The organism is Amycolatopsis sp. MEPSY49 (genome assembly GCF_051337345.1).
Lineage (GTDB): Bacteria > Actinomycetota > Actinomycetes > Mycobacteriales > Pseudonocardiaceae > Amycolatopsis.
Genome location: NZ_JBDLYJ010000021.1, coordinates 57298 through 114013, shown reverse-complemented (window position 1 = coordinate 114013; position 56716 = coordinate 57298). Strand labels below are relative to the sequence as shown.

The following is a 56716-nucleotide window of genomic DNA, read 5'->3' as shown; positions in this document are numbered from 1 at the left end:
TTGAACTTCTGGATCTTCCCGGTCGCCGTCCGGGGCAGCTCGTCCAGGAACTCCACCCGCTTCGGGCACTTGTACCCGGCCAGGTATTCCCGGCAGTGCTCGATCAGCTCTTCCGCGGTCACCTCCGAGGAGGTCACCACCAAGGCCGTCACCAGCTCGCCCCACTTCTCGTCCGGGATGCCGATCACCGCGGCTTCGCGGACCGCCGGGTGGGAGTTCAGCGCGTCCTCCACCTCGATCGACGACACGTTCTCACCGCCGGAGATGATCACGTCCTTCTTGCGGTCCGCGATCGTCAGGTAGCCGTCTTCGAAGGAACCGCCGTCGCCGGTGTGGAACCAGTTGCCTTCCTGCACCCGCGCGGTCTCGTCGGGGTTCTCCCAGTAGCCGTCCAGGTTGTGGTTCGACTGGGCCAGCACCTCGCCGCCGGTGTCGACGGCGATCCGGACGCCCAGGGCCGGCGTGCCCGCACGGCCCAGCAGGCGGGCCTGCTCGTGCGGGTCGAGATCGGCCCATTCGCTGCGCATCCGGTTGACCGTCAGCAGCGGGGCCGTCTCGGTCAGGCCGTAGATCTGGATGAACTCCCAGCCCAGCTCGGCCCGCACGCGCTCGATCGTGCGTGTCGGCGGCGGGGCGCCGGCCACCACGATCCGGACGCGGTCGCGGCCGGGGATCTCGCCCTCCCACGTCGCCGCGCCGTCGAGCGCCGCCGTGACGACCGCCGGGGCGGCGCACAGGATCGTCACGCCGTGCTCTTCGATGCGCCGCAGGATCTCGGTGCCGTCGACCTTGCGCAGCACGATGTGCCGCCCGCCGAGGCCGGTCACCGCGTACGGCATGCCCCAGCCGTTGCAGTGGAACATCGGCAGGGTGTGCAGCAGGACGTCGTTGTCGCTCAACGTCGTGTGCAGGCCGAACACGGCCGCGTTCAGCCAGATGTTGCGCTGGGTGAGCTGGACGCCCTTCGGCCGCGCCGTCGTGCCGGAGGTGTAGTTGATGGTCGCCGTAGCGGACTCGTCGCCCGCCCACGGTTGCGGCGTCCCCTCGCCGCCCCAGATCGCCTCGTCGTCGCGGCCGAGGACGAAAACGTGCTTCGCCGTCACCTTGTCCAGCAGGTGCTCCAGCTCGGGATCGACGATCAGCACCTCGGCGCCGGAGTGCTCCACGATGTACTTGACCTCGGCCGGCGCGAGCCGGAAGTTCACCGGCACCAGGATCCGGCCCCAGCCGGACACACCGAAGAACGAGACGAGCAGCCGCGCGGCGTTGTGCGACACCATCGCGACGCGCCCGCCGACCGGCACGCCGAGCGCGTCGAGGTTGGCCGCCTGCGCGCGGGCCCGCCGCGCGACCTCGGCGTAGGTGAGCGAACCCCAGCTCGGCGCGGGCTGGTCCGGCTCGTCGACCACCGCGACGCGGTCCGGGTACACCGTTTCCGCGCGGTCGAGGAAGTCCCGGACACCCAGATCGAAGAACATGTCCCCGATGATGACTCGTCGCAGGTGCTCGCACCAGTCCGATGTGGTTCGCTGGAGCGCGATGGACTTCGACACGGTGGCCGGCGAGCTCTACGGGGGTGACCTCGCGGAGTTCGTCAGCGCGCGCAACGCGGCGGCGAAAGCCGCGAAGGCCGAGGGAGACGCCGAGCTCGCGGCCAAGATCCGGGAGCTGCGGAAGCCGACCACGGCCGCCGCGATCGTCAACCGCCTGGCCCGGGACGACCCCGATGAGCTGCGGGAACTCGCCGAGCTGGGCGACGAGCTGCGCGACGCGCACACCCGGCTGGCCGGCGACGACCTGCGCGCGCTGACCCGGCGCCGCGGCGAGCTCGTCCGGCGGATCGTCCACGGCCTGCCGTCGATGAGCGACACCGTCTCCCGCGAGGTCGAGGCGACCCTGGAGGCCGTGGCGGCCGACCCGGACACCGCGGCGCTCGCCCTGGCCGGGCGGCTGACGTCGGTCGCGCACCAGGACACCGACCAGTGGTTCACCCTCGCCGCGACCGCCGCGCCGCCGTCGAAGGCCAAGCGCCCGGCCCGGATGGTGGAAAAGGCCGAACCGGCCAAGCCCAAAAAGGACCACCGGCGCGAGGAAGCGGACCGGGCGGAACGCCAACGCGTCCGCGCCGAACGCGAGCGCCTGCGCAAGGAGGCCGCCGAGCTGGCCAAGGAACGCGCGGTGGCCGAGCGCGACCTCGTCCGCACCGAACGCGCGGCCGAGCAGGCGACGGCCCGCGTCGAGGACCTGCGTGCCCGCCTGGCGGAGGCCGAGGAACGCGCCGAGCGCGCGACGGCGGAGTTCGAACAGGCCGAGGAGGCCTTCGACCAGGCCGACAGAGCCGCCACCGCCGCGCAGAAAGCCGCGGACGCCGCCCGCTGATCCCGTGCTACGGTACGGATGCGCCCCGGATGGGCCTACGCACGGAGGTAGTGGCTACTCAGCCCCCTTGACTCGACACGTTCTGCCGTCCCAGGCAGAAGTGTGCCCTCCGCGCGCTCGTTCCGTGTCGCTTCACGGCCTCCGGCGATCACTTTCGTCGCCAAAGGAGCACCTTGATCCACCTCACCACGACCGGTGCCCGCGCCGCGTTCCGTTGGGAGCCTTGGACATCGACCGCCGCGTTGGCTTCGGCTCATCTGGTGCAGCGAAGGGCCCTTCCTCTCATCACGCGAGGAAGGGCACCTTCAGCACTCGCTGCTCGGTGGATCCAGGTCCGAAGTCCTGAATGCCTCATTCAAGACGTTGGGCGCGCTCGCCGGGCCTCGAGGCCGCGAAAAGCTGGTCAGAGCAGCACTTCGGCCAGCCTCCGGTGGTTCTCGGCCTCCACCTCGGCCGACCGGCCGATCACCTGGACGGCCACGTGGTCGGCTCCGGCGTCCACATGGGACCGCAGCCCCTTCGCGACGTCCTCCGCCGTCCCGTGCAGCGCGAGGTCGTCGATCAGCCGGTCGCTGCCGCCGCCCGCGACGTCGGCGTCGGTGTACCCGTGGCGCAGCAGGTTGTTCACGTAGTTGCGCAGCCCGAGGTAGGGCTCGCGGATGAAGGCGCGGCCGACTTCGCGGGCCTCCTCGGGGTCGCCGAGGACGGCTTTCTGTTCCGGGGCCAGGATCTTGCCCGCGCCGAGGACCGACCGGGCGTGCCGCGTGTGCGCGACCGGCACCAGGTACGGGTGCGCGCCCGCCGTGCGGTCCCGGGCCAGTTCCAGGACCCGGTCGCCGAGCGCGGCGAGCACCCGGGCTTCGGCGGGCACGCCGGCCGCGTCGAGCCGGTCGAGGAAGCCGACGAGCGTCGCGTACGGGCTGTGGTACCCGGTGACGGACTCGGGGTGGCCGACGCCGATCCCCAGCAGCAAGCGCTTTCCGTACCGGTCCGCGAGCCGGTGGTACGACTCGGCCAGCGCCTCCGGCTCGTCGGCCCAGACGTTCACGATCGCCGTCGCCACGGTGATCCGCTCGGTCGAGGCCAGGATGTCTTCGACGAAGGCGAGGTCGCTGATCGACGCGCGCCCGGTGCCGAGCCAGACCGTGCCGTAACCGAGCGCGTCCGCCGCGACGGCGTGCTGCTTGCGCGTCACGTCGTCGCGGTGCGGGGACAGGAAGACGCCGTAGGTGCCGAGGTTCACTACACTTGTCATATGAGCTAATGTAGCAAATGTAGCGCGGTCAGTTCGAGAGGCGGTGCAGCCACTCCCGCAGCATCTGCCGCTCGGTCGGGGTCAACGCGTCGACGTCGTCCGCGAGCTGGGTCGACAAAGCGACCGCGAGCGCGCCGACGGACGAGCCTTCGGCCGGCCGCTCGGCGAGCAGCCCGGCCAGCACCGACTCACGGACCTGCGCGGACATCGCCAGGTCGCGGGTCTCTTCGGGCTGCGCGATCAGGCTGAGCGTGACCCCGCTGTTGGCCGCCGCGAACTGCCGCGCGGCCTCCGCGGCCTCGACGCGCAGCCGGCCGTCGCGCGCCAGCGGCGTGAACAGCTCCAGCAGCATCGCTTCGGCGCTGGAGGTGAGGTTGCACGGCACGCCGGGCTCGATCTGGCCGTAGAGCAGCACGTAGAACTGCGGGTTCTCCAGGCCGTATTCGACGTGCCGGTCCCAGCCGGCGCGGATCCGGTCGACCGGGTCGCCGCCCGGCGCCGGAGCCTGCACGTACTGCGTGAACCCGTAGTTGACGACGGCGTCGAGCAGGCCCTGCTTGCTACCGAAGTGGTGGTACAGCGTGGGGGCCTGGACGCCGGCGCGTTCGCAGATCGCCCGCGTCGACACCGCCCCGCCGTTTGCCTCGTGCAGCAGCTGCCCGGCCGCCAGCAGCAGGCGGTCGCGGGTGCTGGTGGCGTTGCTCGATCGTCCGGCCATGTAGCAATTGTAGCGGCGGTTTGTAGCGTCAGCTCCGGAGCCGCAGCTGCACCCGGCGCAGGCCGGCGAAGGCGTTCAGCACCGCCGGGTCGGTCGTCGCCCCGTCCGGGCGCACCGACCGGTAGCCGTCCAGCAGCGCCTCCCGCAGCTCGGCGCGCTGCGGCAGGTGCTTGAGCTCGTCGAGCGCCACGGCGAGGTCGTAGGCGTAGTGCCCGTACCCGCAGTCGTCGAAGTCGATGGCCCGGACGCGCCCGCGGTGGAACAGGTAGTTCACCTGGCGCAGGTCGCCGTGCACCAGGCCGAAGACGTCGGCGCCGCACCCCAGCCCGGCCCGCACCACGCGGACCCGCTCGACCGCGGCGCGGACCCGTTCGTCCCCGCCGGCCAGCGTCACCGCCCGGTCGAGGGCGGCGTCGGAGAAACCGTCCACCTGGGACCGGCCGAACTCGGTGAGGTCGTCGACGCGCCCTCGGTCGAGGCCGTTCATCCGGGCGCCGTGCAGGTGCAGCCGCGCGGTGAACTCGCCCACCGCGTACAGCTGCGGCGCGCTGAGCCGCTCGTCGACGAACCGGCCGTCGACCCAGTGGCAGAGCACGCAGGTCCGCGGCTCCGGCACGGCCGGGTCGGCGACCACGGTGACCAGGTCCCGCGCCCGCGTCGGCACCGGCCGCGGCACCACGAGGTCGGTTTCCCTGCGCAGCATGGAAAGCCACGCCATCTCCGCGCGCACCTGCGCGGCACCCGGGCCGTCCGCGCGCTCCACCCGCAGCACGTACCGGTGGCCGTCGGCGCCGTCGACGCGGAACGTCGTGTTGAGCCCGCGGCCCAGCGGGGTCAGCCGGGCGACCGGCACGTCGTAGTCGGTCAACGCGGCTTCGGCGAGCCGGCGCAGGCGCCGGGTGCGGCCCGAGCGGTCCAGCTCGGCGAACGGCCGGTCGTTCGCCGTCGAGCCGGCCATGGCCCACGTGCTCAGCTGATCGACCGTTCCGGCTCGCGGGAGTGCGCGACGAGCTCGATCGTCGGCGTGTGGCGCCCGCCGCCACCCAGCCGCTCGACCCCGCGCAGGCCCTCGACCAGCCGCTCGACCTCGGTGTCCGGCCGCACCCCGAAGCGCATGAACTGGCTGGTCATGCCGATCTTGTTGCCGCACTGGCGTACCAGCAGGTGGTGCTCGGCGAGCAGGTAGTCGCACAGCTCGGCGCCGTCCACCGAACCGGGCAGCTTGACGAGCAGGAAGTTCGCCTGCGACGGGAACACCGTCAATTCCTGGAACTGGTTCAGCTGCGAGTTCATCATGAACCGGTCGAGGGCGAGCTTCTTGAGGCTGTCCTCGTACTCCGTGCGGTGCTCGGCGAGCATGAAGATGACCGTTTCGGCCAGCGAGTTCAGGTTCCACTTCGGCAGCGCGCCGGACAGCTTGCGCGTCAACGCCGGGTTCGACACCTGGTAGCCGAACCGGATCCCGTGCAGCCCGAAGTTCTTGCCGAGGCTCTTCAGCACGATGACGTTCGGCCGCACGACGGCTTCGGCGGCCACCGACGGGCTCATCTCGGCCTCGACGAAGTCGATGAACGACTCGTCGATCACCACGAGGTCGAGGTCTTCGAGGGCGTCCATGAACCGGACGACCTCGCGGCGCGGCAGGTAACCGCCGTCGGGGTTGTTCGGGTTGCACAGCACCGCGACCCGGGAGCCGCGGCGCTTGATGAAGTCGACGTAGGAGTCGACGCGGAGCTCGAAGTTGTCGGATTCCTTGAGCAGGAACATGTCGACGCGCTTGCCGGTCTCCAGCGGCTGGTCGGTCCAGCGGCCGAACGTCGGGATCGGCACCGCGATGCTGGCGTCCACCAGCAGCCGGTCGATCCAGGTGATCAGCTCGGTCGAGCCGTTGGCCAGCGAAATCGTCGACGGGTTGAGCCGCAGCACGTGCGCCAGCTGCGCGGTGATCGCGCCGGCGTCGCTCGGGTAGAACTTGAGGATCGTGCGCAGGTTGCGCTCGAGCTCGCCGAACATCTCGTCGGTGGGGAAGTACGGGTTGCAGGGGATGCAGAAGTCCGCGAGGTCGTCCGCGTGCTGGCCCATCGCGCGCGCCACGGAGAAGAACGACGGGCTGTGCGCCGCGCTCTGCTGGAAAAGGCCTCTGGTGGTCATACCGTGCCGCACGCGTGGTCTCCGTCCGCCGCTTTACCGGCCCCTTGCCTTCCCGATGGGGACACGGGTGAATCGGACGGGCGGTTCAATGCCGGACAGCGCGTAGATCCCGGTACCGGCCAGCGCCGCCGCGGCCAGGACGGACAGAGCCAGCACCGGCAGCGGTGCGGCGAACGGTGAGACGCCGGTGAAGGACTCGACACCGATGACCGCCGTGAGTACGGCGTCGGCGGCGACCGCGAGCTTCACGACCAGCAGCCGGTGCGCCTCGGGCCAGCGCGTGAACCGCAGGACCCAGGCCAGCGCGGGCAGGACGAGGATCGCGTGCATCGCGACCGCGTGCAGCGGCTTGAGCGAGCCGGCGGTCGTGTACGCGGCCTGCGGGTCGCCGCCGCGCGCCGCGACGACACCGCGGCCGATCATCACCGCGCCGGTGGCCAGCGCGACCAGTAGTACGACCAGGCCGGCGCGGACGGCCAGGCGCAGGCTCGCCGCTTCCGGCCCGGGTTCGACCAGCGCCGCGGCGGTGAAGCCGATGACGACCAGGACGAGCACGCCGCCACCCGCGGCGAGCGACATCGACACGGCGGTGTCGAACGGCGTCTCGAAGTTGAAGTGCGACGGCACCCCCCGCCAGGCCTGCATGCTGACCAGTACGACCTCGACGACGCTCGCGGTGGTGAACGCGCCGAGCAGGATCGTCCGCGGCCGCGGGCGGAGGGTGAGGAACGACGTCGCCCAGGCGACCGACGCGAGCGTCAGCCCGAACGACAGGCCGAAGGTGACGGCCTTGCGCATCGACAGCGGGCCCAGCCACGAGCCGCCGGAGGCGATGAGCACGATCGCGTGGACGACGCCGCCGACGAACAGCGCCGCGCCGACGGCGTAGGCGATCTTCTCGGCTCGCCTGCCGTCGTGCCGGATCCGGGTCAAAGCGTTCATGGGATGGAGTGTCGCGCCCGGGAGGGTGTCACCGCGTCGGCCCGGTGGCGGCACCGCGGCGTACGACGACGGGCGTACGGCAATGGCGAAGAATATCGAAAAGCGCGGGTAAAGGAATTGCGGTGTTCTTGACCGAATAAGGGGAAAACAAGTGCGGCGCGACACTCGCCAGGCGGATGCGTCCCGGCCGGAAGGGTTCTACCATCGAATCATGTACATCGCCCTGCTGACCTACACGGCACCCGAGACAGAAGTCGACTATGCGCTGCCGGACCATTCGGAATGGTTGCGCAAACAATTCACGAAGGGGGTCTTCCTCGTTTCCGGAAAGGGGAACGGCGCGGCCGACCAGGTGATCCTCACGCGGTCGGTGCTGCGCGGCAAGCTCGACGCGGTGCTCGCCAGCGACCCGTTCGTCGTCCAGCGGCTCGCCCGCTACGAAGTCATCGAATTCACCGCCACGCGCACCGCGCAGGAGCTGCTGGCGATCAACGAGGCCATCGCCTCCTGAGGAGTTCCGCCACGGACGGGTGGCCCGGCGACGAGGCCCCGCCACCTGCCGGCGAAGAATGCTCTCTCCCTGGCTCGCTTATGATCGCGAGGCACGGACGTCCAGCAGGGAGAGCGCGATGAACACCCCCGACCTCGTCTTCCGGGGCCGCCGGTTGAGCAGGGACCGCGCGCTGGTGCTGGCCGCGATCCAGGTGCTCCCGGAGCCCGACGCGGCGCGGGAGGCGGTCGTGAGCGCCGTCGAGGACGGCGCCGACCTCGTGGGTTTCGCCGGATCCGGCGTCGAACCCCTGATCTCGTGGGCGCGGGACAAGTTCCCGGGCCTGTTCCTGGCCGTCGACACCGCGGACGCTTCGGTGGCCGCGGCCGGCTGCGCGGCCGGCGCGGACCTGATCCTCGCGCGGACCGACCTCACCGACGTCGCGGCGCGGTTCGGCGCCGGTTACGCCGGCTCCTCGAAAGCCGACCTACCCGGGTTCGTGCTGGACGTCGGCGTGCTGCGGTCGGCGCCGTCCCTGTCGGAGGACGTCCCGGTGCTGGTGGAAGTGGCCGGTGACGGGACCCCGGCCGGCCTGGCGCTGGCGGCGCTCGCGGCGTCGGCGGGCGCGGCGATCATCCGGACCCGGCACGTGCGCGCGACGCGGCACGTGGCCGAGATGGCGGCGAGCATCGCGGGCACGCGCCCGCCGGCGAAGGCGGTCCGATGGGAGTGATCCGGCAGATCTGGCCGGTCGAGCGCGGCCTCGACGACCACGACCTGGAGCAGCTGTACCGGTACCCGGCCGATCCGCGCTGGGTGGCGGTCAACTTCGTGTCCAGCGCGGACGGCGCGATCACGGTCGAGGGGCGCTCGGCGAGCCTGTCGACCCCGGCCGACCGGATCGTCTACCGGCTCGGCAACGACCTCGCCGACGTCGTGCTGGTGGGCGCGGGCACGGCGATGGCGGAGGGCTTCGAGGGCATGCGCCCCGACGAGCGGACGGCCGAGCGCCGCCGCCGGTTCGGCCTGGCCCCGATCGCGCCGGTCGCGGTGGTGACGACCGGGCGGTCGCTGCCCGCGGACGCCCCGGTGATCACGAAGGCGGCGGTCCCGACGCTGGTGTTCACGTCCGAGGCGGCGCCGCTTTCGCTGCGTGAGGAATGGACGGCGAACGGCGCCCGGGTGTTCGTCGCGGGCTCGACGGGCGTTTCGGCCGCGCGGGTCGTCGAGACGTTGGTGGCCGAAGGACTCGGCCGCATCGACTGCGAGGGCGGGCCCCGGCTGTTCGGTTCGCTGATCGAGGCCGGCGTCGTCGACGAGTTCCGCCTGACCGTGGCGCCTTTCCTGGTGGCGGGAGCGTCGAGCCGGGCGGCGGTCGGCGGGGCGCTCGATCCCGCGTCGCTGGAGCTGGCTTCGGTGCTCACGGACGGCGCGAGCGTGCTGCTGAGGTACCTCAGCCCCCGGTAGGCAGCTGGTCGCGGCGGCGGGTCAGGGACGCGGTCTCGGCCGTGTTGCCCGCCAGCTCGATGGCTTTGTCGTAGGCCGCGCGCGCTTCCGGACCACGGCCCAGCCGGCGCAGCAGGTCGGCGCGCGTGGCGTGGAACGGGTGGTAGCCGGCCAGCTGGGGCTCGAGCTGGTCGACCACCGCCAGCGCCACCTGCGGGCCGTCGAGCTCGGCGACCGCGATGGCCCGGTTGAGCGCGACGATCGGCGAAGCGTCGATGCGGACGAGCTGGTCGTAGAGGGCGAGGACCTGCGACCAGTCGGTGTCGCGCATGTCGGGTGCGGACGTGTGCACGGCGTTGATCGCGGCCAGGATCTGGTAGCGGCCCGGCGCCACGCGAGCGGCCAGGCGTTCGCGCACCAGCCGGTGGCCCTCGGCGATCAGCGCCGCGTCCCAGGCCCCGCGGTCCTGCTCGTCGAGAGCGACCAGTTCGCCGCCGGCCGAGACGCGGGCGGGGCGGCGGGCTTCGGTGAGGAGCATCAGCGCCAGCAGCCCGGTCACCTCGCCGTCGTCCGGCAGCAGGGCGTGGATCAGGCGGGTGAGCCGGATCGCCTCGGCGGTCAGGTCGTGGCGCACCGGATCGGTGTCCGGGCCGGTCGCCAGGTAACCCTCGTTGAACACGAGGAAGAGGACGGTCAGCACGCCGGAGACGCGAGCCGGCAGATCTCCGGCGGACGGCACGCGGTAGGGGATGCGGGCCGCCTTGATCTTGGCCTTCGCGCGGGTGATCCGCTGCCCCATGGTGCTTTCGGCGACCAGGAAGGCGCGGGCGATCTCGGGCACGGTCAGGCCGCCGACCATGCGCAGCGTCAGCGCCACGCGGGCTTCCACCGCCAGGGCCGGGTGGCAGCAGGTGAAGACGAGCCGGAGCCGGTCGTCGTCGATGGCGCCGAGGGGTTCGGGCGGGTCGTCGTCGTACACCAGCCCCGCCTCCTTCTGCTTGTCGTCGCGCTTGCTTTCACGCCGGATCCGGTCGATGGCCTTGCGCTGGGCGGTGGTGGTCAGCCAGGCGCCCGGGTTCGGGGGCACGCCGTCGGCGGGCCACCGTTCGACGGCGATCGCGAACGCCTCGGCAGCCGCCTCTTCGGCGACGTCGAGGTCACCGAAGCGCCTGGTCAGGGCGGCGACCACCCGGGCCCACTCCGCGTGGTGCGCCCGGGTGATCGCCTCTTCGACGTCGGTCACAGGAAGGGCCGCACTTCGATCTTGCGGTCGCAGACCTTCGACGCCTCGGTGGCGAGCTCGAGCGCGACGTCCAGGTCGGGGGCCTCCCACACCCAGACGCCGGCGAGGTACTCCTTGGACTCGAGGAAGGGCCCGTCGGTGACCACCGCCTGCTCGCCGCGGTTGTCGACGACGGTGGCCGCGTCGGTGTCCGCGAGCCCGCCCGCGAAGACCCAGTAGCCATCGGCGATCAGCCGCTCGTTGAACTCGCTGATCAGGGGCTGGCGGTCAGTGCTGCCGGGGTTGCTCTTGTCGTCGATCACGGAAACCAGGTAGCGCATGCTCGTTCTCCCGTCGTGGTCAGGCGGTCGCGTACTGCGGGCGGCCGGCCGGCCGGTGGACCTGGATCGTCACGCCGTGGGCGTCGACCCGCGAGTCAACCAGGTCGAGCGCGAGGTCCGGGCCGGTTTCCGGGAACAGCCGCGTGCCCTGGCCGACGACCACCGGGACCACGATCAGGGTCATTTCGTCGACCAGGTCGTTCGCCAGGAGCCACCGGACCAGGGTGCCGCTGCCGTGCACCTGCAGTTCGCCCCCGGGCGCGGCCTTCAGCTCCCGGATGGCCGCCGCGAGGTCACCGCGGAGCACGGTGGAGTTCGCCCAGCTCGGCTCGGTGAGCGTGGTCGAGGCGACGTACTTGGGGGCGGCGTTCAGGGCGGCGCCGATGGGGTGGGCGTCCTGGGGTCCCCAGGCGCCGGCGAACAGCTCGTAGGTGCGCCGGCCGAAGAGGAACGCGTCGGCGTCCTGGTAGGTCCGGGTGATGAACGCCCGGGTCTCGTCGGCACCCTTCCCCAGGGCCCAGCCGCCGCGTTCGAACCCGTTCCGGCGGTCCTCCGCCGAGGCGCCGCCATTGCCCTGGACGACTCCGTCGAGGGTCAGCTGGGTCATGGTGGTCAGCTTCATCGGGGCTCCCTGTCTTCGGCGCCGCCCCTTTCGGGCGGCCTCACCCCTGCTACGAACGCCCCGGCCCGGATCCGACAGCCTCTTCGGAGAATTTTTCCGGCAGGCCGAGCCGCGGGAACCGGTCGGCGTGGAAGGTGACGATCTCGGTGATCAACCCACCGGTGACGCGCAGGACGTCGATGGTCAGGGGCAGGTAGGCGTCGTGTTCTTCCTGCCACTGGTAGAAGGCGATGGCGGGCTGCCGGTTCACTCCGGTGAGGACGGCGTGCAGGCCGGTCATGCTCTCGAAGCCGCTCTCGACCCAGTCGTTCACGACGGCGTCCCGGCCGACGTGCAGGCCCGGGGTCGGTGGCATCGAGCAGCGGACGTCGTCCCGCAGCAGGGCGGCGAGCGCGTCGACGTCGGTGGCCACGCTGGCCTCGGTGTAGCGGCGCACGAGCTCCCGGGTGCCGGCGTCGTCCGGGCCGCCGGTCCAGTCCTGCCGTTCGGCGGGCAGGTGCGCCCGCAACCCGGCGCGGGCCCGCTGGAGGGCGCTGTTCACGGAGTTGACGGAGTCCCCGAGCAGCTCGGCGACGTCCTTCGCGGGCCAGCCGACGACATCCCGCAGGATGAGCACGGCCCGCGGCCGCGGCGCAAGGTGCTGAACGGCGACGAGGTAGGCGAGTTCGATGGTCTCCCGCGCGAGGGCGGCGTCCTCGGGGGTGAGCAGCTGGTCGGGGTAGGGCTGCAGCCAGCGGACTTCACCCCCGGTGGCGGGCTCGGGGCGGATCTTGGCGAGCAGGTCAAGGCAGGCGTTGGTGGCGATCCGGTAGAGCCAGGCCCGGAAGGTCGACCGGCCTTCGAAGGTGTCCCGGCGGCGCCAGGCCCGGAGCAAGGTCTCCTGGACGGTGTCCTCGGCGTCCTCGAAGGAGCCGAGCATCCGGTAGCAGTGGACGTGCAGTTCCCGCCGGTGTCGTTGGGCCAGTCCGGTGAACTCCGGTTCGTCCACTTCTTGCAGCCGCGTGTCCGCGCTCATCACGTCATCCTTCCGCCTCGGGGTGTCTTGTCCTAAGTGAGACGGGAGCGGGCGCGAGAACTCATCACCGGGCCGCGGTCAGGGGCCTGGCGCCGCGCTACCTTGCCGGGGTGGAGATTCTGGGTGCGTTCGGGGAGTTCGTCGGGCCGCGGGGTGAGCCGGCCTCGTGCGCGCTCGGCTGGACCACCGGGTCGGACCCGCACGTCGCTCGCCTGTGGGGCACCGACCAGGTCATGCGGCGCGGCCGCCGGGCCTGGTGGATCGACGTCCTCGACCTGCCGCCCCGCGGCAGCGTGACCCGGCCGGGCGCCGGAAGTCCCTGGATCGGCCGCTCATAGTGCTGGGAGAAGCCGGCACACGGTTGGTCAGTCGATTCGGTCCCGCGGCCGAGGCGTGGCTCGCGGAGCTTCCGGCCCTCGCCGCGCGGCTGGCTTCCCGCTGGGGGCTCGTGCTCGGCGAGCCTTTCGAGAGCGGAGCGTCCTCCATCGTCCTGCGGTGCCGGTGGCCGGACGGAACGCCGGCGGTGCTCAAGCTCAGCCCGGATCGGGCGCTGCTGACCCAGCAGGGCGAAATGCTGCGCGTGTTCGCGTCGTCGGGCCGGGTGCCGGCCGTGCTGGCCATGGACGCCGAGGCCGGTGCCATGGTGCTCGAAGAGGTCCGGCCCGGCACCGAGGCCGAAGACCTGCCCCAGACGTCGTTGCCGCGGCAGTGGGGAGAGTTGCTCGCCGCGCTGCACGCCGTGGCCCCGCCCGAGGGCTGGCCGTCGCACCTCCGCGGTCGATGTGACGAGGCCTTCACCCGCATCGGCCGGCGGCTGTCCGAACCGGCCATCGGCACCCGGATCAGCCGAGACACCTGGCAGCGGGCGAGGCGGCGCTGCGGCGAATTGCTGGACACCCAGTCCACGCTGGTGTTGCTGCACGGCGATCTGCACCTCGGCAACGTCCTCGACGGCGGCCCCTCGCGTGGCCTGGTCGCGATCGATCCCAAGGCGTGCGTCGGCGATCCGTGCTTCGACGCCGTCGATTACGTCGTGGCAGGCGCCGGGCACGAGGGTGTCGAGACCCGTTGCCAACGGGTAGCGACCGCGTGCGGGCTCGACGGCGACCGGCTCTACACGTGGAGCCAGGTGATCGCCCCCATGTTCGCCATCGCCTACCTCACCTACGACGGTTCCGGGCAGGCGATCGACGAACTGCTCACCCTGGCTCGCTGATCCCGCGCTTCTTGGCGGTGAAGCGCGCTTTCTTCTGCCGGTTCCCGCACGTGTTCATGTCGCACCACCGGCGGGTGCGGCTTTGGCTGGTGTCGAAGAAAGCGGCCTGGCAGGTCGGCGAGGCGCACAAGGCCAGTTTTCCGTCTCGTTCGCCCGCGATGATGCTGATCGCGTCGGCGGCGATCACGCCCAGCGCGTCTTCCACGGCGGAAGGCGAACTGAGCCGCCAGCGCCGTTCGCCTTCGGGCGTCAGGACAGCCGCGGCCCGGCCCTGCGCGCTGCGGTCGTTGATGACCTGGACCGCGGCCGCGGGGAGAGCGTTTTGGGTCGCGGCCGCGGTCGCGGCCGCGTGGATCGCTTCCCGCAGCTCCCGAGCGAGTTCGAGCTGGGCGGTGGTGCAGGACTCCACGGCGAGCCCGCTCACCGCCAGCCACTCGACGAGCCGGTCGGGCGTGGGAATGCGCTCCACCGAGTCGCCGCGACGCTCCGACAGCGTCCCCGTGAAGCTGGTCGCCAGCACGTTGCCGAGACGGAAACCAGGGACCTCGGCGCGCATGGAACCAGCTTAGCAGGTTGCCCCTGAGCGGCGACCCGTGTTAGAACCGTCTTAGCCGGTTCCACGATGGCCAGGAGGTCTCATGCCCGACGTGCAAGCATTCGAAGCCCACGCGACCGACGCCGACCTCGACGACCTGCGCGCACGGCTGGCCGCGGCGCGGCTGCCGGAGGCCGAGACGGTCAAGCGGCGATGGGAACAGGGCGTTCCCCTCGCCGACCTCGTCGAGCTCGTGGACTACTGGCGCACCGGGTACGACTGGCGGTCGTTCGAAGCGCGCCTCGACCGGATCGGGCAGTTCCGCACGACCATCGACGACCTGGGAATCCACTTCCTGCACCGTCGATCCGCGCGTGCGGACGCCACGCCGCTGCTCCTGACGCACGGCTGGCCGGGCAGCGTCGCCGAGTTCGCCGACGTGATGGACGAGCTGGCGAATCCGGAAGAGGTGGCTGCGCCGGCGTTCCACGTCGTGGCGCCGTCGTTGCCGGGCTTCGGTTACAGCGACAAGCCCGCCACCACCGGGTGGGGAACCGAAAAGATCGCGGCCGCCTGGGTCGAACTGATGGAACGGCTTGGCTACCACAAGTTCTTGGCCCACGGCGGCGACTGGGGAGGCGTGATCACCACGATCCTCGGCGGCCGGTTCCCGGAGCACGTTCTCGGCATCCACACGACGACCGCGCAGGCGCCACCAGGGTTGTCCGCGGACGGGCTGACCGCGACCGAGCGCAAGTGGGCAGCGGAAACCCGCGAATTCTGGCTCCACCGCGCGGCATACGCGAAGCAGCAGGCCACCCGGCCGCAGACCATCGGCTACTCGCTCGTCGACTCACCGGTCGGGCTGCTCGCCTGGATCCTGGACAAGTTCGCCGAGTGGACGGACACTTCGGACAGTCCTTTCGAGACGATCTCACGGGACCGCGTCCTCGACGACGTCACGCTGTATTGGCTGACGCGCACCGGCGCGTCGGCGGCCCGGATCTACTACGAGAGCCACAACTCGCTGGACCCCGAACTCCGGGTCGACGTCCCGTCGGCGATCAGCGTGTATCCGCGGGACATCGAGAAGTGCCCGCGTCCCTGGGCGCAGGAGCGGTTCCGGCGGATCGTCCGCTGGGAGGAGCCGGAAGCCGGGGGACATTTCCCGTCGCTGGAGGTTCCCGGCTACTTCGTCAACGATCTGCGAGAGGGCCTCGCGGCGGTGCTGGCCGCCGGCCGTCACCGGACCATGGCCCGGTAGCTGCCGGGCGTCCGGCCCATGGTGCGGGTGAACGTTTCGACGAACGCGCTCGGTGTGGCCCAGCCGCAGCGGTGCGCGGTCTGGGTGACGCCGGCGCCCTCGGCCAGCTGGATCATCGCGTGGAACACGCGGGTCGTGGTGCGCCACTGCGGGTAGGTGGTCCCGAACTCGAGGCGGAACAGCCGGGACAGCGTGCGCTCGCTGGTGCCCGTGTGCCGGGCCAGCCACGCCGTCGTCCGGGGCCGGCTGAGGTCGTCGGTGACGAGGCGGCACGCGTGGGCCAGCCGGGGGTCGCGGGCCTCGGGCAGCGTCAGCGGCTGGTCGTGGGCGCGGCGGAGCCGATCGCGGAGGACGGCGTGGAGCCGGGAAGCTTCGGCGGCGTCGAGGCCGGGATCGGTGCTCGCCAGGAGCAGTTCGCGCAGCAGCGCGCCGACCGCGACGACGGCGGGCGCGCTGCCGTCCAACGGCGCGTCGTCGACGGGGAACATGAGGGTGAGGACCTCGGAGGCGCCGTAGACACGGTGCTCGTGCCAGGTGCCGGCGGGGATCCAGACGGCGCGGCCGGCGCAGGCCACCCACGCGCCGCGGTCGGTCCGGACCGCGAGCACGCCCCGGATGACGTGAACGAGCTGGTGTTCGTCGTGCCGGTGCCGCTCGATGACGTGGCCGGCCGCGTGCCGGTGGCGGTTTTCTGACACAAGTCGACAGATTATCGGAAGTGCCGCCCGGGTGGCTGCTGCGAACGTGAGCGCATGACGACCAACCGCCTCCGCCGCGTCGCGATGGACACGCGACCGCTGGCGGACCCCGTGTTCCGCCGGACGTTCGCCGGCCAAGGTGCCGCGGTGGTCGGGACGGTGGTGACCGAAGTCGCCGTGCCGGTGCAGATCTACGACCTCTCGCACTCGTCGTTCGACGTCGGTCTCGCGGGGCTGGCCGGGCTCGTCCCGATCCTGGTGTTCGGGCTCTACGGCGGCGCGGTCGCCGACGCCGTGGACCGGCGCCGCCTGTACCTGGCGTCGTCGGCGCTCACCTGGACGGTCACGCTCGCGTTGCTCGCCCAGGCGGTGGCCGGACTCGGGTCGGTGCCGCTGATCCTCGCGCTCGTCGCGGTGCAGTCCGGCGGCTTCGCGGTGTCGTCCGCCGTCCGCGGCGCGATCGTCCCGGCCCTCGTCCCGCCCGGCCTGGTGCCCGCGGCCAACTCGCTCACCTACACCGCGTCGACGGTCGGGCAGGTGCTGGGGCCCCTCGTCGCGGGCGTGCTCCTCGTTCTCCCGAACGGGTTCTGCTACGCCTACGGCGCCGACGCGGTGTTGTTCACCGCGGCGCTCTACGCGACTTTCCGGCTCCCGCCCCTGCCCGCGGCGGACCCCCTCGGCCGCCCCGGCCTGCGCTCGGTCCTCGACGGCTTGCGCTTCCTGGCCGGCCGCCGGGTCCTGCTGATGTCGTTCCTGGTCGACGTTTTCGCGATGGTGCTGGCCATGCCGACGGCGTTGTTCCCCGAGGCGGCCGAGACGAAGTGGCACGGCGGTGTGGGCCTGCTGTACGCCGCGATCGCGCTCGGCTCGGTGCTGGCGGGGGTGTCCAGCGGCTGGATCGGCCGGGTGCGCCGCCAAGGAGCCGCCCTCACGGCGGCGGTGGCGGTCTGGGCGGGCGCGGTCGCGCTGGCCGGACTCGCGCCGAGCTTGTGGCTGGCGGTGGTGTTGCTGGTCATCGCGGGCGCGGCCGACTTGGTCAGCGCGGTGTACCGGCAGACGATCCTGCAGACGGCGGTCCCCGACCGGCTGCGCGGGCGGCTGCAGGGGGTGTACACGGTGGTCGTCACCGGCGGTCCCCGGCTCGGTGACCTGCGCGCCGGGATCATGGCTTCGGCGTTGCCGCTCGCGGTGGCCTGGTCGGGAACGGCGTTGGTGTGCATGGTGATCGTGGTGGGCTGTGCGGTGTCGGTGCGGTCGTTTTGGCGCTACACGCCTGCTGACCGGATGTGAGGGAGTCCCGGTGTCGGGTCACCGGGACTCACTCACATCACTGGTGTCAGCGGTCCATCAGAGCGAACACACCCCAGCCGAGGTACTCACGCTGGTACCGCGCGTGGCGTGCCGGAGCGTCGGTGAGTTCCGCGCGCATCTGCTCTGCCAACTCGTCGTCGGGATTCGCGTCCAGCCAGCGGCGGGTGTTGAGCCACTGGGCCGCGACGTAGCGGTCCCAGCTGTCCTGGTCGGCCAGGACCATCTCCACGACGTCACAACCCAGCTCCCCGAACTGTTCCAGCAGTTCCGGGAGGAGGTGGAAGTCGTCCGCGCTGGTGGCGTGACAGCCTTCGACGGTGGCCTGGTCCAGGGGTTCCCGGCGCCAGAACGGTTCGCCGACCAGCATCATGCCGCCCGGTCGCAGGCTGCGGCGGAGCAGGTCCACGGTGCCGGCGACGCCGCCGCCGATCCAGGACGCACCGACACACGACCCGATGTCGACCGGGTCGCCGGCAACGTGGTTCGACGCGTCGCCATGGGTGAAGGTGACCTGGTCGGCGACGTCCAGTTCGATCGCTCGCGCCCGGGCCTTGGCCACGAACGCGGTGCTGATGTCGACGCCCGTTCCGGTGATGCGGTGATCTCGGGCCCAGGTGCACAGCAGCTCGCCCGAGCCACAGGCCAGGTCGAGCATCCGGGTGCCGGGCGCCGGGTTCAGCGCCTCGCCCAGGACGGCCAGTTTCCGGCTGGTGAGCGGGTTGTGGATGCGGTGGCCGCTCTCGCGGATGGTGAAGCTACGGGGTAGATCCACTTCGGGGATTCCTTACGTCCAAAGGGTAGTCGGAGTGGTCAGCGATGAGCCGGCTACCCGGACAGTCATGAAATGCACCTCTTCGGACGGAAGGTCGTACGGTTCGGCGGAAGACTAGGTGGGTCGCCGGTGCCGGTCCACCGGTTATCGCGTCGACCCCGAACGCGCTCTCGTGCCGAGGAGAGTGCGACATGTCCTGTCGCGCTGCTAGCCTCGGCCGAGGCGGCACCGGGTCAACGGGGGTGGGGATGGGTTTGAGCGTCGGCGACCGTCTGGAAATCCACGAGGTGATCGCGCTCCACGGTCACCTCTGTGACGCCGGTAGCTATGACCGGTTCGACGAGGTGTTCACACCCGATCTCGAGGTTGACGTCAGCGATCTCGGTCTGCGACCGGTACCGGCCGACGATTCATCCCGGTCGCGTCTGGACGCGTATATCGCTGTCGCGCATCGACGGGCCCCGGGCACTGTGCTTGCCATCCACGTCACGAACGTCGTCGTCGGTGAAGACGGCGACGGCGCGCGGGCATGGTCGAAAGGCATGACCGTGCACCAAGATGGTTCGGTTGCCAGTTTCACCTACGAGGATCAGTTCGTGCGCACGAGTCAGGGCTGGCGGATCAGGCATCGGAAAGTCTCCCCTCGACGCGAGCCCGGAGGCGGGGTCGAGCCACTCGTGCTGCCCGCCTGAACGTCGAGGGCCGGCCTGCGATCGGGTATGGAACAGCCGCGTGATCCCGCTCAGAACAGCGTCGCGGGCTCGACCGGCTCCGGCTCGGGCAAGGCGTCGAGGCCGGGCACCAGCGCCCGCACCTCCTCGTGGAACCGGCGGGCCAGCGCCGGCGCGTCGACGTTGTCCGGCGTGTGCACGAAAACCGTCGGCGATCGCCCCTCGCGCAGCCAACCGGCGACCACCTCGACCCACGGCCGCCACCCCTTGACCGTCTCCTCGACCGAGTCCCGGCCCAGATAACGCACGATCGGCCGGTCGGTCAGTGCCCGTGTCCGGCGCGGCAGCCGGGGTTTCTTGGCCCACGCGTCCTGCTCGGCCTCGCTGGCCGGCGGGCTCTGGAAGAACACCGTGGTGTCGAACGGAACCCACTCGGCGTCCGCGGCGGCGAGCGCCCCCTCCAGCAGTGACGTCGAGCCGGCGTCGGTGAAGAACCCGGGGTGGCGCACCTCCACCGCGCGCCGGCGGTCGGCGGGGAGCCGGCGCAGGAAGCGGCCGAGGGCGTCGACGTCCGACGGCCCGAACGAGGCGGGCAGCTGCGTCCACAGCACCGCCCGGTCGCCGAGGGGCTCGAGCGCGTCCAGGAACGCGCGCATCTCGATCTCGACCCCGGCGAACCGGCGCTCGTGCGTGACGAGCTTGGGCACCTTGACCACGAACCGGAAATCCGGGCCGGTCTGCTCCGCCCACGTCGCGACGGTGGCGCGGGAGGGGGTGGCGTAGAAGGTGGTGTTGCCTTCGACCGCGTTGCACCAGCCCGCGTAGGCCCGCAGGCGCTCCTTCGCGGGCAGCGACGGCGGCAGGAACCGCCCGGGCCACGCCTTGTGCGTCCACATCGCGCAGCCGACGTGAAGAATGGAAGCTCCCATCAGAGCAGCCGGCGGAAGTGTTGCGCCATCTCCAGCTTCCGCGCCTCTTCCGTGGTCAACCAAGCGAAGTCGTCGTGTTCCTCCGGATTGAGCACGACGTCTCCCGCGCCGTCCTCCTCCACCGTGTACACGAAACCGTGGATCTCCATCGCGCGCCCCGCCACGTCCGGCCAGGCGGTGCGGGAGAGCTCGCCCGTCACCTGGACCTTCAACCCCGTCTCCTCCACCACCTCGCGGATCGCCGCCGCTTCGAAGTCCTCGTCCGGCTCCACCGTTCCGCCCGGCAGCTCCCACCGTCCCGAAAGGAACACGCCCGGCGCGCGCCGGAGGAACAGCACCCGGTCGCCGCGGGCTATCCAGCAGTACGCCAGGTACTTCGTCTCCGTCATGCGGGCGATTCTCGCTCAGTTGGTCTTCGACGTCGGCAGGTGGGCGCCGAGGTACCCGACGTACACCGTGCCCGTGCGGTCGGTGTCGTCGAGGAAGTGCAGCCGCGGTGCCGGTGCCTTGAAGCGTTCCAGGGCGATGTGGGCGCCGAAGTAATCACGGCCCGCCGGGTTCGTCCGCGGGTCGACGCGGAACGTGCGCGCCTGGCGGAGCCGCTCGTTCGTGGTCACCGTGTCCGACTCCGCCAGGGCGATGATGTTGGCGCTGATCAGCGAGCCCGGCTGGCCGGTGCGGGCGAACGCGAGCACGTCCGACAGCTCGGGCCCGGGGTCCTGGCCCGCGTCGAGCAACGTCGTGCGCGCGCACGCGTACGCGTCGAGGGTGCGCAGTGCGTCCCACGCCTTGCGGCGCCACGCCGTGGCTTTCGGGTGGTGGTCGAGGATCGCGGCGGGCGCCGGCTCGGCCGTGATCGCGAGGTGCTTGAGCGTCGCCGACGCGGCGCCGATCAGCTCGGCGAAGCTCGGGAACTCCTCGGGCGGCCGCTCGGCGGCGGCGACCTCGTCGTCGGCGTCGTGGAACCGGGCCAGCGTGCCCGCCAGCAGCCCGTTCACGCGTCTGAGCTCGTCGCGCTCGGCTTCGGTCTCCTCGAACGCGCGCGCGTAGTCGTCCACCGCCCCCTGCAACTGCGCGAGCTGCGTCCGCAGGCACCCGACGTCGACCGCGGACAGCTCGTCGAGACGGCGGCGGAGCGCCTTCGCCTCGCCCGCGTGCCGGTTCCGTTCCTCGGCGTCGGCCTTCGCCTTCTTGCGCAGGATCGTGATCACGCCCCGCGCCTCGGCCAGCTCACGCTCGGCGCGGTCCAGCTTCTCCGTCAGCCCGGCGTCCGGTTCCCGAACCGGTGCGTCGAACGGGTCCGCGGCGTACCAGGCCTGCACGCTCGGCACCTCGGCCCATTCCGCGGGCAACGGCGTCCGGCCGCGCGTCTGGAGCAGCCGCGTGATCGCGCCCTGCAGCGCCTCGCCGGACACCGGGCTCGCGGTCTCGACGTAGTCCGGGAGCTGGTCGCACAGCGGCGCGTACAGCCGCGCGCCCTGCGGCACCTCGTAGCCGAGCGGCACGTGCTGGTTGAGCGTGCGGCGGAAGCGGTCGTCGACGTCGAACACGTTGACCAGACCGGGCCAGCCGTCGACCGGGACCGTCGGCGGTTCGGTGAGCACCAGCACCGCCGACGTCCGCCAGTCCGCCACCAGCGCCTCGCCCAGCAGTTCCGCGACGCGGTCGCACTCCTTGCGAGACCACCCGCGCATCGCGAGAACCGGGGCTTCGATCGGGATCTCGTCACTCCCGCTCGCGCCGAGCTCCTCCAGCCCGATCCGCTGCGCCGGCGCTTCGTGGCAGCTGCGCCACGGCCGCGTGCACGCGGCGGCCAGCAGCCACGCGACGCGGTCCTCGCCGGCGTGGTAGCACAGGGAAAGCAATACCTGAACGGAGTAGCGGCCGCGACCGTCCGTCCAGCCGAACTTGAGGTCGCAGCGGCGCGATCCGCCGTCGTCGGACGAGCCGAGGTCGGCGACCGTGTAGTCGTCGTGCTGCCGCTGGCGGGTGATGAGCCTGCTGCGCAAGGCGTCCAGGGGGCGTTTTCCCTCGGTGGGGACCAGTCCGTGGTGCCAGATCCGGTGCACCCCCACAGGACTCAACTCCGTTCGCCGGAAACAGGACCTCAGCCGAACATAGCGGATCCTGTGACCGGGCGAACGCGGGGCGTCACGTCATTCACGCGTCCAGAGGCAGAAGGGGTGCCCGGCCGGGTCGAAGCAGACGCGGACGTCGTCCTGGGGCTGGAAGTCCGCGACGACGGCGCCCGCGGCGGTCGCTTCCGCCGTAGCCGCGGCGAGGTCGTCGACCTCGATGTCGAGGTGCAGCTGCATCTGCTGGGCGCCGCCGGCCGGCGGCCACACCGGCGCGATGTGGTCGCGCTCCAGCTGGAAGGACAGCCCGGCGCCGCCGTCGTCCGGGCGCAGTGTCACCCATTCCGGCTCGTCGGTCTTGATCGGCCAGCCGAGCAGCTTCGAGTAGAACCCGGCGAGGGCGCGCGGGTCGGGCGCGCCGAGCACGGTGGAGGTCAGCTTCATGGTCCGGTGGTACCCGCCGGCCCGGGACTTCTACCGGGCCGGGCCGTTCTGGGTGTCGAAGTAGGCGACGGGCGGGCCGACGCCGCGCCACGACGTCGTCGCGAACACCGCGGCCCCCGACAACGCGAGCAGCGCGGTGAGGACGGCGAGCGTGGCGCCGATCCGGCCCGGGCCGGGCCGCGTGCGCGCACCGGCGCGGACGCCGAAGACGAGCGCCAGCACGCTGATCGGCAGCAGCGCGAACCACAGCGCGCCGAGCACCAGCACGAAGGCCTGCGCGACCCAGGAGAACGTCCAGGCCGTCACGACCGGCGGGCGGACGATCAGCCAGGCGGCCCACGTCGCGACGGCCAGCGTGAGCCCGGACGCGCCGATCGCGAGCGACGCGATCGCCAGGCCGCGGCCGGGCCGCGTGGTTTCGGTCGGTTCCCCCATACCGAAGACATCCCGGCCGGCCGCCCCGGCGTTACGCGGAATACCGCGGAGCCGCGCGGGTTGATCCCAGGACACAGGCTGAAGATCACTGAGGGAGCCGCCATGTCGTCCGAGCACATCCAGGGGACCGTCGCCGACGGGTTCGAGGCCGTCCGCGAGGAGTTCGCCGCCGTCGCGATCGACGAGGGCGGGGACTACGCCGCCCAGCTCGTCGCGCACGTCGGCGGCGAGCGCGTCGTCGACCTGTGGACCGGCCCCGAACTGACGGCCGACTCGCTGACCGGCGTGTTCTCCTCGACCAAGGGCGCGGCGCACCTGGTGGTCGCGCTGCTCGTCCAGGACGGCGTGCTCGACCTCGACCAGCGGGTCAGCCACTACTGGCCGGAGTTCGGCGCGGCGGGCAAGGCCGCGATCACGCTGCGGGAGCTGCTCGCGCACCGCGCCGGCGTCGTCGGCGCGGACGACGGCTTCACGGCCGAAGAGCTCGCCGACGACCGCGTGATCGCCGAGCGGCTCGCCCCGCAGCGGCCGTACTGGCGGCCGGGCACGGCGTTCGGCTACCACGCGCTGGTGATCGGCGCGCTGACCGGCGAAGTCGTCCGCCGCGTGACCGGCCGCAGCATCCAGGAGCACTACGAGGAGCGCGTCCGGAAGCCGTTCGGGCTGGACTTCTACCTCGGGCTGCCGGAGGAGCTGGAGCCCCGGTTCCTGACGACGCAGCCGATGCTGCCGACGCCGGAGCAGCTGGCCGAGCTGGAGGCCGGCGCGACGGGCGCGGACAGCATCACGGGCATCGCGTTCAACCGTAACCACCCGAAGGCGCCGGAGCTCTGGGAGCTCCCGAACCTCAAGGTGGTCCGCCGCTTGAGCCCGGCTTCGGTGGGCGGCGTGGCCTCGGCGCGCGGATTGGCGGGCATGTACGTGGCGGCGACCGAGCTGCTGAACCCCGAGACGGCGGCCGAGTTCGCGCAGATCCACTCGGTGGGGGACGACCTGTCGACCCGCAACCACAACGCTTTCGGCCTCGGGTTCGCGGTGGTGTCGGATGATTATCCGGTACTGGGGCAGGGGGCGTTCGGGCACAGCGGCGCCGCGGGATCCCAGGCGTTCGCCGATCCTCGGAGCGGGTTGGCGTACGGGTACAACCGCCGCCGGTTCGCGTTCCCGGGCGGGGCCGCGCCGGAGAACGTGCGGCTGGTGGGCGCGATTCACCGCGCGGTGACGGCAAAGCGAGGCTGACTGTCCACAACGGACTGTGCGGGCAAGCGCTTCCGGTCCGGCGAAGCCGGCGCGGGCGGCCTCGGCTGGGTTCTCGGCCGAGGCTCCGATTGGCAGGGTTGGCCGGAACCGGTCAACCCCTGGCCGAACCCGGCCAGCCCGGCTCGAGCGGCGACTGCAGGAGTCGCACTCCGCGCCCGGACCAACACGTCACCCCGGACGGCTCCGCCGCCGCTCCGCCACCCAGCCGGATGCACGTCCCCAATGGACGTCGTTACAGAGTTCACTCGTTAGGACGCTCCAAGCGGGACGTTTCGCCTGATCACGGACGTCGGACTGACTTTCCGTAGCGAAAACCCTCCCGATCAATGCTCCGTTGTGCAACTATTGGGCCGTTCGCGGGGAGAGGGCCCCGCGAGGGGGACTCACCGTCACGGTCAGCGTCCCCATGCAGATCCCCAGGGGAGAGGAGATCGACCATGTCGACGCCCACGGACACCAAGCCCGAAGAAGCTCCGGAGCCGACCGAGGAGCCGGCCCCCGTCGTCGAATGGACCGACGAGGACGGCAAGGTTCACAAGGACCACCCGGTCCACATCGAGTGCAGCGGCAGCTGCTACGAGTAGGAGACCGAGCTTCACCGATTCGTGATCGCCCGCCTGCCGATCTTCTGCCGGTAGGCGGGCTTCTTTCTGCTACGGACTGTGCTGTCATAGGAGAGTGCCTGTGACAAACCTGGACCCGGTCGAGGCCATCGAGAGGGTCCGAGCGCTCCAGCAAGCGGCGTCCGACGCTTCTTGCGTGGCTCGCTTCCATGAAGGTGTCCGCCTGCTCAAGCGCGGCATGGCACTCCTCGACGCGGTGCACCCCGTCGCCGAGGAACACCGCAGCGACTGGCTGGTCGCGAGGATCCGCCTGTCGAGCCTGCTGGTCGCGCTCCGATCGGAGATCAGCGGTGACGTCGCCGCGGGCCTGGCCGGTCTCGATGACGTGCGCTTGCTGATCAGCGCCGTGGAAGAGCCCCTGCTGCACGCCGAGCTGAGCGGTGCGCTCAACCACAACTACGCGATGCGCCTGAAGACCGTCGGGCGCAACGAGGACAGCCTCAAGTACTTCGAGGCGGCGCTCGAGCACAAGGAGTACCGCCTCGCGCGCGCCGAGGACCCGGGCTCGCTCATGGGCACCTACGTGCTGAGCCTGTCGTCCCGCGGCTGGGTGCACACCCTGCTCGGCAACGTCGGCCAAGCCCGCGACGATCTCACCCGGGCGGTCGAGCTCGCCGAGAAGTACGAGCTGCACGCCCTCGCCGGGGACGTCCGGCGCAACCTGGGCACCCTCGCGCTGCGGACCGGTGACGTGCCGGAGGCGCTGCGGCTGTTCGAGGAGAGCGAGCGGACCTACCGCGCGATCGGCGCGGACGCGCCGGCGGTGCTCGGGCGGGAACAAGCCCAGGCGCTGCTCGCCGCCGGGCTGGCCGAAGAAGCCAGCGACCACCTCGACGAGGTGCGGGTGGTGATGGAGAAAGAGGTCAGCGTCGCCCGGGAGCTGGCGACCGTGGAGCTGCACCGCGCCACCGCCGCGTTGATGACCGACGACCTCGACCTCGCCCGGGAGACCGCGGCTTCCGCACGCCGGCGGCTGCAGCGGGTCGGGTGCCAGACCTGCCTGGCGAACGCGACGGTCATCGGCCTCAAAGCCGACACCCGGGACGCCCTGCGCGGCGGGGAGGTGCCGATCGGCCTGCCGACGCGGGCGCTGCGGGCCGCGGAGAAGATGCAGTTGCCGCGCCTGGCCGACCAGGCCGCCACGGCACGCATGCTGGCCGTCCGCCTCGACATCCGCCGCGGCAACCTCAAGCGCGCCACCGAAACCCTCCAAAAGGTCCCCCGCCCCGGGCAGCTCACCCCCATCGACTACCGGATGCTGCGCCGTCTCTGCCGGGCCGAGCTGGCCGTCGCGCAGGGGAGCCGGGCCAAAGCGCTGACCGAAATCCGCTCGGGCCTCACCGAACTCGATGCCGTCCGCGACCGGATGGGCGGGCTCGACCTCGTCTCCGGGACCGCTCTGCACGGCCAGGAACTGGCCGACCTCGCCGTCAAGCTCGTGCTCGAACGCAACGACGCCCGGCGCCTCTTCGTCTGGCTCGAACGGACTCGCGCGCAGACCTACCGGTACGAACCGCTGTCCGCCGGGACCGATCCCGAGCTCGCCGCGCGTGTCGCCGAAGTCCGGGGCCTCGGGCAGGCCATCCAGGAGGCCCAGCACGACGGTCACCCCATCGCCGGCCTGCGCGCGAAGTACAACGAACGCCTGCGCGAGGCACAGCGGCTCGGCTGGCACACCGGGCGCTGGGGCCGGCCGCGGCCGGTGGCCGGGCTCAACGAGGTCTTCGACCGGCTCGGCGACCGGGCCATGGTCAGCTTCGCCGCTTCCGGGGACGAGCTCGTCGCCGTCGTCGTGGCCGGGGGCGAGTGCCGGCTCGTGCGGCTCGGCTCCGCCGGGGCCGCCGCCGAGTCCGCGCGCGTGCTCAACGTCGACCTCGACGCCCTCGCGCCCGACAACCTGCCCGAACGGCTGGCCGAGGTCGTCATGGCGTCGGCGCGCAAGCAGGCCGACAAGCTCGACGCCCAGCTCATCCAGCCCCTCGCCGACACGATCGGCGACCGCGAACTCGTCATCGTCCCGACCGGGCCGCTCTACGCCGTGCCGTGGGGCGTCCTGCCCGGGCTGCGGGGGCGCCCGACCGTCGTCGCGCCGTCGGCGACCGCCTGGCTCGCCGCCGAGCTGACCAAGTCGCCGCGCGCCCGCAAGATCGTGCTCGTGCGCGGGCCCGGCCTGGCCGGCGCGCGCGGTGAGCTGGAGAAGCTGACCACCCACTACCGCACCGCGACGACCATGACCGGCGCCAAGGCCACCGTGAAGTCGGTGCTGCGCGCGATGGACGGCGCCAAGCTCGCCCACTTCGCCGCGCACGGCGCGCACGAGCCGGAGAACGCGCTGTTCTCCCGGCTCGAACTCGCCGACGGCGCCCTGTTCGGGCACGAGATGGCCGGGCTGCGGCAGCCGCCGCGGCAGGTCGTCTTCGCCGCGTGCGAGCTGGCGCTCAACCGGATCCGGCCCGGCGACGAAGCCCTCGGCTTCGCCAGCGCCCTGCTCGCCAGCGGCTCCCGCACGGTCATCGCGCCGCTGTCGCGCGTCGGCGACCTGGCCTCGGCGGCCGCGATGGACGACTACTACCGCGCGCTGGCCGTCCGCGACAGCCCCGCGCTCGCGCTGGCCGACGCGATCGCCGTCGACCCGTTCCGCCGTCCGTTCGTCTGCCTCGGCTCAGGCTGAGAAGGCCGGGGGAGACCACACCAGCCGCGGGTCCGTCTGCACGAAGCTGCCGAGCAGGTGGTCGACGCGGGTCAGGACGTCGAGATCCAGCCGGACGCCGGCGGCCTTCGCGTTCTCGGTGACCTGCTCCGGCGTGCTCGCGCCCATGACGGCCGACGCGACCGTCTCGTGCTGCAGCGTCCACGCCAGCGCGAGCTGCGCCATCGTCAGTCCGGCGTCGTCGGCGACGCCGCGCAGCATCTCGACCCGCTCCAGCAGTTCCGGCATCAGCAGCGGCCGCGCGTGGGGCTTGCCGGCCGCGCGCGAGCCCGCCGGGACGCGCCCGTCCCGGTACTTGCCGGTCAGCACGCCCTGCGCCAGCGGCAGCGAGGCGAACTGCCCGACGCCGATCCGCTCGCCCACCGGCATCACCTGCGCCTCGGGCACCCGCCACAGCATCGAATAGTGCGGCTGGTTGCTGATCAGCGGGACGTCGTAGCGCTCGGCCGCCTCATGCGCCTGCAGCAGCTGCTCGGCCGTCCACTCCGCCGTGCCGACGTACCGGATCTTCCCCTGCCGCACCAGGTCCGAGAGCGCGAGGAACGTTTCCGCGACCGGGGTCCGGTAGTCGAAGCGCAGCAGCTGGTAGACGTCGACGTGGTCGGTGCGCAGCCGCCGCAGCGAGCCCTCCAGCGACGCGATCACGTGCTTGCGGCTCAGCCCGGCGTCGTTCGGGCCGGGGCCCTCCGGCCAGAACACGCCGGTGCACAGCACGAGTTCGTCGCGGCGCACGCCGGCGAACGCCTCGCCGAAAGCGGTTTCCGCGGCGCCGCCGTCCCACGCGGCAGCGGTGTGGAACGTCGTGACGCCGGCGTCCAGCGCCGCGGCGACGCAGCCGGGCGCGTCGTGTGTCAGCCAGTTGCCGTAGGCGATCTCGCTCACGGCGAGCCCGCTCGCGCCGATCCTGCGGTACTCCACTCCTCAGCCTCCCTGGACGGCCATCTCGTCGATCCACGCGTCGACCGCGCCGGCCTTGCGCAGGAACGCTTCCCGCACCGAAGCGTGCGGCAGGATCAGGAACTCCTCCTTGCCGAGCCCGGCCACGACCGCCTCGGCGACGTCTTCGGGTTCGAGCAGCGGCGCCGCCGCGGCGATGGCCAGCGCGGCCGGGTGCCCGGCCGCGATGCCGGGTTCGAGCAGCGCCGTGCGGACGCCGAGCGGGCACAGGGCGCTGACCCGCACCCCGCGCGGCCGGTACGTGATCGCCAGCCACTCGGCGAGGCCGACGGCCGCGTGCTTGGTGACCGAGTACGGCGCGTCGCCGGGCGTGCCGAGCAGGCCGGCGCCGGACGCCGTGATCAGCAGGTAGCCCTCGCCGCGCGCGAGCATCGCGGGCAGCACGACCTGCGCGGCGTGGACGTGCTGCATGACGTTGATCTCCCACGACTTCGCCCACTGCTCGTCCGCCGCGTGGACGCCGGTGCCGAAGGCCGCGCCCGCGTTGGCGCAGAACAGGTCCACCTCGCCGAACTCGGCGCGCGCCGCCGCGACCAGCGTCTTCAGGTCCTTTTTGGACGTCGCGTCGGCGGTCACGGCGATCGCGCGCCCGCCCGCGCCGGCGATCTCGTCCGCCACCCGGCCGGCGCCGGCCGCGTCGAGGTCGGACACGACGACCCCCGCCGCGCCGTCCGCGGCGAAGCGACGGGCCATCGCCGCCCCGATTCCGTGTGCCGCGCCGGTCAGCACGACCACCCGTCCGGTCAGTTCCACGTGGGCTCCCGTATTTTTCGAGCCATTGTTACGCAGGTGAGTGAATGGTATTTTCCGGTTAGAAGCCGTATGATAAAAGTGCTGGTCAGAGCGTTCATCATGCGGTGTTGCGCACTTTCTCACCCTAGCACGAGTATTGCTTTTTCCGGGCCTGGTGCGTTATTCCTGTGATTGGTCTCGTGAAGATCACCCCACCCGCACAGGAGGTCCGCCGATGGCCGAGCTCGTCCCGCCGTCGCACGCTCGACGGCTGCGGTGCCTCGGCATCGGCGACCCCGGCGCGGTGGCCGCCGTCGCGCGCGGCGGGGGTCTCGGGATCCTCGACGGCGCCGATCCGGCCGCGCTCCGGCTCGTCGCGGCGCGGGTCCGGGTGCCCTACGGTGTGCGCACGGACGGCCCGGTGCCCGAGGGTGCCGCCTTCGCCGTCCGCACGACGGCGCCCTGGACCGGCGCGCTCGCGGAGGTGTCCGACGTCGCCACGGCGGCGGAGGCCGTCGCGGGCGGCGCGCTGGGACTTCTCGCCCGTGGCGGCGAACTCAGCGACTTCGTTCTGCTGCAACAGCTTCTGGGTCGGTTCGACGTCCCGGTGTGGGGTCGCGCTGCCGGGCCGCGGACGGCGGTGGGTGCGGTCGCCGGCGGCGCGGCGGGTGTGCTCCTCGAGTCCACTGTGGAAGCGGATGTCCGCCGCGTGGCCGGCGCCCCGGTCCCGGCGGTGACGTCGTCGGATCGGCTCTGCCGGACGTTGGGCAGCGCGCTGCCGGTCGTCCAGGGCCCGATGACGCGGGTGAGCGACCAGCCCGGGTTCGCGGCCGCGGTCGCCGACGCGGGCGGGTTCCCGTTCGTCGCCGTGGCCACGTCGAACGGCGCGCGCACCACGGACCTGCTCACCCGCACCGCCGAGCGGCTCGGCGACCGGCCGTGGGGCGCGGGGATCCTCGGTTTCGTGCCCGACGACCTGCGCGAGGGGCAGCTCGCCGCGATCCGGTCCGTCCGGCCGCGGTGCGTGCTGATCGCGGGCGGGAAACCGGGTCAGGTCAAGGCCCTGGAAGCCGACGGGATCGCGACGTTCGTGCACGTGCCCTCGCCGATCCTGCTCGGCCAGTACCTCGAAGCCGGAGTCCGCCGGTTCGTCTTCGAAGGCGCCGAGTGCGGCGGGCACGTCGGCCCGCGGTCGAGTTTCGAGCTGTGGGAAGAACAACTGGCCGTGCTCGGCGCGGCGAAGGACGTCGAGGTGCTCTTCGCCGGCGGGATCCACGACGCCCGTTCCGCCGCGATGGTCACCGCGATGGCGGCGCCGCTCGACGCGGTCGGCGTCCTGATGGGCACCGCCTACCTGTTCACCGAAGAGGCCGTGGCGCACGGCGCGATCACCGGGCTGTTCCAGGAACGGGCGCTCGCCGCCGACACGACGGTCACCCTCGAAACCGCGCCGGGCCACCGCACGCGTTGCCTGCCGAGCCCGTACACGGCGGAGTTCGAGCAGGTCAAAGCCGGGTTGCGAGACGTGCCCGCGCAGGAAGCCTGGCAGCGGTTGGAAGAGCTGAACACGGGACGGCTGCGCGTCGCGAGCAAGGGCGTCCGCCGGGACGGCTCCCCGCTGGACGAAGAGACCCAGCTCGCCGAGGGGATGTTCATGGCCGGCGAGGTCGCCGTGCTGCGCGATCGAAGGACGACCATCGCCGAGCTGCACCGGGAAGTCACGTCGGGGAAAACCTTTTCCCGGCAGGCGGAACCGGAGCCGCGGGGCAGCCGGGACATCGCCGTCATCGGGATGGCCTGCACGTTCCCCGGGGCACCGGACCTGGAAGCGTTCTGGTCGAACGTCCTGCGCGGCGAGGACGCCGTCACCGAGGTCCCGCCGGAGCGGTGGGATCCCTGTGTCTACTTCGGACAGTCGACGTCGAAGTGGGGCGGGTTCCTGCCTCCGGTGGCGGTCGATCCCTTGGACTACGGCATCCCGCCGTCGGCGATGGGCAGCATCGACCCGGCCCAGCTGGTGTCGCTGGAAACCGCGCGGCGGGCGCTGGCCGACGCGGGGTACGCCTCGCGGGAGTTCGATCGGGACCGTACGAGCGTCGTGTTCGGCGCGGAGGCGGGCGGCGACCTCGCCAACGCGGGCACGCTGCGTTCGCTGCTCGACGGCTACTTGGACGAGGTACCGCCGGAGCTGCTCGCCCAGCTGCCCGAGCCGACCGAGGACACGTTCCCCGGCACGCTCGCCAACGTCATCTCCGGCCGGATCGCCAACCGGCTCGACCTCGGCGGCGCGAACTACACGGTGGACGCGGCGTGCGGTTCTTCCCTGGCCGCGCTGGACCTGGCTTTGAAGGAGCTGCGCGCCGGGACGAGCGAGCTGGTGCTGTGCGGCGCGGTCGACCTGCACAACGGCATCCACGACTACTTGATGTTCACGTCGGCGGGCGCGTTGTCGCCGACGGGCCGCTGCCGCCCGTTCGACGCGGCGGCCGACGGCATCGCGCTCGGCGAGGGGGTGGCGTGCCTGGTGCTGAAGCGCCTGTCCGACGCCGAACGCGACGGCGACCGGATCTACGCGGTGGTCAAGGGCGTGGGCGCGGCGAGCGACGGCAAGGCTTTGGGGTTGACCGCGCCGCGTCCGGAGGGACAGCACCGGGCGCTGGAACGGGCCTACCGCGACGCGGGTGTGTCCCCTGTGGACGTCGGGCTGGTGGAGGCGCACGGAACGGGCACGGTGGTCGGCGACGCGACCGAGCTGCGCACGCTGACCGGGTTCTTCTCGGCGGCGGGGGCCGCGCCGGGATCGTGCGTGCTGGGGTCGGTGAAGAGCCAGATCGGCCACACGAAGTGCGCGGCGGGCCTGGCGGGGCTGATCAAGGCGGCGCTGGCGTTGTGGCACGAGGTGGTGCCGCCGACGCTGCACCTGACCGCGCCGAACGCGGCGTGGGAGGCGGAGACGAGCCCGTTCACGTTCACGACTTCGGCCCGGCCCTGGGCAGAGCCGGCGAGGCTGGCGGGGGTGAGCGCGTTCGGCTTCGGCGGGACGAACTTCCACGCGGTGCTGGGCGCGGGCCCGGTGGCCCCGGATCGGCGGCACGGGTTGAGGGACTGGGCCCCGGAGGCCGAGGAGGCATTGGCGGACCTGCAGCGCGCGGTGGCCGAGCGGCCGGCGCGGGCCGATGCCCATCCCGGCAAGGTCGCCTTCCTCTTCCCCGGCCAGGGCAGCCAGCGCACCGGCATGCTCGCCGAGCTCTTCGTCCACTTCCCCGAACTCGCCGACTACCTCCGCCTCGCCCCCGACGTCGCCGCGAAAGCGTTTCCCCCACAAGCCTTCGACCGCACCGAAGCCCAAGAACGAGCCCTCACCGACACCCGCGTGGCGCAACCCGCGCTCGGGCTCGTCGAAACCGCCGTCGCCAAGCTCCTCGAACAAACCGGTGTCCGGCCGGACTTCCTCGCCGGGCACAGCTACGGCGAACTCGTCGCGCTCTCCGTCGCCGGGGCCTTCGACACCGAGACCCTCCTGCGCCTCAGCCGGGCCCGCGCGAACTCCATCGCCGACGTCGCCGAGCCCGGGACCATGGCCGCCGTCAAGGCACCGCGGGATCGGCTAACCCCCACCCTGATCGGCCCGGACGTCGTCGTCGCCAACCACAACGCGCCCGAACAGGTCGTCCTCTCCGGACCGGTCGCGGCCGTCGAACGCGCGATCCGGCGGCTGCGCGAGATCGGCGTCAGCGCCCAGCGGATCCCCGTCGCCTGCGCCTTCCACAGCCCGCTGGTCGCCAAGGCCGGGGACCTCTTCGCCTACGAACTCGCCCGGGAACCGATCCTCGCCCCGCGGCTGCCGGTGTGGTCGAACCGCACCGCGAAACCGTACGCGGGCGACGTCAAGAGCGAACTCGCCGCGCAGATCGGCGCGCCCGTGCGGTTCCTCGACCAGATCGAAGCGATGTACGACGCCGGCGCGCGGACGTTCGTCGAGGTCGGGCCGGGACGCGTGCTCACCCGGCTGGTCAAGGAGATCCTCGGCGACCGCCCGCACACCGTCGTCGCGTGCGGTCCCGGCCTCACCGCCTTCCTGACCGCGCTGCGAAAACTCGCCGACGCCGGGGTCGACGTCCGCACCGAACGCCTTACCAGGAACAGCCGCCCGGCACCGGCCCCGACCGCCTGGGCCGTCGACGGGCGGTCCGCCCGCGCCCCCGGCGCCGAAGCGCCCGCCCTGCCCCCGGCCCGACGAATCCGGAGTTCCGCCATGACCCAGCCCGCTCCCGGCCGCGACCAGGCCGTCGTCGACTTCCTGCGCACCACCCGCGAACTCGTCGCCGCGCAGCGGGAGGTGATGCTCGGCTACCTCGGCAGCGCCCCCGCGCCCGTCCCCGTCAGCCAAGAGCCCGTCCGGATTCCGGAACCGCAACCTGAACGACAGCCCGAACCGGAGCCCGAAGCCGACGTCCTCACCACCGTGATCGGCGTGATCAGCGAACGCACCGGCTACCCGGCCGAGATGATCGCCGGCGACCTCGACCTCGAAGCCGACCTCTCCATCGACTCGATCAAGCGCACCGAGATCGCCGGGACGCTGCTGGGCCGCCTCGGCCTCCCCGCCGACGACCGCACCGACCAGCTCAGCCGCGACCGCACCGCGAACGCCCTGACCGCGCACCTGGAGGGCTGGCTGAACCCGACGCCGGCCGCGGCCGCGCCCACGCGGTACCGGCTCGAGCGGGTGCCCGTGCCGCTCGACCCCGATCCCGGCCGGCTGCGCGGCAAGTCCGTCGCGATCATCGGCGACGACGAGTCCGTGCGCGCCGCGTTCATCGGAGCCGGCGCCGAGATCGTCACCGAGAACGCCGATATCACCGTCATCCTCGCCTCGGACGTCCCGGAAGTGTTCACCCGCCTCAAAAACGCCAAGGGCACGGTGCTCGTCGCGGCGAAGCCGGGCACGCCGGGCCTGCGCGGCCTGGTCCGCTCGGCCGCGCTGGAACGCGGCGGCGTGACGCGGCTCGTCGAGGTCACGCAAGACGTCGCCAAAACCCTCGTCGACGAGGCCCTCAGCGACGGCCCCTCGGTGGTCGGCCACGACGAGACCGGCCGCTTCACGATCGAGCCGCGGCCGGCGGACCTCCCGTCGATCGCCTACTCCGGCGCCGGGCCGGGCGGCGGGGAACTCGCCGCGCTCGGCCTCGGCCCGGACTCCGTCGTCCTGCTGGTCGGCGGGGCGCGCGGGATCGCCGCCCGCACGGCGGTGGCGTTCGCCGCCTCCGGCTGCCGGCTCGAACTCGCCGGGCGGACGCCGTGGCCGGGCGAGCCGGACGACCTGCCGCAAGACCCCACGGCGATGCGCGCGGTGCTGGCCGGGCGCGGCGGCTCGGTCGCCGAGATCGAACGACGCGTGCGGACCGTCCTGGCCCAGCGCGAGATCGGCCGCACCCTCGACGAGATCCGTGCCGCGGGCGGAGAAGCCGGCTACACCTCGCTCGACGTGCGCGACCCCGACGCCGTGCGCCGCCTCGTCAAGAACCTGCCCAGCCGCCTGGACGGTGTCGTGTTCGCGGCCGGCGTCATCGACGACAAGCTCATGGCGGACAAGGACGAGGCGTCGTTCCGGACCGTGTACGAGACCAAAGTGGACGGCGCGCGGGTCCTGCTCGACGCGCTCGACGCCGAACCCGGGTTCGTCGCGTTCTTCGGCAGCATCGCCGCGGTGCTCGGCAACCGCGGCCAGACGGACTACGCCGCCGCGAACGACGCCCTGGAAGCACTCGCGAAGAGCCGGCCCGGCCGGGCCGTGACCGTCCACTGGGGACCGTGGGCACCCGCGGCCGACCACAGCGGCATGGTGTCCCCGGAACTCGCGCGCGAGTACGAGCGCCGGGACATCAGCCTGCTCGACGCGGACGCGGGCACCGCCGCCCTGCTGCGCGAACTCGCCTACGGCACGGACCGCGCCGTCCTCTACACGGCGTCGCTGTGGTGAGCCAGGAGCCGGTCGCCATCGTCGGCATGGGCGTGTTCCTGCCCGGCGCGTCCACAGTGGACCAGTACTGGCGCAACCTCGTCGGCGGCGTCGACGCCGTCACCGAGATCCCGGCGCACCGCCGTGACCCGGAGTTCCACGGCCACGACGGCACCGCGCCGGACCGCACCCACGGCCGTCGCGGCGGGTTCGCGCCCGACCTCATCGAGTTCGACCCGATCGCCCACGGCGTCCCGCCGACGTCCTTGGAAGGCACCGAGCCGGACCAGCTGACGGCGCTGGCCGTCGCCGTCGACGCCGTCGAGGACGCCGGTGGCCTCGGCCGGCTCGGCGACCCCGAACGGATCGGCGTCGTGCTCGGCCGCGGCGGCTACCTCTCACCCGGGTTGCAGGGCTTCGACCAGCGGGTCCGCACGGTCCGGCAGATCACCCGCACGGTCGGCGAGCTGCTGCCGTCGGCCGGCCCGGACGTCCTCGACCGGCTGCGGACGGCGCTGCTCGAACCGCTCGGGGAGTTCCGGCCGGAGACCGCCGCCGGGCTGGTGCCGAACCTCGCCGCGGCCCGCGTCGCCAACCGGCTCGACCTCGGCGGCCCGGCGTACACGGTGGACGCCGCGTGCGCGTCTTCGCTGGTCGCGGTCGACCAGGCGATCGGCGAGCTGACCCGGCACCGCTGCGACGTCGTCCTCGCCGGTGGGGCGCACCAGACGCACGACGACACGCTCTGGTCGCTGTTCACGCAGCTCGGCGCGCTGTCGCCGAGCCAGCGGATCAGCCCGCTCTCCCGCGTGGCCGACGGCATGCTCATCGGCGAGGGCACCGCGCTCGTCGTGCTCAAGCGGCTGGCCGACGCGCGACGCGACGGCGACCGCGTGTACGCCGTGATCCGTGGCAGTGGGACGTCGAGCGACGGGCGCGGCGCGAGCCTGCTGAGCCCGTCCGTCGCCGGTCAGACCCTCGCGTTGCGGCGGGCCTGGGAAGGGCGGGACCCGGCGGAGATCGGCCTGCTGGAGGCCCACGGCACGGCGACACCCGCCGGTGACGCCGCCGAGCTGACCACCGTCGCCGACGTCTTCGGCCAGGCCGGCGGGGCGCGGTCGGTGATCGGCTCGGTCAAGTCGATGATCGGGCACACGCTGCCGACGGCCGGGGTCGCCGGCCTGGTCAAGGTGGCGCTCGCGCTGCACCACGGGGTGCTGCCGCCGACGCTGCACTGCACCGACCCGAACCCGCTGCTGGACAAGACGCGGTTCCGCGTGCTGGCCGAGGCCGAAGAGTGGGGCACGCTGCCGCGGGTCGGCGCGGTCAACGCGTTCGGCTTCGGCGGCGTCAACGCGCACGTCGTGCTGGAGGCCGGGGACCCGGCGCCGAGGCGGCGGGTGCGCGTCGAGGAACCGGAACGCGTGCTGCGGCTGGCCGCGAACACGCCCGAGGAACTGCTGGAGCGCCTCGACCGGCCCGGCGAAGGCGACGGGCCCTGCCGGATCGGGATCGTCGGCCCGGACGAGCGCAAGCTGGTCACGGCCCGCAAGGTGCTCGCCAAGGTGGCGGCCGAGGGCCGGTCGTGGCACGGCGGCGGCGACGTCTGGTGCTCGGTCGACCCGCTGCTGCCGGCCGGCAAGGTCGCGTTCGTCCATCCCGGACTCGAGGACGGCGCCGAGCCACGGATCGAAGACGTGGCCAAGCACTTCGGGCTGGACCGTCCACAGTGGTCGACGGCGAGCGTGCTCGACCGCGCGGCGAGCGTGTCGGCGAGCGGGCTGCTGCTCGACCAGGCCCTGCGGCGGCTGGCGATCCGGCCGGACGCGCTCGCCGGGCACAGCGTGGGCGAGTGGACCGCGATGCAGTCCGCCGGGATGTACCGGGCGGTGCCGGACCTGCTGGAACGGTATTGGCCCGACGGGTTCGAGCTGCCGGACGCGGACTACCTGGTGCTGGGCTGCCCGGCCGCGCGCGTGGCCGGCCTGCTGCCGGACGACCTCGTCGTCTCGCACGAAAACGCGGCGAAGCAGACGATCGTGTGCGGCCCGCCGGAGTCCGTCGCGAAGTTCGGCGAGACCTGCCGCGGCCTCGGGATCGTGGCCCGGACGCTGCCGTTCCGGTCGGGCTTCCACACCCCGCTGATGCGGCCGTACCTCGCGCCGTTCGCCCGGCTCGCCGCGGACCTGAACCTGCGGGAGCCCGCGCTGCCGGTGTGGTCGGCGACGACGGCGCGGCCGTACCCGGCCGAGCCGGACGCGGTCCGCGAGCTGTACCTCGTGCACCTGATCCGCCCGGTCCGGTTCCGCGCGCTGACCGAAGCGCTGCACGACGCCGGGTTCCGCGCGTTCGTGCAGGTCGGCGCCGGGCAGCTCGGCTCGTACGTCACCGACACGCTCGGTGAGCGGCGGCACCTGGTCGTCGCCGCCGCGTCCGGCACCCGGTCCGGGCTCGCGCAGCTGCGCCGCGTCGCGACCGCGTGGTGGGTGGAAGGCGGCAGCCCGGACTTCGAAGCGCTCGAACCGCGGCGGATCCGGCTTCGCACCGGGAACTCCCTGCTGTCACTGGGAGAATCGGCCCGCGGCCTGCTCGACGACCGCGCGGTGCCGGAGCTGCCGGCCGGGGTGCCGGACGCGATCGTCGCCGAGTTCACCGCGCTGCTCACCGAGACCCGCCAGACCGCGGCGGACGTCGTCGCGGCGGCCGCGCGCCGACGCGTCGAGTCCACGGTGGACGTCTCGCTGGCCGCGATGCCGTACCTGCGCGACCACCGGTTCTTCCGGCAGCGGGACGATTGGCCCGACGAGTCCGACTCCCGGCCGGTGGTCCCGGCGACGACGCTGGTGGACCTCGCCTGCCGGACCGTCGAACGCGCCTGGCCGGGCACGACGGCGGTCGCGGTGCGGGACGCGGTGTTCTCGCGGTGGCTCATCGCGTCCCCGGCGCAGCGGGTGCCGCTGGTGATGAGCCGCGAGGGTGACCGCGTGACCGTCGAGATCGGACCGTACGCGCTGATGACCGTCGAGCTGGGGACGTACGCGCCGCCGCCGTCGCGGACCGCGGTGCCCGGCCCGGAGACCGCGCCCCCGTTGAGCGCGGCCGAGATCTACGCGCGGCGCGAGATGTTCCACGGGCCCTCGTACCAGGGTCTGGCCCGGCTGACCGGGCTCGGCGAGCAGCACATCCGCGGCGAGCTGGTCGTCCCGGAAGCGCCCGGCGGGCTGCTCGACAACGTCGGCCAGCTGCTCGGCTGCTGGCTGATGGCCACCCGGCCCGACGGCCTGCTCGCCTTCCCGCGGTCGATCGGCAGGCTCACCTGGCACGGGCCGGAACCCGAGCCCGGCACGCGGCTCGAGTGCCTCGTGCGCGTCCGGCTGCCGCGGCCCGACGTCCTGGAAATGGCCGCCGAGCTGGTGCGCGACGGGCGGGTGCTGGCCAGCATCGAGGGCTGGCGGGACGTCCGGTTCCCCTGCGACCGCGCGGCCCACCGCGTCTACGCGTTCCCGGCGGAGAACCTCCTGTCCGAGCGGCGGGACGACGGCTCGGTCGCGGTCACCGACCGCTGGCCGACGGTCGCCGCGCGGGACATTTACGCCGGCGTCTACCTCAGCGCCGAAGAACGCGCCGAGTTCGCCGCCGTGCCCCCGCGCCGAGCTCGCGGCTGGCTGCTCGAACGCATCGCCGCGAAGGACGCCGTCCGGGCCCGGCTCGCCGAACCCGTCTACCCGGCGGAAATCCGCGTCCACGCCGACGGCCGGGTGTCCGGCCGCGGCCGCGCACTCCCGGACTTCGCCGTCACGGTCGAACTGTCCGGGGACACCGCCACCGCACGACTCAGGAGCACGCCATGACCATCGACCACGCGTCCGCAGTCTTCGACGTCGTCGCCGAGCTGCTGACCCAGCTCACCGGCGACGTCGAGGTGCTCGGCATCGAGATCACGCCGAGCACGACGTTCCACGAGGACCTGCAGCTGGAGAGCATCGACCTGGTGACCTTCGCGAGCATCCTCGCCGAGCACTTCGGCGCGGACGTCAACCTCGCCGAGTACCTGGCGGAGAAGGACCTCGACGACGTCATCGGGCTGACCGTCGGCGACATCGCCCGGTTCGTGGGGGAGCGCACGTGCCCACGATGACCGTGAACGGGCTGCGCACCAACGTGCAGCTCGTGCCCGCCGGCGGCACCGAGACCGTGGTGTTCCTGCACGGCATGGGGACCGACAGCCTGGCCAGCTTCTACCTGACGCTGGCCCCGCCGGTCGCGGCCGCCGGCATCGACGTGATCAGCTACGACCTGCGCGGGCACGGCAAGACCGAGCGCCCGGAGCGCGGTTACACGCTCGGGGACTTCGTCGCCGACCTCGACGACCTGCTGCGGCAGCTCGGCGTCGACCGGCCGGTGCACCTGGTGGGCAACAGCTTCGGCGGGACGCTCGCCTACAGCTACGCCGTGGCCAATCCGTCCCGGGTCCGCAGCATCGTGTGCATCGAGTCCGAGCCGGCGACCGAGGTGTGGGCGGACAAGATGAGCCAGATCCTCGCGCACACCGTGAAGTTCCTGCAGGTGGAGGCGAGCTTCGACTGGATCGAGGCGAACTTCAGCGCCCACCACCGGCGCCTCGCGCGGATGGCGGCCGAGCGGATCACGTCGACGAAGATGGCCGAAGAGGTACCGCTCGGGCCGCTGCTGACGTGGGAGCAGGTGGCGGCGATCGGCTGCCCGGTGCTGTCCATTCTGGGCAGTCACGGCTACCAGGCCGACGACCTCGAAGCGCTTACGTCGATGCTGCCGCACGGCGAGCTGCACGTGTTCGAGGGGCAGGGGCATTCGGTGCTGGTGGAGCAGCACCGGGAGGTGCGCGAGCTGGTGCTCAAGTGGGTCGAACGGCACGCGGCGTGAGGTTCCTGCTGGTCGTGCCGCCGCTGGCCGGGCACGTGGCGCCGTTGCGCGGGGTGGCTTCGGTGCTGTCCGCGCGGGGCCACGAGGTGGCTTGGTGCGGTCCGTGCCCGGAACTGTCCACTTTGGTCTCCGGTCCGGTCTTCCCGGCTGGGGACTCGGGGCCGTTTTCGCTGGCGCTGCGGCCACCTGAGCTGCGCGGGTTCGCCGCGTTGAAGTACCTGTGGGAGTCGTACCTGGTTCCCCTGGCGGACGCGATGGTGCCGGGGGTGGCCTCGGCGGTTCGGTCTTTTGCGCCTGATGTGGTGGTGGCGGACCAGCAGGCGATGGCGGGAGCGCTGGTGGCCGCGCGGTGCGGGCTGCCGTGGGCGACGTCGGCGTCGACGTCGACCGAGCTGGCCGACCCGCTGGGCTCGCTGCCGAAGATCGCGTCCTGGGTGGGTCGATTGCAGGCCGGGCTGCGCGCCCGTCACGGCGTGTTGCTCGGCGACCTGCGGTTTTCGCCGCACCTGGTGCTGGCGTTCACGACCCGGGCACTGGCCGGCGACTCCCGGCTGGCGGTGCCGGTGTCGTACGTCGGCCCGGCGCTGCCCGCGGCTTCGGGCGAATGGTCTCCTGTGGACGATCGGCCGCTGGTCGTGGTGACGCTGGGCACGTCCAATGCTTCGGCGGGGGCGCGGTTCCTCGCCGAGAGCGTGGACGCGCTGGCCGGGATGCCTTCCGTGCAGGGGCTCGTCGTGGACCCTTCCGGTGGGCTGGTCAGTGAGAACGTGTCGTTGGCTCGCCGGATTCCGCAGGTGGCGGTGTTTTCGCAGGCGTCGGTGGTGGTTTGCCACGGCGGGCACAACACGGTGTGCGAGGCGCTGTCGGCCGGGGTGCCGCTGGTGGTGGCCCCGATCCGGGACGACCAGTCGATGCTGGCCCAGCAGGTCACGGCCGCCGGCGCGGGCGTCCGGATCCGGTTCGACCGTGCCAAGGCGGCGGACATCCGCAAGGCGATCGAGTCGGCCGAGGCATTCCGGCCGGGCGCGGCAAAGATCCGCGAGTCTTTCGAGGCTGCCGGTGGCGCGGAAGAGGCGGCCACGCACCTGGAGGCGCTGGGCTAAGCGCGGTTGCGGAAGGTGCGGGCCGCCAAGAACGAGCCCGCCACCGCCGCCACCGCGGCGATCACCAACGCCGTCAGGACCGACCAGCCGATCGGGCGGGCCAACGCCAACGCCCGCGTCGCGTCGATCGCGTACGTCAGCGGGTTCACCGCCGACACCGCGCGCACCCACGCCGGCATCGTGTCCAAGGGCATGTACGCGCTCGAGGAGAACATCAGCGGGAACATCACCACGAACGACGCCGCCTGCAGCGTTTCCGCCTTGCGCAGCCAGGTCGTGATCGCCACGAACACCCAGCTCAGGCACCAGCCCACCACCAACGTCAACACCAACGCGAGCCCGAGGCCGAGGACTCCGCCCGCCGGGCGGAACCCCAGGAACACCACGCTCGCCAGCGCCGTCACCACCAGCTGGACCCCCAGCCGCGCCGAATCCGCCAGCGTGCGGGCCACCAGCACCGAGAACAGCGAGATCGGGAGGCACCGCAGCCGGCCGGTGAAGCCGCCGTAGATCTCGGCCAGCAGCCCCGCGCCCGAGCTCATCGCCGTCGTCATCGCGATGTTCACCAACGTCGCCGGCACCAGGAAGTTCACGTAACCCTGGTACGCCGCCACCCCCGGCAGCGCCCCGACGCCGCTGAACACCTGGCTGAACAACAGAAGCAGCACCACCGGCTGCAACAGTCCGAAGAAGACCAGCCGCCGGTCGCCGAACGCCGTGCGCAGCGAACGAGCCGCCAGTACGCGAACCTGGGTCCAGAAGCCGGATTCCGGCCACGCCGCCGGGTCGGCGATCGCGGCCACCGCCGCGTGGTGCCGGGCCTGCGTCACGACGCCACCGCCGTCCGGTGCAGCGAAAGGTAGACGTCGTCGAGCGTCGGCTCGGTCACCGTCAGGTCGCGCAGCGGCGCGCCGGCCGCGTCGAGCGCACGCACCAGCACCGGGATGTCGCCCGGGCCGCTCAGCGGCACCGACAGCACCAGCCCGGTGCGGCCGGCCGCCAGCCCCAGGCGCGCCAACGCGTCCACCGCGCGCCGCAGCGCCAGTTCGGTGCCGAACGTCAGCGTCGCCGTCCGGTTGCCGAGCCGCGCCTTGAGCTGCGACGGCGTCCCCGACACCGTGATGTGGCCGAACCCGAGGACGACGACGTGGTCGGCCAGCCGGTCGGCCTCTTCGAGGTACTGGGTGGTCAGCACGACCGTCGTGCCCCGCGCGGCGAGGCCTTCGACGACCGACCACAGCCCGGACCGGCTGACCGGGTCGAGGCCGGTCGTCGGCTCGTCGAGGAACAGCACCTGCGGCGCGCCGACGAGGCCCGCGGCCAGGTCCAGCCGCCGCCGCATGCCCCCGGAATACGTGCCCGCCGGCCGGTCGGCCGCGTCCTCCAGGCCGAACGACGCGATCAGCTCGGCCGCGCGCGCCTGCGCCTGCCGCGGCTTCGCGCCCAGCAACCGGGCGATCAGCACGAGGTTCCCGCGCCCGGACAGCGCGTCGTCGACCGCGGCGAACTGCCCGGTCACCCCGATCCGACGCCGGACCGCGCGTCCGCGCTGCACGACGTCGTAGCCGCACACGCGGGCGCTGCCGGCACTCGGCCGGACGCGCGTGCTGAGGATGTCGATCAGCGTGGTCTTCCCGGCGCCGTTGTGGCCGAGGACCGCCAGCACCGCGCCGCGGGCGACGCTGAGGCTGATCCCGGCGAGCGCGGTGACTTCGCCGTAGGTCTTCGCGAGGTCCGTCACGGCGATGACCGGCTGGTTCATGGCCGCTCCTTTCCCTGCCCGCGAAAAGGTATCGGGAAACGGCCGATCCGGGCAAGAAGATCGCCGCCATTCGCCGGGCGCGTGACAATTTTCGCGACGCCGGATAGCACGCACGTGACAAGGGCTGACCTGCGTGACCCTTCAGGCGGAGGCCGCTCCCATGCGCGTGACAAAGAATCCGGCGTCGCTTGTTAACGCGGTTTTGCGGAGGTACTTTTCGCTGAAATTACCCCCATTCCCCGAGGTGACGATCCGTGAAGTTTTCGTGGAAGTCGAGAAAGCCCGCCTACGGCCTCGCCGTCGCGACCGTCGCCGGCGTCGCGGCGACCGTCGCGCTGGTCGGGGCGGGGCCGACCCAGGCCGCGCCGGTGAGCCTGACGCTGAACTACAACTGCCCGTTCCCGCTGATCGGCGACCAGGTGCTGTCGGTGAAGATCGACACGAACCTGCCGGACAACGCCGTCGCGGGCGCCTCGTCGACCCCGATCACCTTCGACGTCGACGTCACCGTCCCGGAGACCGCGACCGAGGGCCTGGCGCTGGTCGGCGCCACGTCGCTCGACGGCTCGGCGAAGGCCGCGGCCGTGCTCAAGTACCCGGTCGACAAGACGCTGAACCTGAACCTGCCGCTGACCATCGCCTCGACGCCGGTCCCGCCGTCGGGCGCGTTCCACGTCAAGAGCAGCGGCAAGGCGCCGGCCGTGACGTTCCCCAGCCCGGGCACCGCGTCGGTGACGGTCGGGAACTTCAGCACGACGATGACCCCGCGCACGGCGGACGGCCAGCCGACCGACCTCGGCACGTTCACCTCGGACTGCGTCGCCGTCCCGGGCCAGAACCAGCAGCTGGGCACGTTCGAGATCAAGCCGGCGGGCGGCACCACGACGCCGACCACCCCGACGACGCCGACCACGCCCACGACCCCGACGACCGAGCCGACGACTCCGACCACGGAGCCGACGACGCCGACGACTCCGACGACTCCGACGACGGAGCCGACCACGCCGACGACGGAGCCCACGACTCCGACGACGGAACCGACGACTCCCACGACGGAGCCGACCACGCCGACGACCGAGCCGACGACTCCCACGACGGAGCCGACGACGCCGACGACGGAGCCCACGACTCCGACCACTGAGCCGACGACGCCGACGACGGAACCGACGACTCCGACCACTGAGCCGACGACGCCGACGACGGATCCGACGACTCCCACGACGGAGCCGACGACGCCGACGACGGAGCCGACCACGCCGACGCCGGAGCCCACGACTCCGACGACGGAACCGACGACGCCCACGACCGAGCCGACGACGCCGACGACGGAGCCCACGAGTCCGACGACTGAGCCGACGACGCCGACGACGGAACCGACGACTCCGACCACTGAGCCGACGACGCCGACGACGGAACCGACGACTCCCACGACGGAGCCCACCACGCCGACGACGGAGCCCACGACTCCGACCACTGAGCCGACGACGCCGACGACGGAACCGACGACTCCGACCACTGAGCCGACGACGCCGACGACGGAACCGACGACGCCCACGACCGAGCCGACGACGCCGACGACGGAACCGACGACGCCCACGACCGAGCCGACGACGCCGACGACGGAACCGACGACGCCCACGACCGAGCCGACGACGCCGACGACGGAGCCCACGACTCCGACGACTGAGCCGACGACGCCGACGACGGAACCGACGACTCCGACCACTGAGCCGACGACGCCGACGACGGAACCGACGACTCCCACCACTGAGCCGACGACCCCGACGACGGAGCCCACGACCCCGACCACCGAGCCGACCACGTCGACGACCCAGCCGACCACCCCGCCGGGTGGCATCGAGGTCAAGTACACGGTCAAGGGCAAGTCGACGATCAAGCAGCTGCACGCCACCCTGCCGCTCGGCCCGGGCACCCTGGACGCCAAGCTCGACGCCGCGTCCGGCAAGTTCGGCGCCCAGCTCGCGCTGCCGAAGTCCGACGTGGACTTCCGCGTGCTCGGCTTCATCCCCGCCTCCGCCACGGTGAAGCTGAACCAGGTCGGCGCGATCAACGGCACCCTCACCGGCGGCGCGGTCAAGGCGAACGCGCAGGTGGACGTCCAGCTCACGAAGGTCCGCGTGTTCGGCTTCCCGATCCTGTCGTCGAACTCCTGCCACACGGTGCAGCCGGCCGACGTGCCGCTGACGTCGGCGGCCGGGTTCGACCCGCTCAAGGGTGGCAAGCTCACCGCGACCTACGGCATCCCGCAGTTCACCGGCTGCGGCTTCCTGACCGGCCTGATCACCGGCATCACCTCCGGTCCGGGCAACAAGCTGGAAGTGAACCTGACCAAGAAGTGAAGTTGTGACGCGGCGTGGAAAAACCGCGCCGCGCACCACTGAGCGGCGTGACAAGAACTGCGGATTCCTTGTGTGACAACGGGAATCGTGAGTAACTACGAACCATGAGGAACTACGGATGTCAGTGCTGACACGCGCGGTGCCGCTCCTGCTCGTGCTGGCGCTGACCGCGTTCTCGCTCGGCGCCGCGGAAGCCGCGCCGGGCGAGACCGCGCCGTCTCAGGCCCAAGCGGCCACGCAGATTCCCTTCGGGTTCACCCTCGGGGACGCGCAGCAGCCGACCACGAGCCACGTGGCCAAGCTCGGATCCGACATCGCCTTCCCGCCGGGCACCTTCGACGGTGCACTGGGCGGCCTCACCAACACCGTGCCGATTTCCGGCAAGCTGAACATCCCGCCCACGAACGGCTACTTCGTCGCGTTCCGGTTCATGGCCACCACCGGCCGCGTGGAGATCATCCCGGACGGCGACGCCACCGGCACGGCCACCGTGAAGACCGGCAAGGACACCAACTGCAAGGCCACGCAGACGAACATCTGCGCCGACACCGACGTCACCGCGAAGGTGTTCATCAAGCTTTCGGACGCCAAAGTGGACGGTAAGACCCTCGACGTCGGCCCGAACTGCCGGACGGCCCAGCCCGCGTCCGTGAACATCAAGGCGCTGGTACCGATCTCGCTGCCGGCCCCGCCGGTGAAGGTGACCTCCACGTTCACCGCGCCGCCGTTCGCCGGCTGCGTCGGGCACGAAGACGTGAGCCGGTTGCTCACCGGCCTGGTTTCGGGGCCGGGCAACACCTTCGTCTCGAACCTCACCTTGCGGTGCTTCAGCGGCGGTTGCAAGGCATGACGATCCAGGTGCAGCAGCGGGCGGTCAACGGCCTGCGCGAATTCGGCCGCATGTGCGCGATGGGCCTCGACATCATCCTGGCGATGTTCCGCCGCCCGTACCAGGTCCGCGAGTTCGTCCAGCAGTTCTGGTTCATCGCCAGCGTGTCCATCACGCCGGCGATCCTCGTCTCGATCCCGTTCGGCGCGGTGATCTCGCTGCAGCTCGGCTCGCTCACCAGCCAGATCGGCGCGCAGCAGTTCAACGGCGCGGCGAGCGTCCTGGCCGTCGTGCAGCAGGCCAGCCCGATCGTGACGACGCTGATCATCGCCGGCGCCGGCGGCAGCGCCATCTGCGCGGACCTCGGCGCGCGCAGCATCCGCGAGGAGATCGACGCGATGGAGGTGCTCGGCGTCTCGCCGATCCACCGGCTGATCGTGCCGCGGGTGCAGGCCGCCGTCGGCGTGTCCGTGCTGCTGAACGGCCTGGTCAGCGTGGTCGGCGTGCTCGGCGGCTACTTCTTCAACGTCATCGTCCAGGGCGGCACGCCCGGGGCGTACCTGGCCAGCTTCAACGCCCTCGCGCAGCTGCCCGACCTCGTCGTCAGCTCCGTGAAGGCGGTGATCTTCGGCTACCTCGCCGGCGTCGTCGCCTCCTACCGCGGCCTCAACCCGAAGGGCGGGCCGAAAGGCGTCGGCGACGTCGTCAACCAGTCCGTCGTCATCACCTTCCTGCTGCTGTTCTTCGTCAACACCGTGCTGACCGCGCTGTACCTGCAGCTCGTCCCCGCGAAGGGAACCTGAGTGGCCATCCTCGGCAAACCCGGCGACCGGCTGTTCGACCTCGGCGATCAGCTGCTCTTCTACGTCCGCGCGCTCGCGGCCGTCCCGCTCGCCGTCACGCGCTACTTCCGCGAAGTGGTCCGGCTGCTGGCCGAGGTGACGTTCGGCAGCGGCGCGCTCGCGGTGATCGGCGGCACGATCGGCGTGATGGTCGGGCTGTGCGTGTTCACCGGCGTGACCGTGGGCCTGCAGGGCTTCAGCGCGCTGAACCAGATCAACATCTCGGCGATGACCGGGTTCCTGACGGCGTACTTCAACACCCGCGAAATCGCGCCGCTCGTGGCCGGGCTCGCCCTGTCGTCCACTGTGGGCAGTGGGTTCACCGCGCAGCTCGGCGCGATGCGGATCTCCGAGGAGATCGACGCCCTGGAGGTGATGGCCGTGCGGAGCATGCCGTACCTGGTCACCACCCGGATCGTCGCCGGGTTCATCGCGATCATCCCGCTGTACGTGATCGGGCTGCTGATCTCCTACCTCGGCTCGCGGCTCACCACGGTCGTCTTCTTCGGACAGTCCGGCGGCACCTACGACCACTACTTCACGCTGTTCCTGCCGCCCGGCGACGTGCTGTGGTCGTTCGGGAAGGTGCTCGTCTTCAGCGTCGGCGTGATCCTGACGCACTGCTTCTACGGCTACCGGGCGAGCGGCGGGCCGGCCGGGGTCGGCGTGGCGGTCGGCCGGGCCGTGCGGACGTCGATCGTGCTGATCAGCGTCCTCGACCTGTTCCTGTCCCTGGCGATCTGGGGCGCGACGACGACGGTGAAGGTGTCGGGATGAGCCGGTTCGGCACGCAGCTCGCCGGGGTCGCGTTCCTCGGCGTGCTCGTCCTGCTCGGCTACCTCGCGGTCGCCATCTACGACAAGGACTTCGACGACTCGGAACTGGTGACGCTGCGCGCGGACCGGGTCGGCAACCAGCTCGCGCCGACCGCCGAGGTGAAGGTCAAGGGCGTCCCGTTCGGCGAGGTCCGGGCGGTGCGCAGCACGCGCACCGGCGCCGAGATCGACCTCGCGCTCGACCCCGCGAAGATCGGCCTGCTGCCCGAGAACGTCTCCGCGCGGCTGTTGCCGAAGACCGTGTTCGGCGAGCGGTACGTCAACCTCGTGCTCCCGGACCGGCCACAAGGGAAGCTGGGAGCGGGGGACGTCATCGGCCAGGACAAGTCCGCCAACGCGATCGAACTGGAACGCGTACTCGGCGACCTGCTGCCGCTGCTGCGCGCGGTCCAGCCGCAGAAGCTGAACAGCTCGCTCGGCGCGATCTCCCAAGCCCTGGACAACCGCGGTCAGCCGATCGGCGACAGCATCGTCAAGCTGCAGGACCTGCTGGCCCAGCTGAACCCGCTGATGCCGCAGTTCAAGGCGGACATCACCGGCCTCGCCAACGCGGCCGACGTCTACACGACGGCCGCCCCGGACATCCTGCAGGCGCTCACCGACCTGTCGACGACCGCGAAGACCATTGTGGACACCCGCGCTGACCTCGACAGCCTGTACTCGAGTGTCACGAGCGCCACCGGGCACCTCAACGACTTCCTGCGCAAGAACAAGGACAACATCATCGGTGTCTCGGCGGAAAGCCGCCCGTCGCTGGAACTGCTGTCGCAGTACTCGCCGGAGTTCCCCTGCCTGTTCGACGCCGTCAACCGGCTCAAGCCGCTGATGGAGAAGGCCCTCGGCAAGGGGACGAACGAGCCGGGCCTGCACGTCACGCTCACCGTGCAGGACCCGCGCGCGAAGTACGTACCCGGCCGCGACAACCCGCGTTACGACGCGACCGGCGGCCCGAAGTGCTACGGCGGCGGTGCCGCGGCCTCGGGCGCCACGGACGGCGACCTCGGCCCGGCCAACTCGCCGGGGGAACGTCAGCTCGTCGCCGAGATCCTGAAGCCCACGCTGGGGGACGTGCCGGACTGGAGCAGTGTCCTCATCGGACCGGCGCTGCGCGGAACGGAGGTGAGCGTCCGATGAGGAGCGTGGTGGGACCCGCCGTCAAGGGGCTGGTCTTCTTCCTGGTGACCGCGGTCGCGACCGGGATCCTCGCGGTCACGATCGCCAACTCCAGCGTAGGCGCGACGATCGGGTACACGGCCCGGTTCACCGACGCGACCTCGGTCAACCCCGGCGACGAGGTCCGGATGGCCGGCGTCCGGATCGGCCAGGTCGACTCGGTCAAGGTGGTCGAACACCGCCTCGCCGACGTCGGCTTCTCCGTCGACCGCACGCACCGGCTGACGGCGTCCGCCGCGATCACCATCCGCTACCGCAACCTGGTCGGGCAGCGGTACCTCTCGGTCGACCCGGGCGCCACGGACACCTCGCCGACGTTGGCCGAAGGCGCGGAAATCCCCTTGGAGCGGACCAAGCCGGCGCTCGACCTGACCGCGTTGTTCAACGGCTTCAAGCCGCTCTTCCAGGCGCTGTCGCCCAACGACGTCAACCAGCTGTCGTTCGAGATCATCCAGGTTCTGCAGGGCGAGGGCAGCACGATCGAAAGCCTGTTGCAGCACACCGCGTCGCTGACGTCCACTTTGGCCGGGAAGGACGCCGTGATCGGCCAGGTCATCGGCAACCTCAACACCGTCCTCGACACCGTGAACGCCCAGGGCGACCAGTTCGACGCGCTCGTCGACACGACCGCGCAGCTCGTCACCGGCCTCGCCGCGGATGCCAAGCCGATCGGGCAGGCCATCGGCGGGCTCGGCGAGCTGACCACCGCCACCGCCGGGCTGCTGCAGCAAGGGCGCCAGCCGCTCAAGGACAGCATCACCGCACTCGGCGACCTGTCGAAGAACCTGGCCGACAACACCCCGGTGTTCCAGCAGTTCATCGACAACCTGCCGAAGAAGCTCGACCGGATCGGCACGCTGTTCTCCTACGGCTCGTGGGCGAACTTCTACCTGTGCGCGGTCGACTCCGACGCGAAGCCGGCGCCCGGTGGCCCGCCGCCCGGCATCCCCGTGACCGCTGCGAGGTGTCGATGAAACCGCCGCGGATCAAACCGTTCCGCAGCCGCAACCCGATCGTCGTGGGTGCGGTGACCGCGCTGGTCATGGCCCTGGTCGGCGGGGCGACGTTCTTCTCCGACGACCTGCCGATCGTCGGCGGCGGCACGACCTACAAGGCCGAGTTCCACGAGGCCGCCGGGCTCAAGCCGAACGACGAGGTCCGCGTCGCGGGCGTGAAGGTCGGCGAGGTCACCGACGTGCGGCTGGCCGGCGACCACGTCGAGGTGCTGTTCCGGGTCAAGGACACCTGGATCGGCAACCGGACCACCGCGGCGATCAAGATCAAGACGCTGCTGGGCCAGAAGAACCTCGTCCTCGACCCGGTCGGCAACGGCGAGCTCAACCCCGACCAGCCGATCCCGGCCGAGCGCACCAGCTCGCCCTACGACGTCACCGAGGTGTTCAACGACCTCGCGAGCACGGTCGGCGCGATCGACACGAACCAGCTCGCGCAGGCGTTCCGCGTGCTGTCCGACACGCTCGGCGCCTCCGCGCCGCAGGACGTGCGGACCGCGTTCGACGGCATCGCCGCCCTCTCGCAAACGCTTGCGTCCCGCGACGACGAGCTGGTCAAGCTGTTCCAGAACACCAACCAGGTCTCGAAGACGCTCGGCGAGCGCTCCGACCAGATCCAGGCCCTGATCCGCGACGGCAACACGCTGCTCACCGAGCTCAACGCCCGCAAGGACGCCATCGCGCAGCTGTTCACCGGCATCAAGAACCTCTCGATCCAGCTGCGCGGGCTCGTCGCGGACAACCAGAAGACGCTCGGCCCGGCGCTCGACCAGCTCGACCGCGTGGCGACCGTGCTGCAGCAGAACCAGGGCAAGCTCGAGGACAGCCTGCGCCTGGCCGGCCCGTTCTACCGGCTGCTCGGCAACGCCGTCGGCAACGGCCGCTGGATCGACACCTACATCTGCGGGCTCATCCCCACCGGCACCACGCCGGGCAGCTGCCTGCCACCGAAGAACGGGGGACGCTGATGGCCCACCAGCTCATCGACCTGGGAGCCCGGGCGCGCCGGCGAACGCGACTGCGGGCCCTCACACTCGGCGTCCTCCTCGCGTTGGTGGTCTCAGCGGCCTGGCCGATCGCGACCGCACCGGCCGAGCGGACGCTGACCGCGTACTTCGCCGCCGCGGTCGGCATCTACCCGAATTCGGATGTGCGGGTGCTGGGCGTCGCGATCGGCTCGGTGTCCGAAGTGGAACCGAACGGCACCGACGTCAAGGTGACCATGACTTTGAAACCGGACGTCCAGCTTCCCGCGGACGCGGGTGCCGTCGTCATCACGCCGAGCCTGGTCGCCGACCGGTACGTGCAGATCACGCCGGTCTACCACGGTGGCCCGCAGCTGGCCGACGGCGCGTCGATCCCGCGGGAGCGCACCGCGACCCCGGTCGAGGTCGACGACCTGCTGCACAGCCTGAACCAGCTGATGACGGCGCTCGGCCCGCAGGGCGCCAACAAGGACGGCGCGGTCAGCGAGGTGCTGACCAAGTCGGCGGAGTACCTGAACGGCAACGGGCAGACCATCGGCACGGCGATCAAGAACCTCGGCGAGTTCGCCCGCGCCGCGAGCGACTCCAAGGACGACCTCTTCGGCTCAGTCGACAACATCAGCAAGTTCACCGCGATGCTCGCCGCGAACGACGGGCAGGTCAAGCAGGCCATCTCGCAGATCGCGTCGCTCAGCAAGGTCCTGGCCGACCAGCGCGACCAGTTCTCCGGCGCGCTGACCGAGCTGACCCAGGCCCTGACCGTCGTGCAGGGGTTCATCAAGGACAACCGCGGCAAGGTCCAGTCCGATGTGGACAAGCTCGCCGACGTCACGAAGGTGCTCGTGAACCAGAAGGACTCCCTCGCCGAAGCGCTCAGCGCGGCCCCGAACGCCCTGACGAACCTGCTGGGGGCCTACGACCAGGCCAACGGCGCCATCGACGGCCGCGGCAACCTCCTCGAGTTCGCGGAGCCGAAATGAAGTCCCTGGTCAAGCTGGCCGCGGTGGTGACGCTGGCGCTGGTCACAACCGGCTGCGGGCGCGGGGTGAGCGTCTACGACATCCCGCTGCCCGGCGGCGCCGCGCTCGGCGACCACCCGATCCACGTCACCGCGAGCTTCACCAACGTCCTCGACCTCGTGCCGCAGTCCGGGGTCAAGGTCAACGACGTGCCGGTCGGGCAGGTCGTCAAGGTCGAACTGGCGCCGGACGGGCACAGCGCCGTCGTGGACCTGCTGCTCAACGGCGACGTCGACCTGCCGGGCAACGCCGTCGCGCGGCTGCGGCAGGCCAGCATCCTCGGCGAGAAGTTCGTCGAGCTGGCCCCGCCGGACGACGCGACGCCGTCCGGCCGGCTCCTCGACGGCGCGGCCATCCCCCTGGACCGGTCGACGCTGACGCCGGAGATCGAGGAGGTCTTCGGCGCGCTGTCACTGCTGCTCAACGGTGGTGGCGTGGCCCAGGTCCAGAACATCAGCCACCAGCTCAACGAAGCTCTCGGCGGTCGCGAAACCGCGGCGCGCAGCCTACTGTCCAGTTTGGACGCCTTCGTGCAGGGCCTCGACGAGCACCGGACCGAGATCACCCGTGCCATCGAGAGCGTCAACAAGCTCGCGCAGACGTTGAACGCGCACACCGACCAGATCACCACGACGCTCAACGGCCTCACACCCGGCATCGGCGTCCTCAACCAGCAGCGGGAAGCCCTGGTCGGCATGCTCAAGTCCCTGGACGGGCTGACCTCCGTCGCCGTCGACACGGTGAACCGCAGCAAGGACGACCTCGTCGCCGACCTGAAGGCGCTGGAGCCGTTGCTGCGGCGGCTGGCCGACTCCGGCGACAAGCTGCCCAAGGCGATGGAGATGATCTTCACCTTCCCGTTCCCGGACGCCGCGCTCGACACGATCCGCGGCGACTACCTCAACGGGTTCCTCAAGGTGGGCCACTGATGCTGACCCGGTTCGTGCGCGTCCAGGTGACGATCTTCGTCGTCATCGCGGTCCTCGGCGTGGCTTACGTCGGGGCCACCTACGCCGGGCTCGACAAGGTGTTCTTCGACCGCGGCTACACGGTGAAAGCGCAGTTCCCGACCGGCGGCGGGATCTTCACCAACGCCGAGGTCACCTACCGGGGTGTCCCCATCGGCCGCGTCGGCGAGCTGCGGCTCACCCCGGCCGGGATGGAAGCCGACCTCGAGATCGACTCCGGCACCGCACCCGTCCCGGCCGACACCGAGGCCGTCGTCGCCGACCGCTCGGCCGTCGGCGAGCAGTACGTCGACCTGCGGCCCCGCACCGACGGCGGGCCGAAACTGCAGGACGGCTCGGTGATCACCCAAGCCGACACGAAGATCCCGCTGCCGGTCGACGTCGTCTTGTCGACAGTGGACTCGTTCGCCAACTCGGTGCCGAAGCCGGCGTTGCGCACGGTCGTCGACGAGCTGTACAACGCGACGTCCGACGCCGGCCCGGCGCTGGACCAGCTCGTCGGCCGCGGCATCGAGTTCGTGCAGGCCGCGAGCGCGCACGTCGCGCCGCTGACCCGGTTCGTCACCGACGCGCACACCGTGCTCGACACCCAGGTGCAGCAGGCCGACGCGATCCGCGAGTTCGGCGTGAACGCGAAGCTGCTCGCGTCGACGCTGAAGCAGTCCGACGGCGACCTGCGCACGCTCATCCCGGCGGTCCCCGCCGCGGCGAACGAGGTCGGGGCGCTCATCCGCGACTCCGGGCCGCAGCTGGGCGTGCTGCTGGCCAACCTGCTGACCACCGCGGACGTCCTCGAAGCCCGCCAGGACGGGCTGCGGCAGCTGCTGATCACCGCGCCGCAAGCGGTCGCCGCGGGCAGCGCCGTGATCCGGCCGGACGGCGCGCACTTCGGGCTGTCGCTGACGTTCTTCGACCCACCGCCGTGCACCACCGGGTACACGACGCCGTACCGCGACGGCCTCGACACGTCGACCCGCCCGCTGAACACGGCCGCGCGCTGTGCGCTGCCGAAGGGCAATCCGACGAACGTGCGGGGTTCGCAGAACGCACCGGGAGGACGGCCGTGAGGATTGTCGTGTGGCCGGCCGCGGTCCTGGCGACCGTCGCGGCCGGCTGGTCCGGGTTCGGCTGGTGGCAGGCGGCGCACGACGACGGCGTCGCGCGGGCGGTGGTCCGGGAGGACGCGCTGGCGGCGGGCCGGACGGCCGTCGCCGGGCTGACCACTTTGGACTACCGGCAGGCGGCGCCCGGGTACCAGCACTGGCTGGACCTTTCGGGTGGGGCGTTGCACGACGAGCTGGCCGCCGATCGCCAGGGCAGTCTCGACCGGATCGCGCAGGCGAAGACCGTCACCACCGGCAAGGTGACCGACGCGGCGGTGACCGAAGTGGACACCGGCGCGGGCACGGCGAAGCTGATCGCGTCGGTCGAGCTGGTGGTGGCGCCCGAGGGCGGCGACGCCGTGACGAAACGCAACCGGTTCCAGGCCGACCTGACGCGCGGGCCCGACGGCTGGCGGGTCACCGGGCTGGGCCAGGTCCCGACGGGGGAGACACCATGACCGTGCCGACGAAGAAGCGAACGGTGAAGGTCGCCGGGCGCCACCACGAACCCGCGCCGGCCGAAGAGGTCGTCGTCGAACCGCCGAAGCCCCGGAGGCGGGCGAGGGTGGTGCTCGCGGTGGTGGCGGTGCTCATGGCCGGGCTGGCGGTGTGGTTCACGCTCGAAGCGCGGAGCACGAACGCCGTCGTCGCGCACAACACCGCGCTTTCCGACGTCGCGGGCACGGCCGAGGCCGGGAAGCAGATCAGCGCCGCGCTCGGCACGCTGTTCTCCTACCGCTACGACGACCCGGCCAAGAACGAGCAGGCGGCGAAGGACCTCCTCGCCGGTCCCGCGCTCGCGCAGTACGACCAGCTCTTCGGCCAGGTCCGCAAGCTGGCCGCGGACCAGAAGCTCGTGGTGACCTCGACCGCCGTCGCGTCCGGCGTGAAACTGCTCGACGGCGACCGCGCGGCGCTGCTGGTGTTCCTCGACCAGACCGGCACTCGCGGTGACGGGCAGCGGAGCACCGGGGCGGCCCAGCTGAGCGTGACGGCCGAGCGCGTGGCCGGGAAGTGGCGGGTCACCGGGATGTCCGCCGCGTGATTGTCACGTTGACAACAGGCGTTGCCCGCGTCGCAGTGAACGGAATGACAAAGTATTTCCGCGCATTCCCGGTTCGTTGACACGGATTCAACGCGGGAAATACGGTGAATCACCGATCCGCCGCGAGAAATGCGCGAGGAATCCATGCTCACGAGTTCTGAACGGGTCTTCGGCGGCCGCGTCGCCGAAGCCGGGGCCACGACGCTTACCACCTCGCTGGCCCGCCGGGCCGCGGTGGCGGGCGACGAGCCGGCGCTGACGTGGCTCGGGACCACGTGGACGTGGGCCGAGTTGAACCGCCGCGTGACCGCCGTCGCGGCGGCGTTGCGCCAGGTCACCGAACCGCGGCAGCGGGCCGCGATCCTCGTCGCGCGGCCCGTGGACCACGTCGTCGCGTTCCTCGGCGCGATCCGGGCCGGCCTCGTCGCGATCCCCCTGGCCGCCGGGAACCGGGCGGCCTTCGCCGACGCCGAACCCTCGATCGTGCTGGCGACGGCGGACACCGTGGCCGCGACCCGGCGATTCCTTTCCGGTTCGGACACCTGCGGGCACCGCGTGCTGGCCGTCGATATCGTCGAAGAAGCGGGCGAATTCACCGAAGATCCGGTGGCCGCGGAAGACGTGGCGTATCTGCAGTACCCGGCCGGCGTGCTGGTCACGCACGCGAACATCCTGGCCAACGCGCGGCAGGTGGCCGGCGTGCTGCCGGGCCGGACGATCGTGAACTGGCTGCCGCCGAGCGATCCGCTCGGGTTGCTGCTCACGGTCGCCCTGCCGATCACCACCGGGCGGCCCGTGGTGCTCGTCGACCGGCTCCTCGCGCATTCGCCCCTGCCGCTCGACGCCGGCACGTTGGCGAGTGCCGCGGATCCGGACCTGGCGCGGTTCCGGGAGGCGTTCGCCGCGGGCGCGTTGCGGGTGTGTCACGTCCTGGCCGAAGCGACGGCTGTGGTCAGTGTCGAGGGAACGCCCGCCGGGCAGCTGATCGCGGTCGTCGACTCCGGTGGCCGGCGGCGACCCCCGGGTGAGGTCGGCGAGATCTGGGTGAGCGGCCCGAACGTCGGCCGCGGGTACTGGAACCGGCCCGAGGAGTCCGCGCGCGTCTTCTGCGCCCTTCTCGCCGACGACGACGAGCCGCGGTGGTGGTTGCGGACCGGGGATCTCGGGTTCCTGGACGGGTCCGGTGCGCTTTCGGTGCTCGGCCGGGTCGTCGGCGGGCACGACCCCCGGAACCTCGAAGGGACGGTGAAGGAGGCGCATCCGGCGGTGCGCGCGGCGGCCGCGTTCGGTGGGGAGCGGGTCGTGGTCGTCGTCGAACTGCGGCCGGGGGCGGTTCCGCCGCGCGGGGAGGTCGAGCGGGCCGTGCGGGCCGCGTTGTCGGCCGGGCACGGGCTGACGCCGCGAAGGGTCGTCGTGCTGCCTTCGGGCGCGGCCCTCGGTGGCCTGCGGTGAACGACCCCGACGAGCTGCGGCGGTGGCTCACCGAGCGGATCGCCGGGCTGGCCGGCCTCGCGCCGGAGCTGGTCGACGCCGCGGTGCCGCTGGCCGAGCTGGGGCTGTCCTCCCGGGACGAGGCGACGATCGCGGCCGAACTGGGGGA

53 protein-coding genes (2 of these 53 running past the window's edge) are annotated in these 56716 nt (G+C 71.8%); 31 read left to right on the top strand and 22 right to left on the bottom strand.

Features of this window, described 5'->3' with window-relative positions; all coding sequences use genetic code 11:
• Window positions 1-1478, bottom strand: the 5' portion of a protein-coding gene (locus ABFJ78_RS47420; RefSeq protein ID WP_436394067.1) for an AMP-binding protein. 46 nt of this gene lie to the left of the window's left edge; 1478 of the gene's 1524 nt are visible here — the first part of the coding sequence; it begins with the start codon at window positions 1476-1478; its stop codon lies off the left edge, out of view.
• A gap of 61 nt (window positions 1479-1539) precedes the next feature.
• Here ABFJ78_RS47420 and ABFJ78_RS47415 point away from each other — a divergent pair, with 61 nt between their 5' ends.
• Entirely contained in the window at window positions 1540-2379 is an 840-nt protein-coding gene (locus tag ABFJ78_RS47415; protein ID WP_436394066.1) for a hypothetical protein, read from the top strand.
• 403 nt (window positions 2380-2782) lie between these two features.
• Here ABFJ78_RS47415 and ABFJ78_RS47410 read toward each other — a convergent pair whose 3' ends face one another.
• The 5 genes from ABFJ78_RS47410 to ABFJ78_RS47390 are packed head-to-tail and all read right to left on the bottom strand — an operon-like array spanning window position 2783 to window position 7445.
• A complete protein-coding gene (locus ABFJ78_RS47410; RefSeq protein ID WP_436394065.1) occupies window positions 2783-3634 on the bottom strand; it encodes a TIGR03620 family F420-dependent LLM class oxidoreductase in 852 nt (283 codons plus the stop codon).
• Between the two features lie 28 nt (window positions 3635-3662).
• Window positions 3663-4352, bottom strand: a complete 690-nt coding sequence (locus ABFJ78_RS47405) for a TetR/AcrR family transcriptional regulator (RefSeq protein WP_436394064.1) — start codon at window positions 4350-4352, stop codon at window positions 3663-3665.
• Window positions 4353-4380: 28 nt separating this feature from the next.
• Complete coding sequence (locus ABFJ78_RS47400) at window positions 4381-5310, bottom strand: phosphotransferase enzyme family protein (RefSeq protein ID WP_436394063.1); 930 nt, start codon at window positions 5308-5310, stop codon at window positions 4381-4383.
• Between the two features lie 11 nt (window positions 5311-5321).
• Complete coding sequence (locus tag ABFJ78_RS47395; protein WP_436394062.1) at window positions 5322-6503, bottom strand: pyridoxal phosphate-dependent aminotransferase; 1182 nt, start codon at window positions 6501-6503, stop codon at window positions 5322-5324.
• 33 nt (window positions 6504-6536) lie between these two features.
• Window positions 6537-7445 carry a hypothetical protein gene (locus ABFJ78_RS47390; RefSeq protein ID WP_436394061.1) on the bottom strand — a complete coding sequence of 303 codons (909 nt, stop codon included), beginning with the start codon at window positions 7443-7445 and terminating at the stop codon, window positions 6537-6539.
• 211 nt (window positions 7446-7656) lie between these two features.
• On the opposite strand from ABFJ78_RS47390, the gene ABFJ78_RS47385 reads away from it, so the two are divergent.
• From ABFJ78_RS47385 to ABFJ78_RS47375, 3 genes are all read left to right on the top strand, one after another.
• A complete protein-coding gene (locus ABFJ78_RS47385) occupies window positions 7657-7956 on the top strand; it encodes a YciI family protein (protein WP_372664258.1) in 300 nt (99 codons plus the stop codon).
• Between the two features lie 118 nt (window positions 7957-8074).
• Window positions 8075-8668 (top strand): dihydropteroate synthase, encoded by a 594-nt coding sequence (locus ABFJ78_RS47380; protein WP_436394060.1) that lies wholly within the window; start codon window positions 8075-8077, stop codon window positions 8666-8668.
• A complete protein-coding gene (locus ABFJ78_RS47375; protein ID WP_436394105.1) occupies window positions 8665-9402 on the top strand; it encodes a dihydrofolate reductase family protein in 738 nt (245 codons plus the stop codon). The genes ABFJ78_RS47380 and ABFJ78_RS47375 overlap by 4 nt, the downstream gene beginning before the upstream one ends.
• On the opposite strand, the gene ABFJ78_RS47370 is transcribed toward ABFJ78_RS47375, so the two are convergent.
• From ABFJ78_RS47370 to ABFJ78_RS47355, 4 genes are read right to left on the bottom strand one after another with little or no spacing between them, the layout of a single operon-like run.
• Window positions 9389-10624 carry an RNA polymerase sigma factor gene (locus tag ABFJ78_RS47370; RefSeq protein WP_436394059.1) on the bottom strand — a complete coding sequence of 412 codons (1236 nt, stop codon included), beginning with the start codon at window positions 10622-10624 and terminating at the stop codon, window positions 9389-9391. The genes ABFJ78_RS47375 and ABFJ78_RS47370 overlap by 14 nt on opposite strands.
• Window positions 10621-10944, bottom strand: coding sequence for a YciI family protein (locus ABFJ78_RS47365; protein ID WP_436394058.1), 324 nt, complete (start codon window positions 10942-10944; stop codon window positions 10621-10623). The genes ABFJ78_RS47370 and ABFJ78_RS47365 overlap by 4 nt, the downstream gene beginning before the upstream one ends.
• A gap of 19 nt (window positions 10945-10963) precedes the next feature.
• Complete coding sequence (locus ABFJ78_RS47360; protein ID WP_436394057.1) at window positions 10964-11566, bottom strand: dihydrofolate reductase family protein; 603 nt, start codon at window positions 11564-11566, stop codon at window positions 10964-10966.
• A 49-nt stretch (window positions 11567-11615) separates the two neighbouring features.
• Window positions 11616-12581, bottom strand: coding sequence for an RNA polymerase subunit sigma-70 (locus ABFJ78_RS47355; protein WP_436394056.1), 966 nt, complete (start codon window positions 12579-12581; stop codon window positions 11616-11618).
• A 110-nt stretch (window positions 12582-12691) separates the two neighbouring features.
• Between ABFJ78_RS47355 and ABFJ78_RS47350 the strand changes: the two genes are divergently transcribed.
• Both ABFJ78_RS47350 and ABFJ78_RS47345 read left to right on the top strand, forming a co-directional pair.
• Window positions 12692-12919, top strand: coding sequence for a hypothetical protein (locus tag ABFJ78_RS47350; protein WP_436394054.1), 228 nt, complete (start codon window positions 12692-12694; stop codon window positions 12917-12919).
• A 23-nt stretch (window positions 12920-12942) separates the two neighbouring features.
• Window positions 12943-13797: an aminoglycoside phosphotransferase family protein gene (locus tag ABFJ78_RS47345; protein ID WP_436394053.1), complete on the top strand. Its 855-nt coding sequence runs from the start codon at window positions 12943-12945 to the stop codon at window positions 13795-13797.
• Here the strand turns inward: ABFJ78_RS47345 and ABFJ78_RS47340 are convergent.
• Window positions 13781-14353, bottom strand: coding sequence for a CGNR zinc finger domain-containing protein (locus ABFJ78_RS47340; protein WP_436394052.1), 573 nt, complete (start codon window positions 14351-14353; stop codon window positions 13781-13783). The genes ABFJ78_RS47345 and ABFJ78_RS47340 overlap by 17 nt on opposite strands.
• A gap of 82 nt (window positions 14354-14435) precedes the next feature.
• On the opposite strand from ABFJ78_RS47340, the gene ABFJ78_RS47335 reads away from it, so the two are divergent.
• Window positions 14436-15596 (top strand): epoxide hydrolase, encoded by a 1161-nt coding sequence (locus ABFJ78_RS47335; protein WP_436394051.1) that lies wholly within the window; start codon window positions 14436-14438, stop codon window positions 15594-15596.
• On the opposite strand, the gene ABFJ78_RS47330 is transcribed toward ABFJ78_RS47335, so the two are convergent.
• Complete coding sequence (locus ABFJ78_RS47330) at window positions 15575-16294, bottom strand: AraC family transcriptional regulator (protein WP_436394049.1); 720 nt, start codon at window positions 16292-16294, stop codon at window positions 15575-15577. The two genes, ABFJ78_RS47335 and ABFJ78_RS47330, sit on opposite strands and share 22 nt — an antisense overlap.
• A gap of 54 nt (window positions 16295-16348) precedes the next feature.
• On the opposite strand from ABFJ78_RS47330, the gene ABFJ78_RS47325 reads away from it, so the two are divergent.
• On the top strand, window positions 16349-17584 hold the full coding sequence (locus ABFJ78_RS47325; RefSeq protein WP_436394048.1) for an MFS transporter: 1236 nt from the start codon (window positions 16349-16351) through the stop codon (window positions 17582-17584).
• 46 nt (window positions 17585-17630) lie between these two features.
• On the opposite strand, the gene ABFJ78_RS47320 is transcribed toward ABFJ78_RS47325, so the two are convergent.
• Entirely contained in the window at window positions 17631-18377 is a 747-nt protein-coding gene (locus ABFJ78_RS47320; RefSeq protein ID WP_436394046.1) for an SAM-dependent methyltransferase, read from the bottom strand.
• A 248-nt stretch (window positions 18378-18625) separates the two neighbouring features.
• Here ABFJ78_RS47320 and ABFJ78_RS47315 point away from each other — a divergent pair, with 248 nt between their 5' ends.
• The gene (locus tag ABFJ78_RS47315; protein WP_436394045.1) at window positions 18626-19069 is read left to right on the top strand and encodes a nuclear transport factor 2 family protein; all 444 of its coding nucleotides are present in this window, start codon (window positions 18626-18628) and stop codon (window positions 19067-19069) included.
• A gap of 50 nt (window positions 19070-19119) precedes the next feature.
• On the opposite strand, the gene ABFJ78_RS47310 is transcribed toward ABFJ78_RS47315, so the two are convergent.
• From ABFJ78_RS47310 to ABFJ78_RS47290, 5 genes are all read right to left on the bottom strand, one after another.
• Window positions 19120-19944 carry a DUF72 domain-containing protein gene (locus tag ABFJ78_RS47310; protein WP_436394104.1) on the bottom strand — a complete coding sequence of 275 codons (825 nt, stop codon included), beginning with the start codon at window positions 19942-19944 and terminating at the stop codon, window positions 19120-19122.
• Between the two features lie 32 nt (window positions 19945-19976).
• The gene (locus ABFJ78_RS47305; RefSeq protein WP_436394044.1) at window positions 19977-20366 is read right to left on the bottom strand and encodes an NUDIX domain-containing protein; all 390 of its coding nucleotides are present in this window, start codon (window positions 20364-20366) and stop codon (window positions 19977-19979) included.
• Window positions 20367-20381: 15 nt separating this feature from the next.
• Entirely contained in the window at window positions 20382-22052 is a 1671-nt protein-coding gene (locus ABFJ78_RS47300; protein ID WP_436394042.1) for a hypothetical protein, read from the bottom strand.
• Between the two features lie 81 nt (window positions 22053-22133).
• Window positions 22134-22496, bottom strand: a complete 363-nt coding sequence (locus ABFJ78_RS47295; protein ID WP_436394040.1) for a VOC family protein — start codon at window positions 22494-22496, stop codon at window positions 22134-22136.
• 30 nt (window positions 22497-22526) lie between these two features.
• Window positions 22527-22931 (bottom strand): hypothetical protein, encoded by a 405-nt coding sequence (locus ABFJ78_RS47290; protein ID WP_436394038.1) that lies wholly within the window; start codon window positions 22929-22931, stop codon window positions 22527-22529.
• Window positions 22932-23033: 102 nt separating this feature from the next.
• On the opposite strand from ABFJ78_RS47290, the gene ABFJ78_RS47285 reads away from it, so the two are divergent.
• The 3 genes from ABFJ78_RS47285 to ABFJ78_RS47275 all read left to right on the top strand — a co-directional run bounded on the left by ABFJ78_RS47285 (window position 23034) and on the right by ABFJ78_RS47275 (window position 27485).
• A complete protein-coding gene (locus ABFJ78_RS47285; protein ID WP_436394037.1) occupies window positions 23034-24170 on the top strand; it encodes a serine hydrolase domain-containing protein in 1137 nt (378 codons plus the stop codon).
• A gap of 458 nt (window positions 24171-24628) precedes the next feature.
• Complete coding sequence (locus ABFJ78_RS47280) at window positions 24629-24775, top strand: hypothetical protein (protein WP_436394036.1); 147 nt, start codon at window positions 24629-24631, stop codon at window positions 24773-24775.
• A gap of 100 nt (window positions 24776-24875) precedes the next feature.
• Window positions 24876-27485, top strand: coding sequence for a CHAT domain-containing protein (locus ABFJ78_RS47275; protein WP_436394035.1), 2610 nt, complete (start codon window positions 24876-24878; stop codon window positions 27483-27485).
• Here ABFJ78_RS47275 and ABFJ78_RS47270 read toward each other — a convergent pair.
• Both ABFJ78_RS47270 and ABFJ78_RS47265 read right to left on the bottom strand, forming a co-directional pair.
• A complete protein-coding gene (locus tag ABFJ78_RS47270) occupies window positions 27477-28442 on the bottom strand; it encodes an aldo/keto reductase (RefSeq protein WP_436394033.1) in 966 nt (321 codons plus the stop codon). The genes ABFJ78_RS47275 and ABFJ78_RS47270 overlap by 9 nt on opposite strands.
• A 3-nt stretch (window positions 28443-28445) precedes the next feature.
• The gene (locus tag ABFJ78_RS47265) at window positions 28446-29234 is read right to left on the bottom strand and encodes an SDR family oxidoreductase (protein ID WP_436394031.1); all 789 of its coding nucleotides are present in this window, start codon (window positions 29232-29234) and stop codon (window positions 28446-28448) included.
• Window positions 29235-29448: 214 nt separating this feature from the next.
• Between ABFJ78_RS47265 and ABFJ78_RS47260 the strand changes: the two genes are divergently transcribed.
• From ABFJ78_RS47260 to ABFJ78_RS47240, 5 genes are read left to right on the top strand one after another with little or no spacing between them, the layout of a single operon-like run.
• The gene (locus tag ABFJ78_RS47260) at window positions 29449-35196 is read left to right on the top strand and encodes an SDR family NAD(P)-dependent oxidoreductase (RefSeq protein ID WP_436394030.1); all 5748 of its coding nucleotides are present in this window, start codon (window positions 29449-29451) and stop codon (window positions 35194-35196) included.
• Window positions 35190-39026 (top strand): beta-ketoacyl synthase N-terminal-like domain-containing protein, encoded by a 3837-nt coding sequence (locus ABFJ78_RS47255; protein WP_436394029.1) that lies wholly within the window; start codon window positions 35190-35192, stop codon window positions 39024-39026. Before ABFJ78_RS47260 ends, ABFJ78_RS47255 begins: the two co-directional genes overlap by 7 nt.
• Window positions 39023-39313: an acyl carrier protein gene (locus tag ABFJ78_RS47250; protein ID WP_436394027.1), complete on the top strand. Its 291-nt coding sequence runs from the start codon at window positions 39023-39025 to the stop codon at window positions 39311-39313. The genes ABFJ78_RS47255 and ABFJ78_RS47250 overlap by 4 nt, the downstream gene beginning before the upstream one ends.
• Window positions 39301-40077 (top strand): alpha/beta fold hydrolase, encoded by a 777-nt coding sequence (locus ABFJ78_RS47245; RefSeq protein ID WP_436394026.1) that lies wholly within the window; start codon window positions 39301-39303, stop codon window positions 40075-40077. Before ABFJ78_RS47250 ends, ABFJ78_RS47245 begins: the two co-directional genes overlap by 13 nt.
• Entirely contained in the window at window positions 40074-41180 is a 1107-nt protein-coding gene (locus ABFJ78_RS47240; protein WP_436394025.1) for a glycosyltransferase, read from the top strand. The genes ABFJ78_RS47245 and ABFJ78_RS47240 overlap by 4 nt, the downstream gene beginning before the upstream one ends.
• Here the strand turns inward: ABFJ78_RS47240 and ABFJ78_RS47235 are convergent.
• Both ABFJ78_RS47235 and ABFJ78_RS47230 read right to left on the bottom strand, forming a co-directional pair.
• Window positions 41177-42010 (bottom strand): ABC transporter permease, encoded by an 834-nt coding sequence (locus tag ABFJ78_RS47235; protein ID WP_436394024.1) that lies wholly within the window; start codon window positions 42008-42010, stop codon window positions 41177-41179. The genes ABFJ78_RS47240 and ABFJ78_RS47235 overlap by 4 nt on opposite strands.
• Window positions 42007-42942, bottom strand: a complete 936-nt coding sequence (locus tag ABFJ78_RS47230; protein ID WP_436394023.1) for an ATP-binding cassette domain-containing protein — start codon at window positions 42940-42942, stop codon at window positions 42007-42009. The genes ABFJ78_RS47235 and ABFJ78_RS47230 overlap by 4 nt, the downstream gene beginning before the upstream one ends.
• Before the next feature lie 254 nt (window positions 42943-43196).
• On the opposite strand from ABFJ78_RS47230, the gene ABFJ78_RS47225 reads away from it, so the two are divergent.
• From ABFJ78_RS47225 to ABFJ78_RS47160, 14 genes are all read left to right on the top strand, one after another.
• Window positions 43197-45302, top strand: coding sequence for a DUF6801 domain-containing protein (locus tag ABFJ78_RS47225; RefSeq protein ID WP_436394022.1), 2106 nt, complete (start codon window positions 43197-43199; stop codon window positions 45300-45302).
• A 118-nt stretch (window positions 45303-45420) separates the two neighbouring features.
• A complete protein-coding gene (locus ABFJ78_RS47220; RefSeq protein WP_436394021.1) occupies window positions 45421-46152 on the top strand; it encodes a hypothetical protein in 732 nt (243 codons plus the stop codon).
• Entirely contained in the window at window positions 46149-46934 is a 786-nt protein-coding gene (locus tag ABFJ78_RS47215) for an MlaE family ABC transporter permease (RefSeq protein ID WP_436394019.1), read from the top strand. Before ABFJ78_RS47220 ends, ABFJ78_RS47215 begins: the two co-directional genes overlap by 4 nt.
• Window positions 46935-47750 (top strand): MlaE family ABC transporter permease, encoded by an 816-nt coding sequence (locus ABFJ78_RS47210; RefSeq protein WP_013229372.1) that lies wholly within the window; start codon window positions 46935-46937, stop codon window positions 47748-47750.
• Window positions 47747-48943: an MCE family protein gene (locus ABFJ78_RS47205; protein WP_436394017.1), complete on the top strand. Its 1197-nt coding sequence runs from the start codon at window positions 47747-47749 to the stop codon at window positions 48941-48943. Before ABFJ78_RS47210 ends, ABFJ78_RS47205 begins: the two co-directional genes overlap by 4 nt.
• Window positions 48940-49956: an MCE family protein gene (locus ABFJ78_RS47200; RefSeq protein ID WP_436394016.1), complete on the top strand. Its 1017-nt coding sequence runs from the start codon at window positions 48940-48942 to the stop codon at window positions 49954-49956. Before ABFJ78_RS47205 ends, ABFJ78_RS47200 begins: the two co-directional genes overlap by 4 nt.
• Window positions 49953-50963: an MCE family protein gene (locus tag ABFJ78_RS47195; protein WP_436394015.1), complete on the top strand. Its 1011-nt coding sequence runs from the start codon at window positions 49953-49955 to the stop codon at window positions 50961-50963. The genes ABFJ78_RS47200 and ABFJ78_RS47195 overlap by 4 nt, the downstream gene beginning before the upstream one ends.
• Window positions 50963-51961, top strand: coding sequence for an MCE family protein (locus tag ABFJ78_RS47190; protein ID WP_436394014.1), 999 nt, complete (start codon window positions 50963-50965; stop codon window positions 51959-51961). The genes ABFJ78_RS47195 and ABFJ78_RS47190 overlap by 1 nt, the downstream gene beginning before the upstream one ends.
• The gene (locus tag ABFJ78_RS47185; protein ID WP_436394013.1) at window positions 51958-52929 is read left to right on the top strand and encodes an MCE family protein; all 972 of its coding nucleotides are present in this window, start codon (window positions 51958-51960) and stop codon (window positions 52927-52929) included. The genes ABFJ78_RS47190 and ABFJ78_RS47185 overlap by 4 nt, the downstream gene beginning before the upstream one ends.
• The gene (locus ABFJ78_RS47180) at window positions 52929-54035 is read left to right on the top strand and encodes an MlaD family protein (RefSeq protein WP_436394012.1); all 1107 of its coding nucleotides are present in this window, start codon (window positions 52929-52931) and stop codon (window positions 54033-54035) included. Before ABFJ78_RS47185 ends, ABFJ78_RS47180 begins: the two co-directional genes overlap by 1 nt.
• Window positions 54032-54529 carry a hypothetical protein gene (locus tag ABFJ78_RS47175; protein ID WP_436394011.1) on the top strand — a complete coding sequence of 166 codons (498 nt, stop codon included), beginning with the start codon at window positions 54032-54034 and terminating at the stop codon, window positions 54527-54529. The genes ABFJ78_RS47180 and ABFJ78_RS47175 overlap by 4 nt, the downstream gene beginning before the upstream one ends.
• The gene (locus tag ABFJ78_RS47170; RefSeq protein ID WP_436394010.1) at window positions 54526-55116 is read left to right on the top strand and encodes a hypothetical protein; all 591 of its coding nucleotides are present in this window, start codon (window positions 54526-54528) and stop codon (window positions 55114-55116) included. Before ABFJ78_RS47175 ends, ABFJ78_RS47170 begins: the two co-directional genes overlap by 4 nt.
• A 144-nt stretch (window positions 55117-55260) precedes the next feature.
• On the top strand, window positions 55261-56568 hold the full coding sequence (locus tag ABFJ78_RS47165) for an AMP-binding protein (RefSeq protein WP_436394009.1): 1308 nt from the start codon (window positions 55261-55263) through the stop codon (window positions 56566-56568).
• Window positions 56565-56716, top strand: the 5' portion of a protein-coding gene (locus ABFJ78_RS47160) for an acyltransferase domain-containing protein (RefSeq protein WP_436394008.1). The gene runs 5104 nt beyond the window's last position; 152 of the gene's 5256 nt are visible here — the first part of the coding sequence; it begins with the start codon at window positions 56565-56567; the stop codon falls past the right edge of the window. The genes ABFJ78_RS47165 and ABFJ78_RS47160 overlap by 4 nt, the downstream gene beginning before the upstream one ends.

Coding starts and splice junctions, on each gene's coding strand:
- ABFJ78_RS47325 (WP_436394048.1), top strand. CDS start 16,349: ATGACGACCAACCGCCTCCGCCGCGTCGCGATGGACACGCGACCGCTG.
- ABFJ78_RS47200 (WP_436394016.1), top strand. CDS start 48,940: ATGAGGAGCGTGGTGGGACCCGCCGTCAAGGGGCTGGTCTTCTTCCTG.
- ABFJ78_RS47380 (WP_436394060.1), top strand. CDS start 8,075: ATGAACACCCCCGACCTCGTCTTCCGGGGCCGCCGGTTGAGCAGGGAC.
- ABFJ78_RS47185 (WP_436394013.1), top strand. CDS start 51,958: ATGAAGTCCCTGGTCAAGCTGGCCGCGGTGGTGACGCTGGCGCTGGTC.
- ABFJ78_RS47230 (WP_436394023.1), bottom strand. CDS start 42,942: ATGAACCAGCCGGTCATCGCCGTGACGGACCTCGCGAAGACCTACGGC.
- ABFJ78_RS47365 (WP_436394058.1), bottom strand. CDS start 10,944: ATGCGCTACCTGGTTTCCGTGATCGACGACAAGAGCAACCCCGGCAGC.
- ABFJ78_RS47340 (WP_436394052.1), bottom strand. CDS start 14,353: ATGCGCGCCGAGGTCCCTGGTTTCCGTCTCGGCAACGTGCTGGCGACC.
- ABFJ78_RS47205 (WP_436394017.1), top strand. CDS start 47,747: ATGAGCCGGTTCGGCACGCAGCTCGCCGGGGTCGCGTTCCTCGGCGTG.
- ABFJ78_RS47310 (WP_436394104.1), bottom strand. CDS start 19,944: ATGTGGACGCACAAGGCGTGGCCCGGGCGGTTCCTGCCGCCGTCGCTG.
- ABFJ78_RS47260 (WP_436394030.1), top strand. CDS start 29,449: ATGGCCGAGCTCGTCCCGCCGTCGCACGCTCGACGGCTGCGGTGCCTC.
- ABFJ78_RS47220 (WP_436394021.1), top strand. CDS start 45,421: ATGTCAGTGCTGACACGCGCGGTGCCGCTCCTGCTCGTGCTGGCGCTG.
- ABFJ78_RS47390 (WP_436394061.1), bottom strand. CDS start 7,445: ATGAACGCTTTGACCCGGATCCGGCACGACGGCAGGCGAGCCGAGAAG.
- ABFJ78_RS47180 (WP_436394012.1), top strand. CDS start 52,929: ATGCTGACCCGGTTCGTGCGCGTCCAGGTGACGATCTTCGTCGTCATC.
- ABFJ78_RS47335 (WP_436394051.1), top strand. CDS start 14,436: ATGCCCGACGTGCAAGCATTCGAAGCCCACGCGACCGACGCCGACCTC.
- ABFJ78_RS47395 (WP_436394062.1), bottom strand. CDS start 6,503: ATGACCACCAGAGGCCTTTTCCAGCAGAGCGCGGCGCACAGCCCGTCG.
- ABFJ78_RS47195 (WP_436394015.1), top strand. CDS start 49,953: ATGAAACCGCCGCGGATCAAACCGTTCCGCAGCCGCAACCCGATCGTC.
- ABFJ78_RS47405 (WP_436394064.1), bottom strand. CDS start 4,352: ATGGCCGGACGATCGAGCAACGCCACCAGCACCCGCGACCGCCTGCTG.
- ABFJ78_RS47415 (WP_436394066.1), top strand. CDS start 1,540: ATGGACTTCGACACGGTGGCCGGCGAGCTCTACGGGGGTGACCTCGCG.
- ABFJ78_RS47360 (WP_436394057.1), bottom strand. CDS start 11,566: ATGAAGCTGACCACCATGACCCAGCTGACCCTCGACGGAGTCGTCCAG.
- ABFJ78_RS47400 (WP_436394063.1), bottom strand. CDS start 5,310: ATGGCCGGCTCGACGGCGAACGACCGGCCGTTCGCCGAGCTGGACCGC.
- ABFJ78_RS47315 (WP_436394045.1), top strand. CDS start 18,626: ATGGGTTTGAGCGTCGGCGACCGTCTGGAAATCCACGAGGTGATCGCG.
- ABFJ78_RS47215 (WP_436394019.1), top strand. CDS start 46,149: ATGACGATCCAGGTGCAGCAGCGGGCGGTCAACGGCCTGCGCGAATTC.
- ABFJ78_RS47305 (WP_436394044.1), bottom strand. CDS start 20,366: ATGACGGAGACGAAGTACCTGGCGTACTGCTGGATAGCCCGCGGCGAC.
- ABFJ78_RS47190 (WP_436394014.1), top strand. CDS start 50,963: ATGGCCCACCAGCTCATCGACCTGGGAGCCCGGGCGCGCCGGCGAACG.
- ABFJ78_RS47285 (WP_436394037.1), top strand. CDS start 23,034: ATGTCGTCCGAGCACATCCAGGGGACCGTCGCCGACGGGTTCGAGGCC.
- ABFJ78_RS47290 (WP_436394038.1), bottom strand. CDS start 22,931: ATGGGGGAACCGACCGAAACCACGCGGCCCGGCCGCGGCCTGGCGATC.
- ABFJ78_RS47280 (WP_436394036.1), top strand. CDS start 24,629: ATGTCGACGCCCACGGACACCAAGCCCGAAGAAGCTCCGGAGCCGACC.
- ABFJ78_RS47165 (WP_436394009.1), top strand. CDS start 55,261: ATGCTCACGAGTTCTGAACGGGTCTTCGGCGGCCGCGTCGCCGAAGCC.
- ABFJ78_RS47295 (WP_436394040.1), bottom strand. CDS start 22,496: ATGAAGCTGACCTCCACCGTGCTCGGCGCGCCCGACCCGCGCGCCCTC.
- ABFJ78_RS47355 (WP_436394056.1), bottom strand. CDS start 12,581: ATGAGCGCGGACACGCGGCTGCAAGAAGTGGACGAACCGGAGTTCACC.
- ABFJ78_RS47170 (WP_436394010.1), top strand. CDS start 54,526: ATGACCGTGCCGACGAAGAAGCGAACGGTGAAGGTCGCCGGGCGCCAC.
- ABFJ78_RS47250 (WP_436394027.1), top strand. CDS start 39,023: ATGACCATCGACCACGCGTCCGCAGTCTTCGACGTCGTCGCCGAGCTG.
- ABFJ78_RS47385 (WP_372664258.1), top strand. CDS start 7,657: ATGTACATCGCCCTGCTGACCTACACGGCACCCGAGACAGAAGTCGAC.
- ABFJ78_RS47410 (WP_436394065.1), bottom strand. CDS start 3,634: ATGACAAGTGTAGTGAACCTCGGCACCTACGGCGTCTTCCTGTCCCCG.